Source organism: Halalkaliarchaeum desulfuricum (assembly GCF_002952775.1).
In the GTDB taxonomy this organism is placed as follows: domain Archaea; phylum Halobacteriota; class Halobacteria; order Halobacteriales; family Haloferacaceae; genus Halalkaliarchaeum; species Halalkaliarchaeum desulfuricum.
On sequence record NZ_CP025066.1, the window covers coordinates 2,358,179 to 2,414,087 of the forward strand.

Here is a 55,909-nt window from a genome sequence, read left to right on the forward strand (position 1 = left end):
CGTTGGACGGGTTTTCGACCACGTCCTCGATATCGGCGGAAACCGTCTCGCCGTCCGGCGTGGCGACCTGCACGACGTTCGCCGACAGCGCACGGACCTTCATCCCGGTGCCCCGGGAATCGATGTACTGGAGGCGCTGTTCGCCGACGGTCGTTTCGGCGGGTTCGCGGCCGAGTTGGTAGCGCTTCTTCTTCCGGAACGGCTTGAGTCGTCCGCCCGTTCGTTTCCGCTTCGAGCGTCCTTGATCCTTCATATCCCCGTGAACGGCGAGCGGCTACTTGAACCTCTCGAAGCGGAACCGACGGCGACCTCGATCACTGGAGGTACGACGGTTCCTCTGCGTCGCAGGTCTTCTCGTGTTTTTCCGCGTCCGCACGCTCGTCGAACAGCAGGCCACACTCCTCGCATTGATACCACGTCATGTCGTCGCGCTGTGTGGTGGTGACCATCACTTAACAGTTCGGCGTCGGGGGCCAAAACAATTCGCCCTATCGACCGGGAATCGAGGTGTCCGTCACTCCTCGGGGAAGCCCCTAACGATCTCGACGCCGGAGGAGGCGCCGATCCGGCCGGCTCCGGCCTCGATCATCTCCACCGCTCGATCGTAGCTGCCGATCCCGCCGCTCGCCTTCACCGGGAGATACTCCGACAGCAGTTCGACGTCCGCGAGTGTGGCGCCACCCTCGGCGAACCCCGTCGCTGTTTTTACCATGGCCGCGTCGGCGTCCCGAACTGCCTCGGCGGCGCGGTGTTTCTCAGCGTCGGTGAGCAACGGCGCCTCGATTATCACCTTGACGGGGATCGGCACGGCAGCCACCACCTCGGCGACGTCGGTTTCGACTGCCTCGAGGTCCCCGGATTTCAGGCGGCCGACGTTCGCCACGAGATCGATCTCTTCGGCGCCGTCCTGCCAGGCGCGAACGGCCTCCTCCCGTTTCACGTCGGTCGCGTGGTGGCCGTGCGGGAAACCGACAACCGTCGCGAGCGTCACCGACGGTGAAGCCTCCGTGGCCTCCGAAACGTAACACGGGGGAACGCAGGCGTTCATTCCGTACTCTTCTGCCTCCGAGAGAACACGATCGACGTCGTCGACGGTGGTCGTCGGGCCCACTACCGTGTGATCGATCTTCGAGGCGAACTCCGTTCGGTCCATACGCGTTGCATCGACGCGGCGGTTGAAAGGCGTATGGATTCCTCGGGAAGCGAGTCGCTCTCCGTCGGGTATCGTCGCGTCATCGACATCCGCGAGTTCCCCCGATAACACAGCCTTAAGTCCGGTTCATCCCGTTCCGTCGGCATAGCAACTCGTTTCCGCTCGTTCGAGGCGCTGACGGACGGGTTCGCGACGGCAAGTTTCGACAGGTCGCCTGCGTTCGTCCCAAACGCCCACGTGACGGGGCTTGGAGTCGGCGACGGCGGCGACGGTGGGAGGGAGCGGTGGATCTCCATGGCCGACTACCTGCAGTTGCTTTCGGAAGCGTTCGAATCCAGGACGGAACTGACGACCGGGGTCTTCCGACCCTCCGATCCGGATCCCGCGAGACAACTGCTTGCGACGACGTTCGGTACCCGGGAGTACTACTGCTCCTGTCGAGGCTCCTGCGGCCGAGCCGACGGTTCTGTCTTCCAACAATCATCATTCGAGAACGCAACGCTTTCCCGGCGACCCCTCCGTCTCACGGGTATGCAGCCGTTCGCGGTAGTCGCGCTCGCCTCCGACGTTCGTCCGAGCCAGCTTCTGCTCCCGGAGGGATTCGGACTCCCCCCGCTGCCGTACCTGGTTATATTGCTTTTTGCGATCGGGGCGGTCGGCTACGGACTGTACGTTCGACGGCCGACTGTCGATGCGTGGGTCGTGGTCGGGTTTGCGCCGTGGATGGCCGTCGGGTCGGCGCTGCACGTGCTGTACGTCCTCGGCGCCCTCCCGCCGGCCATTGGGCCGCTTGCCGGCACGCCCTCCGTGTATCTCTCTGTCGGCGCGATAGCCGGAGGGTTCTGGCTCGTTGGCGTCGAACTCGTCCGTTCGGGGGCTTCGATCGGTGACAGTGACGTGACAGCTCCGGTCGTGGTGGGTGTCTCCGGGACCGCCGTCCTCGTCGCGGCCGTCGGCGCCGTTCTCGCCGTCGGGGCTGCGGCCGGAACCTTACAGCCGCTCTGGCCGACGATCGCTGCGCTTCTCACGCTGCCGGTGACGGCGTTCGCCTGGATCGTGCTGGTGCGGATTGCCCCCGGCGCGAGCCGGTCCGGCGCCGTGGGCGTGTTCGTGGTGTTCGGGCACGCGCTCGACGGCATCTCGACGGCGATCGGCGTCGACGTGCTCGGATTCGGCGAGCGAACGCCGCTGTCGCAGTTGATCCTCGACGTCGGTGCAGCGCTACCGACGGCGTCGGCCATCGGCTCCGGCTGGCTGTTCGTACTCGTCAAACTGACCGTTGCAGGATTGGTCGTCGCCCTGTTCGACGATTTTATCGAGGAGTCACCCGCGGAGGCGTATCTCCTGCTCGGTCTCGTCGCTGCCGTCGGGCTGGGACCGGGAGTACACAACCTCCTGCTTTTCGCCGTCGCAGGCGGCTGATCGTTCGGCGTTGCAGGCGGCTGATCCGGTTGTGATTCGCGGGACTCGGACTCTCAGGTTCCGTCTTCGAGAACGCGTTCGTCCCGCAGGGCCCGGAGCACGTCCTGTCTGGCGACGATTCCGACAAGTTTGCCGTCCTCGTCGACGACGGGCAGCCGGTTGATGTCCCGCTGATCGTCGGCGAGGAGGTCGATTATCTCCAGTAGCTCGGTATCCGGATCGATCGTTATTACCTCGCCTGTCATCACCGTCGATACCGGCTTGTCCGCGTTCCGGAGGAGATCTACGCCGAGATCGACTTCGTCCCAGGAAACGTCGACTGCGTACGTCAGGGTGTCGACGAACGGGGGAAAGCCCACGGGGATCCACAGGGTCCGATCCTTCGTCTGAAAGAGGCTCACCAGGTCGGTCTGCGTGACGATCCCCACGACGACCCCGTCGTCGTCGACGACGGGGAACCCGTTGAAATTCGCTTTCGCCAGCCGGCCGAGCACGTCGGCCACGTCGTCGTCCGGCGAAACCGTCTCCACGTCGGTCGTCATCAGATCCCGAGCGCGCATACTCGACGGGACGTGCGGCGGGGACGTAGACCTTCCGGGAGGCAAACCGCTTTGTGGTTCCCGCCGGCATCGACGTGTATGCAACCCGACTGTGCGCAACTCGATACGTTTCTCTCGGATGAAGACGCGGATCTCTATCTCATCGAGGCCGACAGTGACGACGCAAATCAGCTGTATCTCTCCGGTTTCGACGCGTCCGATCCGTTCGAGACGGCGTACGCCGCCGAGACGGGTGAAACACAGCTTTTGGTCTCCGGACTCGAATACGGCCGAGCCAAAAAGGAGTCTCGTGCCGACCAGGTGTACCGACACGCCGACTTCGGGTTCGAGTACGGGGATCGGGAGGAACGGTACGACATGTACGCCTCGTTTCTCTCCCGAGTCGCCGACGTCGAGGCGACGGATCTCACAGTGGCGGTGCCGTCGTCGTTCCCGCTCGGCTCGGCCGAGCAGCTCCGCGAACGCGGCGTCGAACTCGTCGTCGACGCGGACGGCACGATCGACGGGATGCGGGCCGTCAAAACCGACGAGGAGATCGACAACGTTCAGGACGCCCAGCGGGCCAACGAGGCGGCGATGCGGGCCGCGGAAGCGCTGATCGATGCGGCCGCAGTCGACGAGGACGGGACGCTGGTTTCGAACGGCGAGCCGCTCACGAGCGAACGCGTCCGTTCCGAAATCGAGATAACGCTGCTGCGTCACGGCTGTTCGCTCGACGAGACGATCGTCGCCTGCGGGAGCCAGGCCGCCGATCCACACGATCGCGGTTCCGGCCCGCTTTCGGCCGGGGAGCCGATCATTGTCGACATATTCCCGAAGTCGAAGGCGACGGGATATCACTCGGACATGACGCGCACGTTCTCGAAGGGTGGCCCCTCCGAGACGATCCGGGAGTGGTACGACCTCACCCGGGAGGCGCTCGAGGCCGCACTGGCGGCGGTCGAACCCGGCGCAACCGGCGCTGACGTCCACGACGCAGCCTGTGAGGTGTACGAGGCCGCAGGCGAGCCCACGCTCCGTTCGGAACCCGAGACTGAAACCGGATTCATCCACTCGACGGGCCACGGCGTCGGGCTCGACGTCCACGAGTCCCCGTCGCTGTCGCCCAGCGGGGGCGAACTCGAGGCCGGCCACGTGATCACGGTCGAACCCGGACTGTACGACCCCGCACACGGGGGCGTCCGGATCGAGGACATCGTCGTCGTCACCGAGGACGGCTACGAGAACATCACAGACTATCCGATCGAACTCGTCGTCGAGTGAACAGCCCTCGACAGCGCCGGGGGGTCGAGACACCGACAACTCGGACCGGTTTCGCAAACCGCTTCTACTGGGGCACCCAAGGCCGCCTGTGCGCTGGCGATACGGCTACACCGTTCTCGCGTTATGTACGCTCGCGTTCGCAGCCACGATGGTCGCCAGACTCGCGATCAGTCCGGTCGTCCCGATCGTCCGGGCGGATCTCGGCCTGTCGAACACGCTGGTGGGAGTGGCGCTGTCGGGGATGTGGGCTGCATACGCGCTCTCGCAGTTTCCAAGCGGCGTGTTCGGCGACAAGTTCGGGGAGCGCCGGGTCATCCTGGCGGCCGTCGGGTTGACTGCGCTCGCCAGCCTCCTTTTGGCGCTGTCGCCCAATGCGATCGCGTTTACCCTGTTCGCGATCGTCCTCGGCGCCGGTGCTGGGCTCCATTACTCGGTCGCGACGACGTTCATCACGAAGCAGTTCGACGACATCGGTCGCGTGATCGGCGTCCACGTCTCCGGCGGTCCAGTGGCGGGGCTTCTGGCTCCACCGGTCGCCGCTGCCCTGGGTGCCCAGTACGGCTGGCGCGTGGCGCTGCTTTTGGGTGCCGCGGTTGCGATCCCTGTGTTCGTCGTGTTCTGGTGGCGAATCGACCCCTCGCCGCCGGAACGTCCCGCACAGCCGGTGCGCGAACGGTTCGAACTCGATCCCGTCCTCGAACTGCTCCGTCGCCCGGAGATCGCGTACACAACGCTGCTTGCGGTGCTGGGCGCGTTCACCTGGCAGGCGACTGCCTCCTTTCTCCCGGCGTTCTTCGAGGGGTACCACGGCCTGTCGCCGGCGATGGCGAGCCTCTTTTTCTCGGCGTACTTCCTGGTCCATGGCGCCACGCAACCGCTTACCGGTGCCCTCTCGGACCGTTTCGATCGCGACACGGCCGCAACGCTCACCATGGCGCTCGGCGTGCTCGGGTTTTCGCTGCTCGTCGTGAGCGATTCGGCGGCCACCTGGACGGGCGCAGTGTTGCTCGTCGGCGTCGCGATGTCGTGGGGGGCGCCGGTCCAGTCGCGGTTCATGGACCATCTGAGCCGGGAGGAACGCGGTGCGGGGTTCGGGCTGGTCCGAACCGTCTACATGATTCTCGGAGCCTCCGGGTCGGTCGTCGTCGGACTGCTTGCGGACCTGGCCGGCTGGAACGTCGCCTTCGGGCTGCTTGCGGGCGTGATGGCCGTCGGCCTCCTCGCGTTGCTTGCAAACCGGATACTCACGCTCGGCCTGTGACGAGTTGTCGACGTATCGGATCGTCACCTCACCGGCAGACGGTGTCACCGATTTCGTAGGTCAGGAGAACACCGTCGTCGAGCCGCTTGACGTCCACGAGTTCGAGTTCGGGGAACGTCTCGGTGAACCCTTTACCGTCGGCGAGCGTCGGCGCCTCGCGGCCGCCGATCACGAACGAGCCGACGTAAAGCGACAGTTCGTCCACCAGTCCGTCGTCGAAAAGCGAGAAGATCAGTTCGCCGCCACCCTCGACCATCAACCGGTCGACGCCCGCCGCCGACAGCGCATCGAACGCCGACGGAAGGTCGACCCGGCCGTCATCGCTTCCCGCTTCCAGTACAGTCGCGCCCACCTGTCGGAGGCCCTCGAGTCGCTCTTCGGGAGCGTCCGTGCCTGTCAGGACGTAGACGGACGCGTCCCCGTCGAACAGCTCCGCGTCCGGCGGCGTTCGGGCCCGGGAATCGACGACGACCCGTGCGGGGTGGGCCGGACGCCCGTTCTGGAGCCGAGTGACTCGCCGCTGTTCCTCCTTGACGCCGAGGTTCGGATCGTCCGCGAGCACCGTCCCGACTCCCACCGCAATCGCGTCGGCGGCAGCCCGCAGTCGATCCACGCGGTCGAAGTCTTCCGGCCCGGAGATCCGCAACTGTTCGCGACAGCGCGTCGAGAGCTTCCCGTCGACGCTTGTTGCCGCGTTGACGACGACGTCCATACCGGTTCCTGGCGAGGTTCCCTTGAAAAGGCGACGGAACCGTCGGAACCTGTGGGGTTCATAACGTATCGATCGACCTGCACGAGGCACCGCATCGATCCCCTGTCGGCTGCCATTTTTTGTAATCTCCCCCGGTAGTGTTGCATGTGAAAGAAACGTTGCGAACCGCCCTGTGGAACAGTCGCGAGCGTCGCGCCCGAGCGCCCTGGCGGCTTCTCGCGGCGGGCGTCGCGTACGTCCTCGTCACGTTGGTCCTCAGTCTCGCGGTGTTCGCGGTCGCGGCCTCCGCCGGAATCGATCCGACCGCCTTCGGCGAGTTCACGCTCCTCGTCGTCGGGTCGCTGCTTTCGGTCCCCGCGACGGGTGTGACCCTGTGGATGGTCGCCAGATACGTCGACCGTCGTTTTCTCACCGATTACGGGCTTCGAGTCGATCGCGAATGGTGGCTCGATTTCGGGTTCGGACTCGGACTCGGTGCGGTACTCCAGTCCGGGATCGCGCTCGTCGGCCTCCTTGCCGGCTGGTACACCGTCGAAGCGCTGTTCGTGGCCGACGGATCCTTCCTCGTCGGATTGGCCCTCGCCGGCGTGCTGTTCCTTTCGGTTGGGATCGTGGAGGAATTGCTCGCGCGGGGGTGGCTGCTCACCAACCTGGCGGAAGGGCTCGGCCGGTTCGGAACGCGGACTGCGGTCGGACTCGCCGTGTTTGTGTCTTCGTCGCTGTTCGGTATCGCTCACCTCGCGAACCCGGGCGCCTCGGCGGTGTCGGCGGTGGTCATCTCGCTTGCGGGCGTCTTTCTCGCGCTGGGATACGTGCTCACAGGCGAACTGGGAATCCCGATCGGCGTCCACGTCACCTGGAACTTCTTTCAGGGGCCGGTGTTCGGACTCGGCGTGAGCGGTATCCAGCTGCCCGTTGCACTGGTCGCGCTCGAACCGGCCGGTCCCGGGTGGGCGACCGGCGGCGGATTCGGTCCGGAAGCCGGACTGCTCGGACTCCTCGCTGTCGTAGTCGGAACCGTGGCCACGATCTCGTGGGTCCGCCGTCGACACGGGACGGCAGAGATACACCGGCTGATTGTCGAACCGCAACTCCGGCACGAGACGGAAGCGTGATCGTCGCTGCCGGAGCGACGTTGCGTGATCGTCGCTGCCGGAGCGTCGGTGCCCGATTGTCGTTTCCGGAATGTCCCGGGCCGCGAGGCCCCGTCAATGTCGGCTTTGAACTGTTCGACGGTTCCCCCGTCGAGTTCGAAGTCCGGATGCGCAGCCTCGACGTGTTTGGCAGCCTGTTCCATTACACGATCGAACGCGTTGGTTTTAAGTGACCTCACTCATCCCAGAACTTCCGGAACTGCGAGGGGAGAAACTCCGGTTTCATTCTGACGAATTCCCGGCGTTCCGACTCCGGGAAGTAGTCGTGGACCGAGTGGATCGCCCCGGGAACGTAGCGCTTGCCGACGACGATCCGGACCCCCCGTTCGTCGGGGCCGCGAATCACCCGGCCGAGCGCCTGTCGCACCTGTCGGACAGCCGGTATGGCGAGTGCGTACTCGAAGGCGTTCCCCTCGCCGAACCGGGAGCCGTAGGCGCGCTCGACTGCCTGCACCCGCGGGGAACCGATGTTAACGAGCGGGACCCCGAAGACGGCACAGACGTGGAGGTCGTCCCCCTCGTAGTCGACCCCTTCCGTGAGCGTCCCGCGCGTGCTCGTGACCAGCACCGACGGATCGCCGGCAACGAACTCCCGTTTCAGCTCGCGTGTCTCCTCGTGATTCGTGGACTGGTCCAGCAACACCGGCTTTTCGATCTCCGCTTCGAGACGGGCTGCGGCCCACGCCGCCTCCGTGTAGTTGGGCCAGCAGAGCATCACGTTTCCGTGACTCTCTGCGATCAGGCGGGCGACGTAGGCGTACCGCTCCCGGGTCGCGTTCCGGTTGTCGATTCGAGGGTCGCCGCGGTTGCGCTTCGTGAACGGTTCGACATCGACGATCCAACTCGCGCGATTGACCTCGGGAAACGGCAGCTCGTACGTCCGCGAGGACACCGACCGGGGCGGATCACCGTCGCGTTCGAGCGCCTCGAGCCCCGAGACCTCCTCGAAGATCGAAAGCGGTGCCAGGGTCGCGCTCATCAACACGCCGCCGCCGAACTCCTCGAAGACGCCCTTGATCCTGTCGGACGGCATGCAGTTGTACATGACCAGCGAGGCGTTGTACTCCCGCTGCCACGGTTTCTCCACGCTGCGACGGTCGAGGTCGGATCGCTCGAGTTCGATTTCCCTGAAGTACTCCGTGTGGTCCCGCTCCCACCACTGTCCGAAGAGGGCGCCGACTGCGGTACAGACGGGTTCCCGACCCACACCCGACGCCTCCAGCGCGTCCTCGACTGCGGCGCCGACTGCACTCAGCCGACGGAAGTCGTCGCCGTCGTAACCGTTCGTCTCTGCCCACCGCGTGAACTCGTCCGGTTCGGGTTCGGCAGGATCCCGAAGTTCGATTTCGAGGCTGTCGTCGGGAGGCGACTCCCAGGCGAATCCCGAGGCGTAGCCGTCGAACCGGTCCCGGAACTCCTCGTCGACTCGCCGTTCGAGCCACCCCAGGACGTCGCCGTAAAACTCCCTGGCGCCGTCGACGTGTTCGAGTTCGACGTCGTTGTATGCGAGGTGTTCCTCGATCGTTTCGGCGCCGCGTCCCGTCTGTCGGACGCGTTCCAGCAATACGCCGAGGTCTCTTTGGGCCTGTTTGATCGTCGAGTAACCGATCGTGTCGGTGAGCAGCCCCCGAACGCGATCCTCCAGTCGATGGGCCTCGTCGAGGATCACCAGCGTTCGTTCGTCGAGCACGGGATCGACAATCGCCCTGCTCGCCGAATCGAACAGGTGGTTGTAGTTCCCGATCACGACGTCTGCGTGGTGGACGAGCACCATCATCGCCCGGTGGGGACAGACGCCGGCGCCGACCGAGTCCGGGAGAAACTCCTCGGTGGTGACGACCCCACAGTCTCCCGACTCGAACGTCACCGGGGACCCCTTGTCGCGGGCGTACCAGTCCGCCTCGAACGGGCAGTAGAGCCGTCCGTCACCGGAGTCGACGAGTTCCGGGGGTGTTGTGGGTTGTGTCGACGGGTACGGCGCCGATCGGCCGGCCGTCCGCAACGGGGCACCGCCTCCTTCGGGGTCCACCTGTGCGGCGTCGACGAGCGCCCTCGCTTTCGCCGGATCCCACCACCGTTCTTCGTCGGCCGATCTCGGGGAATCGGTTCCCTCTCGGGAGGGAGTGTATCGCTGAGTCACTTCGAGATTGCTGTCCTCGGAGACGAGTTCGGCGGTCGTCTCCCGAAGCGATTCACAGCGCTCCTGGACGCTTTTGCCCTCCGGAAACGAGCCTTCACGGCCGTACGGGCAGAGGTCCCGCTTTCCGACGAGAGCAACCCCGTCGAGGGGGTCCTCGAGGGTTTCGTTCACCGTTCGGAGGTCCTCGACGAACTGACGACGCTGCTGTTTCACCGGCGTGGCGACGATCGCGTTCTCGTAGTGATCCGTTTCCCGGATCAGATATCCCGCAGCAGTGAGCGCAGCCATCGTCTTCCCGGTTCCACAGGGTCCCTCCATGGCGAGAAACCCCGACTCTTCGGCGGCCGAAACGATCGCGTCGATCGCGTCCGCCTGGTTGACGTACGGGGACTCGAAGCCGAAGTACTGCGACCACTCTGGTGAGGAACGCTCGGACGGAGACTGGGAACGATCGGACACGGACTATCGATGGATGCACACGGAGGGACAAAACCGTTGTCAACTTCCGTCCGGCCCGATCCGGTCAGCGGTTCCAGCTCGATATGTCAGCCGTCCCGGTCCGTGATGTCTGCTTCGGGTTCGACTGCCGAGACGGCATTAGCCGGATCAACGACGGTGGCGCTTCCGTTCCGTTCAGCGGTCGAAAACAGCAGTTCCCTCGTTTCGTCCGACGACAGCGAACCGTCGGCGGATTTCAGCAACGCGGCTGTACCTGCAACGTACGGCGCCGCAGCGGAGGTTCCGACCACTTCGCCCCCGGCAGTTTCGACGGTACCCGGACCGGCGATCATCGAGTCGTGTCGGGAGCTGTCTGCCCGCAACAGTTCGTCGTGGGTTGTTGCGCCGACTGCGAGAACGGAACCGGTCGAGGCAGGTTCGAGGACGCTGTCGTGGGGCTCGGTGTGTGCCAACGGCTGGTGGAGCGAAAACAGCCGGAGCTGTTCGGGCGGGGCGACCTCCTCGGGGGTGCGTACTGCCGCGTAGTACGATCCCTCCGGAACCGTCGCGTCGATTCCCGCCGCACCGTCGGTTTCGCTGGCGCTGGCTACGACAACATCGCGGGCGTCAGGTCGGTGTTTGAACAGGTACAACTCGAAGGGATGATCCGACTCCCAGTAGAGACGCAGCGAGACTGGCCCGTCGATGGTTCCTTCGCCGATCTCGTTTGCTTCCGTCGTTCGGTCGAACGGGATCCACCCCGAACCCTCGACAGTACCGGCCCAATGTTTGTTGCCGTAGTTCCCCGCGGAAGTGACGAACAGGACGTCCTGCTGGGAGGTGTACTCGGCAGCCCAGCCGAACACGGCAGCGGTCCCCCTGTCGGTTGGGGCATAGCTTCCCGCATCGAGGATCACGTCGACTTCTTCGTCGACGAGCCAGGCGATCGCACTTCTGTAGGTGTGACTTTCGGGGCCGTCGCCGAGTTCCGCGAGGTAAAGTTCTGCGTCGGGTGCCGAACCGGCGACGACACTTGCGACCTGTGCGCCGTGATCGGTCGTGGAATCTCCGACCGGTTGTGCTCCCGAATCGTGGAGCCGCTCCCGTTCGGCGACGCCCTCTCCCAGGTTGCCGTAGGAGCCGAACGAGGAACCGACGATCCCGATCTTGACCCCCTCGCCCGTTACGCCCCGATCGTGGAGTGCCCGCAGGTCCTCGTCGGGGGGATCGGCGGCAGCCAGTCCGATCGCGTCCGTTCCGTCGACGGCGTCGGTGCGAGTGTACTCTGCGGGCGGAACTGCAAGCACCGCGGTCAGTACGATCGCCGAAAAAATCACCACTCGAGCGGTCGCCCCGAGGGTTCGTCCGTCCGAACGATCGCCACGATGGCCATCTGACACGGTGGATCACCTCCAGGCGCGAAACGCCAGCAAGACGACGAGGACGACGAGCCCGCCCGCGAAGAAGGCGACTCCCGGCGGGAGGAATCCGAACACGGGCTCGACGGCCGTCACGCTGTCGCCGACCCGTGGAAGGGACTCGGGTGTGGTATCGTCGAGCACGGCGGTCGCGAACCACCATTGCACGAGGACGCTACCGACGAGCAGGGCGATCACGGCTCCAGCAAGATCCTCGATCGAATCGAGCAGGCTCGTCGAGTCTCCAACGCAGACGACCAGCGCGTCGTCGCTGGGGGCGTACACTTTCATTTCGCGTCCCTTGCTCGAGTAGCGGGTGTCGGCAACGTACACGAGATCCGCCTCCTGGAGGTTCGAGAGGTGGTGTTTTGCATTTTGAAGGGACGTGTCAGCCCGATCGGCCAGTTCGGAAGCGGTGGCCGGCTCCTCGTGAAGCGACGTGAACAGCTGCCGGGCCGTCTCCGAACTGAGCGAGCCGAGAAGCCGATCCGTGTCGGCGTCCTCGAGTTGGACGACCCGGAGTCCCCGCTCCTCGTCGAGCAGCTCCGGGTCGGAGTCCGTCGGCAACAGCCCGGACATATCTCACGCTATGCCCGGGAAAACAAAATAGTTCTGTTACATGTCGACATGGGTCAGGAAAGAAATCTGCCGTTTTGAAACGCATACGACAACAGAATATTCAACCACAAATGCATAGTAATCACAATTATACAAAACACTCACTCTTATACTTCTGGGAGCCATATTCGCGTTTATGAGTGATACGGACGGAGGAACCGACGACGAACTCGAAGAGATTCGGGAACGAAAACGCCGGAAGCTCCGCGAGAAGCTGGAAGACGGAACACCCGGTGAAAGTGCCTCGGGCGGTGCAAGCAGCGTCGAGTCGGTTGGAACGGACCACACGGAGAGTTCGGCTCCACCGGACGAGCCGATCGAACTGGAAACACCCGATCGGTTCGACGTCGTGGTCTCCAAGTACGACACCGTCCTCGTCGACTTCCACGCCGAATGGTGCGGTCCATGCAAGATGATGGAGCCTGCAGTGAAATCCGTCGCGCGCGAAACTGACGCGGCGGTGCTCAAGGTAGACATCGACAGACATCAGGGGCTTGCAAGCAAGTTCGGTGTTCGAAGCGTCCCGACCCTCGTGTTGTTCCGCGGCGGGGAACCCGCACAGCGCGTGATGGGTGCCCAGTCCGAGGCGGCGCTCAAACGACTGGTCTCCGGGTAAGAAACCGCTTTCCCCCGGGGTGGAACTGGTTTTGCGTCTGGAAAGACCGCAGTTATAATTTTCTGGACGGTGAGGGGTCAAGTATGATCACGAGCCGTCGGATGGCAGCCGTCGACGCGAACGCCGAGGCGCTTGGAGTTCCGCGAAAACAGTTGATGGAGTCGAGTGGGAACGCGATCGCTCGAGTCGTTCGGGGGCTCGTCGACCCGGGTGCATCGGTGGCGCTCGTGTGTGGTCGGGGCAATAACGGGGGAGACGCTTTGGTCGCTGCACGCTTTCTCCAGGAGTACGAAACGGCGGTCCACTTGCTCGGTCGTCCGGAAACGATCACTACCCAGATCGCCCGGGAGAACTGGGGGGCGCTTGTTGCGTCCGAACTCGAAGCGGCAGTAGTCCAGGATAGCAGGGCGTTCGAGCCGGGTGACCCGGATCTCGTGGTGGACGCGATCCTCGGGACCGGCGTCACAGGTGCCCTGCGAGAACCGGAACGGAGCGTGGTCGAACTCCTGGGCGATCTCGAAGCACCGGTACTCTCGGTGGACGTGCCGACGGGGATCGACCCGGACACCGGGGACAGGCTCGGCGGGACGGACGGCGTCGCAATCGACGCCGACCACGTCGTCACGTTCCACGATCGGAAACCGGGACTGGGGTCCCTCGACGCCGAGGTGACGGTCGCCGACATCGGGATTCCCCGGGCGGCCGAACTGTTCACCGGTCCGGGAGATCTGCTGCAGCTCGACCGCCGACCGGACTCGCATAAAGGCGAGAACGGCGAAGTTCTCGTCGTGGGCGGCGGTCCCTACACTGGCGCGCCGACCCTTGCGGCCGCGGCTGCGCTCCGGGCTGGCGCGGATCTGGTTCGCGTTGCCTGCCCCGAGGTCGTCGCCCGCGAGGTGCAGGCGTTCTCGCCGGATCTCATCGTTCGTCCGTTCCCGGGCGAAACGCTGGCGTCCCCCCACGTGGATCGGATCCTGGAACTCGCCGCCGCTCACGACGCTGTCGTGTTCGGGCCCGGGCTCGGGGACACCGAGGCGGCGCTCGATGCGGTTCGGGAGTTCCTCGAACAATTCGAGGGGAACGCAGTAATCGACGCCGACGCGCTCAGGGTCGTCCCTGCTGTCGATACTGACGCGACCCTGGTGTGTACTCCCCACCAGGGTGAGCTGCGCGCAATGGGTGGGCCGTCGGCGGAGGACTGGGAGTCCCGGGCAGATCTCGCCGCCGACTACGCGGCGGAACTCGACCACATATTGCTGGTAAAAGGCAAATACGACGTCGTTACCGACGGAGAATCTGTTCGGGTGAACCGAACCGGAAATCCGGGCATGACCGTCGGCGGTACAGGGGACGTCCTCGCTGGTGCCGTCGGGGCGTTGCTCGCGGTCCTTCCACCGTTCGAAGCAGCCGCGGTCGGTGCGTTTGCCAACGGCAGGGCGGGCGACATCGCTCACGACGACATGGGGAACGGCCTGGTCGCGACGGACTTAATCGATCGGCTCCCGGAGGCACTACGTACGGATGAGTGAGGATCTGACCCACACCGACGAGGAGGGGAACGTGCAGATGGTTGACGTCGGGGACAAGCCCGACACCGCGCGGCGGGCGGTCGCCCGCGGCGAGATCCAGCTGCAGCCGTCGACGATCCAGTCGGTCCGAGACGACGACATCGGCAAAGGAAACGTCCTCGCGACTGCACGCGTGGGTGCAGTGCAGGCTGTCAAACACACCTGGGAAACGATCCCGATGTGCCACCAGATCCCGATTACCAACGTCGAAACCGACTTCGATCTCCGGGAAGACCGGATCACCCTGGAGGTCGCCGTCGAAACCACCGGGAAGACGGGCTGCGAGATGGAGGCGCTCGAAGGCGTGACGTCCGGGCTGAACGTGATCTGGGACATGGTGAAGGCAGCCGAGAAAGACGAGGACGGACAGTATCCGGAGACGTCGATCGGCGAGGTTCGAGTGGTAACAAAGCGGAAACGATCCCTCCAGTAGCTGCTCGCATTCGGGCGCGTTCGTGTCGGCTACGGAGCCGACCCCTCTCGATGGAAGGCCCCCGAAAAACGGGACGCTAGCGCAACGACAGCACCGGTCGCTCGGCGTCCCGGATGATCCGCCTCGTCGTGCTCCCGAGCAGCCGGTCGGGAACTCCCTCGCGCCCTCGCGTCCCGACGGCGATCAGGCCTGCGTCGACGCCGTCTGCGTATTCGCACAGTTCAGACGCCGGCGCGCCTCGGAGAACCTGACCCGTGGCTGGGACGTTTACCTCCTGTGCGCTCGAGGTGATCTCTTCGATCACCGTTTCTCCACCCTCCCGGAGGAGACCCACGATACTCCGTGGCGCGTCCTCCAGGTCGTACACGGTCGAATCGATCACGTAAACCGCGTGCAACGTCGCACCGAATCGTTCGCCGATTGCCAGTGCGTGGTCGGCGGCACGCTCGGCCGCGTCGCTTCCATCGGTCGCCACGACGATGTCCGCGAGTGGCTCCGGCAACGACAGTCGGAGGTCCTCGACGTCGGGAACCGATACGACGGGAACGTCCGCGAGTGTCACGACCCGCTCGGCCGTGCTGCCGAGGCGCCGATCGCCCGCCCCTCGAGTTCCCAGCACACAGAGGTCGATGTCCCGATCGTCGGCGTGGGCGAGGATCTCTTCGTACGGCTTTCCGTGCCGAATCTCCCGGTCGATATCGAGATCCGTCTCCCGTTTTTGGATGTCGGCGGTCACACGCCTGCCGGCTTTCTCCGAGCGATCCAGAAGAGTTCGTCCCTCCTCTGGATCGATCAATCGATCGATCGACGTGTCGACGACGTACAGGAGATCGACAGCCGCGTCTGTCGCCCTGGCGACCGAGAGACCGTATTCGACAGCGCGGGCGGCACCAGTGCTTCCGTCAACGGGGATCAGCAGCCGGTCGTACATGGTTGAACCATCACAGAGCGGGATCAAGTACTCTTTCCCCAACCAGGATCGAATCGTCGGGTTCCACCGCCACGTCCTGTATCCCAACGCATGTCGGTCTGAACCATACACTTCCGGGCCCGACCACTGACGACGGTGTACGGATCGCGCTGAAGATTTAATATAGCGGTATACAGTTTATCGAGGGGCGGTTTCTCCGAGTAACGAGTAGACATGTGTCACGTATGTATCACGAACCTGGTCGCCCCAGTTGTGGGTGTACGTGTCGATGATGTCGCTGGCGACGTCACCGCGGAGGTATTTCACGATACCACGGTCGCCTGTCCGGTCGCGGAGGTGAGTGGTGAAGAAGTGCCGGAAATAGTGGGGCGTCACGTTTTCGGCGGAGCCACCGCCGGTGTGATACCACCCCCGTTCCCGGGCGTGCTGTTCGACGATGTGCCTGACTGCAGCGGGATTCAGCCGTGTTCCCCAGTCTTCGCTCGTGGAAACGAACAGGGGTTGAGCCTCCGATCTGGTGTCGGGGCGGACTGCGAGCCACCGGAGCAGGACCTTCCCCAGTTCTGCGTCGACCGGAATGATCGTCTCCCGCATTCGCTTGTTCGACGCGGATCTGACCTCGCCGTTGTACGATTCCCCGACGGTCGGTTCCGTGGGGACGTAGATCGAATCCGGGTGGCCCGAAAGCTGTGCTCTGGGGGAAACGCCGTACTCCTCGACGACCTGGGTGTTGGAAAGCCACAGATCACGCAGGTCGAGATTGCACAGTTCGCCGACCCGCATGCCGGTTTTCAAGAGCGTGACGACGACGGCGCGATGCAACGGGTGATCGATGTCCGCGAGGAACGCGCGCATCTCCGGGACCGAGATTTCCCGTCGCTGAGGGTCTTTCTCGACGGTTTCGTCCATCTCCTCTGCGACCAGTGTCATCGGATTGGCGTCGAACGCCCCGACCTGGGTCATGTAGGCGTAAAACCGGTGGAGATACGCTGCATACGTCGCCACGGTGCTTTCGCTCACCGAACCACGTAGCGTGTAAACGTACGCCATACAGTCGCGATACGTCGCCTCACCCGGATCGACGCCTCGACCACGGGGATTGCGATCGGAATCGGCGAGAAACGCCTCGAAATCCCGGAGGACGCGCTCGTAGGCGTCCCGCGTCCGTTCGGTCTTGCCGTGAAAGGTAAGGTCTTCGAGGAAATACGCAATCGGGTCGTCCGGATCAGCCTCGGTGGAATCGACGCTCATGGGTCAGCGCGCCCCTCCCTCGTCGGTAAGGGTGTACCCTCCGTCGCGTCCGCTGTATTTGACCTGATTGCGATCTTGCAGTGCAGACAGGGCCTCGTCCATCCGATCTTCGAGATCCACCGCGAGTTCCTCGCGGAGTTCGTCCCAGTCCAGGGTACCCTCGGATTCCAGAAGGTCGTGTATCCGGCTTTCGAGGACGTTTCCCCCGGGGTTTGTGGTGTCAGGACCGCCTTCCTCGGACTTCTCCGCGAGATCGAACCCGCGACGGCCCGCCTGCACCATCGTTCGCAGGAACTCGCTTTGGCTCATCCCCAACTGGTCTGCGTGTTCCCGCCACCGCTTTTTTTGATACGCCGGCACGTAGGTCTTGACGGCGACGCGTTTGTCCTCGCTGCTCATACATTTCCGGTCTGACGGACGCCCCTTCAATTTATCCCTACACTTCGGGATAAGGGCACTTACCCGGAGTTCTAGGACTACCATGGGGTGCCGAATGTGCTAGTAATCCCGAATTATAGCACTATTTCGGATTTGGATATGCCTATCATTCGGGATAAGAACATTAGCACCGAGTTTCCGTATTGAGTTGCTCTCTATACAACATAAATTACACTGTTGTGTCGCATTGATTAGGTTAATATTAGTATTGTGTCGTATTGTCTCGGACAAATTTGACCAGCAGCTTCTGTTGTTCAATGACGTCAGAATCACCGTCCCACCGAGCCCGAACGGTGGATCTCGTTCGACTGGTTCACCTCCCTCCACCATCCAACACGTTCCAGTACCGTCATCCCTCTCGTCGAACTCGCCTGACGAGCGCTTCGACCCGCTTTTCTTCGACTGGATTGCGGGGATTACCGTCGGACTTGAACGCGGAACCGACGATCGCGCCATCAGCGACATCGAGATATCGTTCGACGTTGTCGACGGTTACCCCGCTTCCCACGAACACAGGGGGATTCCGGGACGTTTTGGCGACTGCATCCCGGACGTTGGACACCTGTTCGGGATCAGCCCGCGTCCCCGTCGACGATCCGGAAACGAGCACGCCGTCTGCCAATCCCCGTTCGACGACGTCTTCGACGGCCACCAGCGGATCGTACTCCGGCGAGATGGGCTGTGAGTGTTTGACATCGACGTCCGCCAGTACGGCGATTTCCGGATCGATCCGCTCCCTTAGGCGGATCGTCTCGTGGGCACGCCCCTGCAGGTCACCCTGGTCGGTGATCCGGGCACCGGCGTGGACGTTCGCCCTGACGAACTGCCCCCCGATGGCGCCGGCGACCGCGACGGCTGCGGGGACGTCGTTTCGCAAGACGTTGATCCCCACGGGCACGTCCACAACTCCCTGGAGTTCGGTCGCGATCCGCGTCATCGACGCGACGGTGTGTTTCGGCACCTCATCGGGATAAAACGGCGCGTCGCCGAAGTTTTCCACCAGAACGGCGTCGACCCCTCCCCGTTCGAGCGCGTCGGCGTCGGCTGTTGCTCGTTTTACGGCGTCATCGATTCCCGTACTGTCGGGAGCACCGGGCAGGGGCGGCAGATGGACCATTCCGATCACGAGAAACTCACTCGGATTTCGCACGTTCATACAGAGGTGGGAACGTCCGACCCCAAAGGGGTGCCGACACTCGAAAACCCTCCAGCACTCCCAAGTTTTAAACTCTATATCGCTATATAGAATGGTTGAGCATAACTACTACTGCAGTCGACCCGTGGGTTCTCACATGGTCGAGGTCAGAGCGCTGGCTACCGATGCCGTGATCGTACTGGACGGGGAGGTGCTTCTCCTGGAACGAAATCATCCGCCGTTCGAAGGACACTGGGTACTCCCGGGCGGGCTCGTCGAACCCGACGAGACTGCGATGGAGGCCTGTGTTCGGGAAGTCAAGGAGGAAGTCGGGATCGACGTGACAGTCGAGGAATTCGTCGGCCTCTATGACGATCCAAATCGGGACGAACGGGGAAACGTCAGCGCAGCCTATCGCTGTTCTCCGGTAGGTGACGCGACGCCGGAACCTCGGGAGGAAGCACGCAGGGTGGAGATGTTCGATCCTGCGGAGTTGCCCGAACTCGGCTTCGACCACGAACACATCGTTCGCGACGCGCTCGACGAATAGTTCGGTGAAAGATCCCGTGAGCTGAGGCAACACCGAAAACGTTTCACCCTGCCACCCGGAGGAAACCTCATGAGCGGTGACGGGAACGATTCGCTGGACTGCGACGACGTGAACGTTCGGATACGGGGGGTTTATACGACGGCCCTGACACAGTTGTTTCTCGATTCGGGGTTCGACGTGGTCGGCGTCTCGGGAGCCATCGATCGGCGATTCGACGAGAAGTTTCCCGCTGCGGGCCACGACGTCGCGGTGGAAACGACTGACGATCGACAGGGCGTCGGCGTCGAGGGTGATCCGGAAGCCGTCCCGGCCGTCCGAGACTCGCTCGTCAACGCGCTGGGTAGGGACACGTTCGCGTGGCCGGATCCGACTCCTCGGGGGTCGGTCTTTCGCGGTCGAGTCACCGAAACCCTCGGCGGTGGCGCAGTCGTCGATCTGACGGTCGGATCCGCCGGCGAGGGCGACGCCGACACCGGCGGGCCGATGACGACCGACCACCTGGCGAGTGAGGGGTATTTGCCGTTCGACAACGCCGACGAACACGTCTCCGTTGGCGACGAATTGCGGGTACAGGTTACGTCGTCGTCACCTCCCTGGGCGAACCGCCGTCCGGAACTGGACACCACGATCCGGGCGTACGGCGGGGTCGCCGTTCTCGAACGGGGGCGGGAGGGAACGACAGTCGACACGTACGACGATCGGGCCGCCAGAGAACTGGCCGGGATGACCGACCTGCTCGGACTCGAGCCGCCGGACGGATGGGGGCTAAAGTGGACCCACGCGGCGACAGACCTGGAAATGAACGCCCTGAGCTCCGGGCTCGAGATCGCCATCGAACGGGCCGACGCGCTCGAGCAGACACTCTCGGGAGCGGGCGAAACGAATCAGACAGGCTCGGCCCGTCCGGAGGCGCTCGCATCGCCCGGGGCCGGAACCTGGCTGTGGTTCGGCCGGGAGTCGCGATTCGCGCTCGATGCCCGCCGCCGGGACGTCACGACGACGATGCCAGGCCACCACCGCATCAAGGCCGGGGCCGAACCAGCCGGATCCGGCGTCGACTTCGTCGAAGCCCTCTGTGAGCCGGACGGCGACGACGAGTTCCCCTTCGAAACAGTCACCGCCCAGTTCGGCCCTCACGAGGACGAGGAGATCCGAATCGAACACGGAAAGCCGGACGGACGGCTCATCACGCTCGGCGCCGGCACCGTGACCGAACTCGAGCCGGACGGGACCCTCACCGTCGAGCGACCCATGACCGGCCGAGGGAGCTACGACGGACTCGGGGTCGCACGCGAGGAGGGCGACGTGGCGGTGACGAAGTTTCGCGAGGGCCGATGGTGGTATCCGACGACCTACCGCGACGAGTCCGGGACGCCGAAAGGAACGTACGTCAACGTCTGTACCCCGGTCGAAATCTTTCCCGAGACGATCCGCTATGTCGACCTCCACGTCGACGTCGTGAGACACGGCGACGGAACCGTCGAACGGGTCGACGACGACGAACTCGACGCGGCCGAGGCGGCCGGCAACGTCCCGGCCGATCTGGCCCAGAAGGCACGCGCGGTGGCGAGTGCCCTCGAAAACGCGCTGTGAGATCGGACCCAGCTTATCCGCCCCTGTCAGCCCCCTCGGCGATGTTCTTTATAGGCGATACGCCAAATTAGCGGCCATGACCACAGCGTACGTAGCAACCCCCGACGGCCTGCTCGTGGCCGAAGGAATCTCGTCGGCGACGGAAACCGCAGCGATCCGGCTGCCCGGCGAGCGAATCAACTGTGTGGCTGCCTCGCCGTCTGCTCCCGATCGGGTGTTCGCCGGGACCTTCGAGGCCGGACTGTGGCGGTCGACCGACGGCGGAGAGACGTTCGAACGCGTCGGCCGGGCGATCGACCCGAACGCGGTCACTGCCCTGGGGATATCTCGACACGATCCCGACACTGTCTGGGCGGGGACGGAGCCATCCCGGATCTACCGATCCACTGACTGCGGGGAGACGTGGACGCGCCTCGACGGACTCGCCGACCTCCCGTCGGCGCCACACTGGTCGTTTCCGCCGCGACCCGACACCCATCACGTCAGGTGGATCGAACCCGCGCCGGCCGATCCGGACGTCTGGTACGTTGGGATCGAGGCCGGCGCGTTCGTGGTGACCCGGGACGGCGGGGATACCTGGCAGGATCGACCCCCGGGCTCCAGGCGGGACAACCACACGATAGCGACCCATCCGGACGTGCCGGATCGCGTCTACAGCGCCGCCGGGGACGGCTACGCCGAAAGCGAAGACGCCGGTCGGACGTGGGAACAGATTCACGACGGACTCGAACACCGGTACTGCTGGGGATTGGCGGTCAATCCCGGCGATCCGGACACGGTGCTGGTCTCGGCTGCAAGCACCGCTCGGAACGCCCACCGGAGGGGACCGAGCTATCTGTATCGGAAACGTTCGAACGACGACGATACCGACGGCGGAACTGACGAGGGGAAATGGAGGCTACTGGAGGACGTCGAACTCGACGTCGGCGAGGGTGCACGCCGGCCGGTACTGGCGTCGGGAACCGAACCGGGCGTGCTGTACGCCGCCTGCGACGACGGCCTCTACCGGTCCGTCGATGCCGGCGTCAACTGGAGTTCACGTCCCCTGCCAGAAGTGACCGTTTCCGAGCCGGAATCAGCGGGAGAAAGCGTCGAAATGGGATGGACTGGGCTGCTCGAGGACGGCCCCGTATTGGGACTCGAGATCGTGGAATAGTGTAGCTCGAAAGGCAGACAGGGGATCGAGAGAGTCTGCCAAGCTATTTACTCATCTGTACCGAGTAACAGGTATGTACGACGTTGCGGTCGTCGGCGTCGGCCCTCCCGGCGCCCGGTATGCCCGCCGGGCGGCCGAAGCCGGCTACGACGTCCTCGCGTTAGAGAAAGGCGAGATCGGATCGCCGCTTGCCTGTTCTGGACACGTCTCGACGGACCTCTGGGAGTACGTCCCCGACGACGCAGTCGATCGCCTCCGGCAAAACCGGATCTACGGCGCGGATTTCCACGTCGGTGGGGCGGAAACCGACGGGTACAGGTTTTACAAACGCGAGGAGGTTTCAAACGTGATCGACCGGGTCGAACTGGACCGGACGCTCGCGGACTGCGCCAGGGAGGCCGGCGCCGACGTCCGGGACGGCCACACAGTGACTGACGTCGACGAGCGATCGGATCGCGTGGTGCTCACCGCGAGCGTCGACGGAGACAGTTCGGACGGAGAAAACCCACGAGAACGGAGGTTCGAAGCCCGGATCGTCGCCGGCTGTGACGGACCCACTTCGAGAATCCGTCGGACGGTCGGGCTCCCGGAACCGGAGGAGACGCTCCACGGGGTACTCGCGTTCGACTCCGAACCCGACCACGGTGATTACGTCGACGTCCACCTGACGGCACCGAGGTTTTTCGCCTGGCGGATCCCGCGGGGCGACGCCGGCGTCGAGTACGGGCTGGCTGCACCGCCGGGGACCGACGTCAAAACCCGGTTCGATCGACTCGTCGCGGGCTATGGCGTCGAAACCGAGCGGTTCTGTTCGGGTGCGATTCCGATCGGGCCACCCACCCGAACGACGTCAGACCGGGTGTTCCTCCTCGGCGATGCGGCCGCACAGACGAAGCCGTTCACGGGCGGCGGGATACTCTACGGGATGACTGCAGCCGACATCGCAGCCGAGACGATCGATCCGGCGGACCCGTCGACGCTGTCGGCATACGAACGCGCCTGGCGGGAGGAACTCGGACGGGAGATCCGCCTCGGATCCCTCATCCGTCGGGCATATTCGCTACCCGAACCGATTCAGCGGGCGGGACTGTGGGCGCTATCGGGGGAGATCGGCGTCCACATGGACCGACCGACGTCGTTTTTCTCCCGCGAGCACCTCAGACGGCTGTTCTCGTGATCACCCGTTGGGATACGTCGGTACCCTGGCCGAGGGCGCCGACCCCTCGAGAAACGGAAGTGAGGCGGCTTTCGCGTGAATGTCCTCGTCTTCGAGTCGGATAGCGAGGTCGCCGGCGGCGTCGAAGTCGACGAGCGCCAGCGCCAGGGGACGATCCAGCGTGGACCACGGCGCCGCGCGGGTGACCTCGCCGACTGCAGCGCCGTCTGCGACGACCGGAACACCGGACAGCGGCGGGGTGTCCGATCCCGAAGCCGCCGACTCCGGAATCCGCCCCGGCGTGAGGCCGACCAGCCGCCGGCTGGGTCGACCGCGGTTTTCGATCTTCGAGACCACCTCCTGTCCCACGTAACACCCCTTCTCGAAGTCGAGCGCGTTGCGTACTCCCGCCACGTTCGGAACTCGGCCCCGTAATTCCGTCTCGAAGATCGGCGTCCCCGCCTCCAGCGTCAGCACGTCCCAGCTACGATAGCCGAACGGGGCGGCGTTGAGGCCCCTGGTGAGTAGTGTTTCGAACACGTTCCTCGCGTCCGCCGCCGTACAGATAATCTCGTATCCTTCTTCGCCCAGAGGGTTGTCCGTCGCGACGACGGTGACGCCGGTATCGTGCATCGAACTCCGGACAAACGACAGCGGCTCCTCGGGCGGCGTACCCCCCTCGAGCACCGAGGCAATCTTCTCTGTCGCCTGGGGGCCGTGAACCCCGAATATTCCGAACTCCCCGGTGGCGTCGTGGATCTCCACGTCCTGGATGAACACCTTTCCACCCCAGTCGTCCGCGAGTGGAGCCGCGCGTCCGGGAGGCGTGAGTATCAGGAGCCGTTCGCCGGCGTTGTACACGTATATGTCCGTCTGTACCGTCCCCTGCGGGTCGAGCAGAAGTGCGTACACGCCGTTGCCGTCGCGTTCGGGGACCCGATTCGAAACCGCGTCGTCGACGAACTCGTGTCTGTCTTCCCCCGAGACGGTGACGACGCCATATCCCATTTCGATCGTTCCCGCCACGTTCCTGACTGCACGAGCCGCGCGCTGGGGTCGACCGTAGGCTTCCGCGATCTCGGTTCCGCCGCGCTCGCCGAACGTCGCCCCGTACTCCTCGTGTAGATCCCCGACGACCGTCATGTGGTGGGATAACGGACCGAGGTGCAAAACGTCGCCGATCCGATGCCCGTATACAGTTCACAAACCAGTGTCGCTGAAGGGGCTGCGATCGGCGCATCCGGCCCCGGCGACTGTTCGTGGCGCCCGAAAGGGGGCCGATTTATACTATTTCGTCTCGAAACTCCGCCACATGACGGACGACCGACTCGTCGTACTCAATAAGGACGAAGACAGCATCTCGATCGTCGATCCAGACTCCGGGGAAACCGTCGAACGGGTCGAGACCGACTTCAACCCACACGAAGTCGAAATCGGTCCGGACAGCGAGGAGGTGTACGTCACCTGTTCGCTCGGCGGGAGCCTCCTCGTGCTCGACTCGGATACCTGGGAGATCACCCAGCGGTTCGAACACGAGCGGTTCGACTTCCCCCACGGGCTGGCCCTCAGGGAGTCTGCCGACGAACTGTGGCTTGCCTCCACCTACAGTTCCCGCGTGTTCGTGTTCGACGTCGATGGGGAGGGCGTCGAGCTGCTCTCTGTTTTCCCGACCTTCCAGGACAAGTCCCACATGGTCGCGTTCACCCCGGACGAGGAGACCGCGTTCGTCGCCAACATCGGCAGCGACAACGTCACCGCGATCGACGCCGACGAGCGGGAGATCGTCGGCGATGTCCCCGTCGGCGAAGGCCCCGAGGGAATCGAAGTCCACCCCGACGGCGGGCTGCTCGTGGCCAATCAGGACGACTCGCGACTCACGGTCGTCGACCCCGAAACGTTCGAAGAGGAAGGGCAGGCGCTGCTGGGCGAAACGCCGATCAGGGTCGTCTCCTCGCCCGACGGTCGCCACGTCTTCGTGCCGAACCGCGAGGGCAACGACGTAAGCGTCATCGACACCCGACACGAACGTGACGAGGACATCCGGCCGTGGGAGATTGCACGCATCCCCGTTGGCATCTGGCCCGGCGGGACGACCTTCGAGCCGTCGGGGAACCGTGCCTTCGTCGCGAACAACAAAACGAACGACGTGAGTGTTCTCGACGCCGGCGAGTGGGTGGAGATCGAGAGGTACGACGTCGGTCTCCATCCCGACGGAATCGCCTACCTCTCGCGGTGACGGCCCGAGTGTGACCTGAGGTCGGATGTGTGTTACTCACACACATAAAAGGGGCGTTCATAGGGCTTCGAACCGTTGTTCCACTGAGGACGGTCTCCCGTGAACGACGAAGCGAGCACCGATACCGTCGACGCCGACGCCGAAACCGCTGAGGAACTGATAACGGCGATCAGGGGGTCGGATTCCCTGGTCGAATTGCAGAGACAGTTCGACACAGAGTCGGTTCACGAGGCCTATTTCCGGGCGAAAGACGTCTGGAAATCGGTCATCGAACCGACGTGGTGGAACGTCCCGGATTCGGCTGGTATTCCGGGAGCGTGCGTCAGAATCGACGATTCCGCGTTCCATGTCCACGGCGTCACCCACGCGGACACGTCCGAAGAGCGTGCGTTCCTCCGAGAGCACGTTCGGCGATATCTCGACAGGGATGCGTCGGTGTACTGCGAACAGGGGATCCGGCCGCTGTACTTTCGGGACTTCGAGGCCGTTTGCGAGATGGACGACTACCGGTGGGCGATGGAGGAGTGTGCAAAACTGGGCGTGGAATCGCATCTCGGTCCGCTCGAGGAGACGCCGTTCGACTCCTTGCTCGAGGACATCGCGTCCATGGCGTCGACGTTCCGCGAGGCGACGTTTTCGCTCATCGACTCTGGAGCGTCCGTGTACGGCGACCGGTTCGAACGCGTTCTGGCCGACGTCGCCGCTGCATTCGTGACAGACCTCGCGGATCTCGCGACCGCGAAAGACTACGAATCGTTTTCGCTGAGTCGCGAGGCGAGTCGAAACCCCGACCGCCTCTACGAACTACAGCGCTACTACGCCCGGGCGTTCCTCCCGCAGCCGCTCGAACGCGAGTGGCTCCGCCGACACGATCCGGAACTGGAACTCGTCACCCACGCGCGAAACGAACGGATCGCTGATTACGCTGTCTACCACAACGACACCGCCCGGGAAGTGCACCTGATCGTCGGGGCGGCTCACGGTCCAGGCGTCAGATATTATCTCGAGCAGTATCGGAAGGATCGGACACTCTCACCGTCGTTCGAACCGGTGTGAGACGGTCAGTCTTCGGTCGGGCTGGGCGGGTCGACGGGGTCCGGTTCGTCGATGTACTTCTCCGTCCAGGTCCCCCGGGAGAACCAGACAACGCCGAGCACGGCGCTTATGATGTGTCCGACAGTCATTCCGACCCAGATCCCGGTCGCGCCCCAGCCGGCCACGAACACCAGATAGAAGACGCACGCCACCCGTCCGGCCCACAGGGAGATCAGCGAGATGGTCATCGCAGTCTTCGTGTTTCCGGCACCCCGGAACGCACCGAGGATCACCTGTGCCACCCCGATGAACGCGAACTCGACGGAGCGTATTCTGACGTACTCGACGCCGTGACGGATCGTTTCGGGGGCGTCCGGCACGTCGCCGAGGAACACCGACACGATCGGTTCGGTAAACGCCACCGCGACGACGGCGACAAGGAGCATCACGCCGGCGCCGGTGGCTGCAGCCACCCGAACCGCCCTGGCGGCCCGATCGGCACGGTCGGCGCCGAGGTTCTGTCCGACCATCGTGTCGATCGCCCGGCCGAGTCCCATCGCCGGAAGGAACACAAGCGAAATCAGCCGATTTCCGAGCCCGTAGGCGGCCACCACCGGCGGGGAGAACGTCACCACCATCGCGGTGAGCGTGATCATCGCCAGCGCGCTCGCGGTCTGCTCGACGCTACTGGGCAGCCCGAGCCGGAAGATGTCGGAGATGAACCCGATATCCGGCGAGAGGTGAGTGAACCTGACGGCGGGCCCGACGGACGTCGAAAACAGCAGCCACAGTCCGATCGCCGTCGCGACACCGCGGGCGACGATCGTCGCGAGCGCCGCCCCCTGGATGCCGAAGCCGACGAACCCCGTCGCGGCGTACGTCGCCGTCTCCATGGCCGCGAAGTCGATCGTCCCGACGACCGGGGTCGCGTCGAGCCAGACGAATATCGGGTTGTTCTGGAACCCGAAGATCAAGAACGGATCCAGAACGACGTTGATAAAGACCGACACCACCATCACGAACATCGGCGTTCGGGTATCGCCGTACCCCCGCAGTAGCGCGCTGAACACGAAGAAGCCGAACATCAGCGGGATCCCCAGGAAGATGACCTCCATGTAGTCGGCCGCAAGCGGGATCACCGTCGCGGCCGTGTCGGGATCGCTCGGCAGCAGTTCCAGCGCCGGCCGCGTGTAAAAGTACCCGCCGATCCCGATGACGACGGAGAGTGCGGCGACAGTCGTGATCGTCTGGCCGGCGACCAGACCAGCGGATCGATCGCCTTTCGCGCCGGTGTACTGGGCCACCAATATCGCCCCCGCGGTGGTGAACCCGCCGGCGACCGCGATCAACAGGAAGATCAGCGGGAACGCCAGGCTGAGCGCCCCCACTGCCTCCGCCGACAGGCGGCCGAGATACAGGGTGTCGACGACGTTGTACGTCACCTGCAGCAGCTGGATGACCAAGATCGGCCACGCCAGCCGGAACAGCGGCCGGAGGAGGCTCCCCTCGGTGATCGAGTCTCGGGGGTCCTCGTCACCGTCATCGCCCTCGGAAGCCGCAGCCTTGCAGCTGCTTTCGTCGGGCGAACTCTCGGGAGAGTTCTCTCGGGAACTCGTGGACGGCTCGTCGGAAGGCGTTCCGGAGGGCGTTTCGTCGGGCTCGTCTGACTCGTCGTCCCCCGGCGATGCGGGGTCTGTCACTTTTGCATGGCTGGGTTGGCTGAGAAATCAACGTTCCGATGTCGGAAAGCCGGTTGCTTATAAGACGTCCCCGCGAAATCCGACGGTATGGGTCGGGTCATCCCGGAGCGCTGGGCGGCAGATCTGGGAACGCCGTCCACCCTGGTCTGGCTCCTCCTCGTCAACGCCGTCGCGTTCCTCGTCGGCGTGGAGTTTTACCTCGAGAGGTTGGGGGAAGTGCCGACGATCCTGTGGCCGCTGTACGCCGACTCCCCGACGGCGATCGCCCTGGCGACGCTCGCGCTGGCGACGCTTCTGCCCAACCTCGGTCGGCACCCGAACCAGCTATCGAGAAACCGGCCGCTTTCGTATCTCCACACCTTCGCGTTCGTCTGGCTCGTGAAGTTCGGGCTCTGGACGTTCGTCGCCCTCACGCTCCGTCCGGAACTGTACCTCTTCGCCCCGGGGGCACTATGGGACTACTGGGGGATCGTGATCACCCACTTCCTGTTCGTCGCGGAGGCGTTCCTGTTTCCCCACGCGGCAGCCACGACGCCGGGGGCGCTCGGATCGGCACTGGTATTGCTTCTGGCCAACGACGTGTTCGATTACGTTTTCGGATACCATCCACCCCTCGAGTACGAACCGGGGGTTGCGCTGCCGGTGATCTCGGTCGGACTCTCCGTTTTCGCGGTCGCCCTCGCGTGGTGGGCGTTCGAACCCCTCTCCGAGCAGTCGTCACCGCCCGCGTCGTGAGCACCGACGAACGGAGACGTTATCGTCCCCCGGACCGAAGCTGTTTGCAATGTCGACACGAGCGATCGTATGGTGTCCTCGGTGTGGTTTCGAGGAGACGTTCGACTCGCTTTCGGCCGCCAGGGAGTGGATCGACGACCACGAACGCGAAACCGGCCACGACCCGTCCTGGGAGATCGGCGGGATGGCGCATGGCGTCGAACGGGCAGGGGCCGCGGCCGGTGTGTGCGGGATTCCGGGGTCGGACGACGATCTCGACGCCGAGTAGTCACCGCGAGGACTCGTCCCCGTCGGATCCGTCTTCGGTGTGGTCCTCGACGCGGTCGTCGAGCCGTTTTTCGACTTCCTCGCCGATCCGCTCGTCGACCTCCGCTTCGATCTGTTCGCCCATCCCGTCTTCCATCTGCCGTTCGACCGCCTGTTCGACCTGTTGTTCCACCTCCGAGGTGACTTCCTCTGGAACCTGCTCTTCGACTTCCGAGGTGACTTCCTCGGGCACACGTTCCTCCACTTCCGAGGTGACTTCATCAGGAACTTGCTCTTCGACCTCCGAGGTGACCTCCTCGGGCACACGTTCCTCGATTTCCTGTGTTACCTGTTGCTCGGCTGCCCCTGGCACGGTGTCTTCGACTTCCTGTGCCACGGCCTCCTGGGCCTCCGCGGCGACTTCCTCCTCGAGAATCTGTTCGTATACGCTCATGTTCTCCCACACGCGGAGGAAATACCCCAACACGAGCCCACCCTGGAACGCTGCGACACGGGGGTCCATACCGACGAACAGGAGATAGGCGAACCCGACACTGAACGCGATACCGTAAATGATATCGATGTAAAACTGCGTTTGTCGTCCCCTGAATCGAATCGGCATAGTCGTCTGAACCTACGGTCGTGTTCCACTAAGATTCAACTGATTTCGTGTGCCGTGTTTGTCGCTGGTAGCCGATACGGCGCCTCATATCAGGAGGAACGTGAGATACGATCCGACGGTAGCGACGATCGGAACGACGTTTTGCATCAGGATCACCCTGACTGTCGTCTCCGGATCGAACAGTTCGTTGGTCGCCGGGGGCGTCTCGACGTCGTCGGAATCGGGTTCTCGTGGCTCCGGGACGTCACCGTCGATGGCCGGATCACCGACCGTCGGCGCACCTGCGTCCGCCGAGAGCGCACCGACCGACACCTGCGGTGTCGTGTTTCCACGGACCGCGTCCCGGATCGGGATCCGGTCGGTCGAGCGGCCCCAGCCGAGTCCGACGATGCAGACGGTGGCGATGATGACGAAACTGGCCGGAATCCCGATTGCCGACAGGGCGATGACGATGGCGGAACTCAACACGGCCACGATAATGGCGGCGGTGAGCGGAAGCTCGGTGATATCGTTGCCCAGCGTCTCCATCGTGCGCCGGGCAATCGTGAGCGCGCCGACGGCAACGGCCACCGAGCCGATCACGATGCCGGGATTCATCGCGATCGCTCCGCTCCCAACGAGGGGGGCGATCGCGTTCGCGATGTTGCTCGCCCCGGAGCTAAACGCCATCATACAACCGATGCCGACGACGACTGCGGTACCGAGCAGCTCTCGTCGACTCGTGTTTTCCCCCGGGACGGGTCGCGGGATCGTCGCTTCGCGGTCGAGAGTCACGAGCGGCCCCTCGCTTTGTTCGATGGCGATGATCCGGTCGAGTTCGTCGTACAGATACCGGCCGATCATTACCGCCATCCAGAAGCCGATCACCGGAGAGATGATCCACCACGCCAGGATCTCGCCGATCACGGCGAAGTCCAGGACGCCACGGGACAGGGCGAGTCCGGCGATGGCTCCGACAGCTGTCATCGATGTCGACGACGGCGCCCCGGTGATATTCCCGAGGAGCAGCGCGCCCCCGATGAAGAACAACACCACGATACTCGCCTCCAGCGTGAACACGGCCGGATCGTGGACGAGATCCTCGCCGAGGGTGTCGACGACGTTGCGGCCGATAGTAAACGCTCCGAGGAAGAAAAACACCGACATCAGTCCACCGGCTGCCGCTTTGGGGAGCACGCCGGCACCGACCGCCGGCCCGAACGCCGGGCCAGTTGTCGCCCCGCCGATGTTGTAGGCGACGAAACATGCCACGAGGAGTCCGATCGCGAGCAACGGATCGATCACGGCTCACGAGGGAGTAGGTGTTCGATTTTATAAGTCGTGACGTTTTTCGCCCGCCGACAAACGCGCTTATATTATGGGTCGACCTACGGGATAGCGTGACGACGCTCCGGATCGACCTCCACGTGCACTCGGATGACTCCTACGACGGCCACGAGCCAATTGATCTCATTCTCGAACACGCCGCCGATATCGGACTCGACGCCGTGGTCGTGACCGATCACGACGTGATGGGAGAGTCGATTCGGGCCGCCGAACTGGCTCCCGAGTACGGTCTGGTAGGGATTCCGGGCGTGGAGGTGTCGACCGCCCACGGTCATCTGCTCGCGGTCGGGGTCGATCAGATGCCGCCACACCGGAAGCCGTTCGACGAGACGGTCGCCTGGATCCGCGACCACGGTGGGGTCGCGGTCGTCCCGCATCCGTTCCAGCGGTCCCGACACGGCGTTCGACGGCGCTACGTCGGCGACTGCGACGCCATCGAGGTGTTCAACGCCTGGCTGTTCACCGGCTACCGGAACCGGCGGGCCCGCCAGTTCGCCGTCGAACACGGCTACCCCGGCGTCGCCGCCAGCGACGCCCACACCCTCGAATACGTCGGGCGGGCGTTCAGCGAGATCGACGTCGGCGACGTCTCCCGGGAGGCGGTGACCAGCGAACACGTTCTCGAGGCGATCCGGGACGGGGAGACCAGCGTCCGGGGGCGCCGTGCCCCGATCCCGATGGCCAGCAAGCATTACGCGATCGCCGCCGCGCGCAAGAGCGCCTACTACAGCAAAAAAAGCGTGAAAACCAGCGCGACCTACGCGAAGGCCAGTGCCATCAAAACGGCGTCGGCTGCAAAACTCGGCGCGATCCGGGGGCGCCACGGACTTTCGCGCATCGTGTCTCTGTTCGAGTGAGGGGCCGCCAACAGGTAACGGCAGTCGACAAAGACGTGGTTGAACGAATGCATCTCCGGACTGAACGAAAAGACGTTTACTCTCCGTGGGTGAGGAAGGTAACGTGATCCCACGGTTCCTCGGCCGTCTGGGGCTGGCCGACTACGTCACCACGGCGAACGCGGCGCTGGGGTTTCTGGCCGCCGTAGCCGCGACGATGGACGTGGGGATCGCGGCCCGCCTGCTGTTGTTGGCGGCGATCATGGACGCGCTCGACGGCATCATCGCTCGCAAGTATGGGTCGACCCCGGCAGGCGTATATCTCGACTCGCTTGCGGACGTTGCCTCCTTCGGTGTCGCGCCGGCGTTCCTCGTTTCCTACACCGTACTCAGCGAGTGGGGGATGGACGAGCCGAAGGCGTTGATCGGGATTGCCATCGGGGCGGTGTTCGTCGCACTGGCGGTGGTTCGTCTCGGACTGTACAACGCCTACGACATCGGAACGAAGGAGACCGAAGGCGTCCAGACCACGCTCGCGGCGACGATCCTCGCGGCCGCCGTCCTCGCCGGCTACACCGCACCGGCATTCCTCGTGCCGCTTACCGCCCTTCTCGCGGTGCTGATGGTGACGCCGATAACGTACCCTGATCTTCACCCGCAAGACGCGGCAGTCATGGGAATCGTTCAGGTCCTCGCAATCGTGCTCACGGGCCAGCCCGGGGAAGTGTTCGCGTTCGCTCTGCTGTTCCTCTCGCTCGCGTACCTTCTGTTCGGACCGCGATTTTACTGGCAGGACCACCTCGATCTGTAAGGGCAACTGCGCAGTCGATCGCGAACGTTCTGGACACAGTAACGACAATCGGGTACGTGTCATATTCACCGAAATCTCTATTGCTCAACCTTGATAATAAAGGGCAATATGTCGGTGCTTGCTAACATGCCACCCGATCCGGCCGATCCGGAGTGGGAGGACTGGGCGAACGAGAAACTGGAAGACGTCGACTTCGACGCCGAACTGGGTCGAGAGATGGCCAAAGACGCAATGCGATTGGCCAATGGGGAACTGTCCGAAAGTGAATTTTACGGGCGATACCACGAGCAGGTTCTCGAGGAGTTCGGCATCGACAGGCGGGACGAGGCGATGGAACCGGAGGAGTTCAGCGGGGATGGAAAACGCGGCGGCGGAAACGACAGTTGCGGAAACGGCGGTGGCGGGAACGGCGGCGGGAACGACGGCGCGATGCCGGGCGTCCCGGGGGAAGAGCATTCGCGGCGTTCGGTACTCAAGACCGCTGGAATGCTGGGCGCTGCGGCGGTAGGCCTGGGAGGTCTCGAAGGGGCGGCGGGCGGCGGCCACGTCGATGATGACGACGGGGACGTTCAGATGGGAATGGCGATAAACACCAACCAGTGTGTCGCCTGCCTCCAGTGTGTGGAGGCGTGCAACGAGGAGAACAACAACACGGCCGACGCGCTATGGATGTTCGTCCATCGGTACGTCGAGGACGACTACCGGGATCGTGAGGCGTATCTACCGCGACCATGCCAGCACTGTTCGGAGCCGTCGTGTTCGACCGCCTGTCCCGTCCAGGCCCGATACAAACGCGAGGAGGACGGCATCGTGATGACGGATTACGACCTCTGTGTTGGCTGTCGATACTGCGAGATCGCCTGTCCGTACGGCGTCAACTACCTCCAGTGGGGCGAGCCCCACGAACTCGACGAGTTCGGTGTCCACCTGGACATCGACACTCCCCGGGAAGCTGCCGGCGGGGTCCACGCCGGGGGAAATCCCCCGCAGGGCGTGATGGGAAAATGTACGTTCTGTGTGCACCGCCAGGACTCCGACAACGAGGACCTCCAGGGGACGACCGCCTGCGAGGAGGTCTGTCCGGTCGACGCGATTCATTTCGGAGACCTAGAGGATTCCGAAAGCGCCCCGCGCCAACATCTCGAGGAACTCGACGACGACGCCAGCACGTTCAGGCTGCTCGAGTTCATGGGAACCGAACCGAACGTCATCTACGTCGGGGACGAACCGGGAGCCCCTGCGACGCCAGTGGAGGGGCCACGGACGGTCGAAGACATGCACCGCGACCTGACCCGGGAACGCAAGGGGCGCCCACCCGTGGAATATCCCTCTCCAGGAAGTGATGAGGATGGCAGCTAAAACCGAGTACAACTGGGATCACCTCTCGGGGCTTTCGACTCCCCTCCTGGGATCGATCGTCGTCCTGACAGCCATTGCACTCCTCACCCTCGAGGCGATCGTCCACCAGGTCCAGCACGGACTCGTGGTCACGGACCTGGCCGCACAGGGAACACAGGCGGGTGCCACCTGGGGACTGTACATCGGGACGTTCGAGTGGTTCGCCGGCATGGCCGTCGCAACCCTCGCGATCACGGGATACATCCGGTTTTCCGAACTCGACGACTACGACATGATCGCCCGGATCGCCAACATCTGGGCGTTCATCTGCGGACTCACTGCGGCCTGGCTGATTATCATCGACCTGGGGACGCCCCATCGCGTGTTGACGATCCTCGCCCAGTGGCCCTCGACCGTGGTTCACTCGCCGCTCGCGTGGGACGTGACCTTCGTGACGACGCTTCTGGTCTTCACCCTGACCATGCTCACGATCTCGCTTCGGCTCGACTTTCTCCGGACCGAAGGACCACTCCCCTTGCATGCCGACCTCGTCAGACGCGTGGTCAGCGCCGGGGCAACGAACACGGAGGTTCCGAAACTCGAATCGATGCGAAAGTGGCTCGGACTCGGCCTGATGGTGCTGGCGTTCACGGCCGGGATGATTCCCGGAATTCTCCTCGGCGTCGTCGGCCAACAGCCGGGCTTTTTCGGACGCGAGCAGGGGATCGTGTTCGTCGTCAACGGGCTGGTCGCCGGGACCGCGCTCGTGACGCTTACAGCCGGGGTATTGCGGCTGCAGTTCGACTGGCGGGACAAACTCTCAGACAGGGTACTGATCGGACTCGGCCAGGCGCTCACTACCTTCGGGTTCGTCTACCTGGTCGTGATGTTCAACGACGTTCTCCAGGGGCTGACAGGGATGCAGCAGTTCTACGAACAGCGAATCAGTGATGCGGTCCTGTTCGGCTCGCTCTCGCCGTTCTTCTGGGGGAGTATTCTCCTCGTGGGCGTGCCAACGCTACTGCTGGCGATATTCAAGTATCGGCTGGGCGTCAAATACATGAACGTCCTCGCGCTTTCGGCGATGCTTGGGGTCTGGATCAAGTCGAACCTGAAAGTCATCGAACCACTGGTGTTCCCCGTGTTGCCCGGGTTCATCGGGAGTTACACCCCGACGCTCGTCGAGTGGATCATCACAGTCGGCGCGATCGCGATCGCGCTGCTTCTGTTCCTGCTGTTCGCGAAAGTGATCCCGCTTGCACGTGATCCCAGCAGGGAGGTGAACCGCTGATGGTCGTCCCCGAGATCCCCGTCGGTGCGCTCGTCATCGTCTTTCTCATTTTGATGCCAGTGTACGTCACCGTCGCCGCGTGGCTGTTCGCCGAACCGCGGGAGTATCGGACGCCGGCAATCGGGTTCGTCTACATGGGAGCGATCACGGTCGCGATGATCGCCTCAACTGCACTGCTCGGAATCGGGTTCTGGGTGATCGCGAACCTGCCGCTATGACACGAACGATTCACAGACCAAAAGTACCATGACAGATCCACAGCACTCGACAACAGACGCAAATTGTGCGGACTGCGATGCGAACTCGGCGGACGAACCGGGCGTGTGTCCCACGAAACGGCGGCGGCTACTCGCCGGACTGGCCGTCGGCGGATCGGCCGCGTTGGCCGGCTGTACAGGACTCCTCGGGACGCCCGGGGAGTACGAGGTCCGCGGAAGCGACGACGTGTACGACGTCTCGTTCGAACAAGCGGAGCGCACGATCGAAATTCGGGGGAGTCAAACGGTGTTGCGTGCGGCCGAAGAGCAGGAAATCTCGGTTCCGTACGACTGCCGTGCCGGTTTCTGTGGCGTCTGTCTCTCGCGGGCGGACGACGACGCCACGACGGCGGTACACATGGCCACCAACAACTACGATCGGCTGACCGAGGCGGCCGTCGAGGCGGGCTACTTCCTGCCCTGTACGAGCCAACCACGGGACGATTTCTCAGTGACGACCGGTGTCTCTCCGGGCGAACTCGACGAGTACGCGCCGGATGATCCGGACAACGACGACGAGCCGAACGACGAACCGGACGACGTCGGGAGGCGACACGCGATCAAGTACCTCAACGAAGGGTGGATTATTCCCGTCGGGGAACGACAAGATCTACTCCGTGCCGCCGAAGACGTCGGTCTCGACGAACTCCCGTATCAGTGTCGGGTGGGTCGGTGTGGAGTATGCCTCTCCCGTATCGACGGGGACGCGACGGAACTGGTCGAACACGAATCGATCGATTATGGCCCACTCGACGAGGACGCACTGCGCGATGGATACGTGCTGACGTGTACCGCACAACCTCGTGGGGAATTCGAACTCGAGACGAACAGGGCGGGCGATCTCTAAAGGAAACAGCGAGGTGTTCTGACGGCCGCGTCCTCGCCCGGCACGGGGTTGCGACCGGGTTCACATCCCCATGTCGGCTGCCGGTTCCGGAACCGGCAGCCGGTGCGGAGACACATCGAGGAGTTCCGCCGCGTGATCCAGCGCCATCTCGAATCCGTAATAGCGTTCGAGTTCCTCGGCGTCGATCCCCGGGCGAACGGTAAGCATCGCGTAGCCGTCCGTGTTCTGTGCCAGGACGGCAGTCCGGCCGTCGGCCGTAAATTCCAGAAGCCGTTCCGTCCCTGCAGTGAAGTACCGTGCAGTGATTCCGTCCCGCGTCAGTTCGACTTCCTCCGTCGGGTCGTCCGTCGTGGCGTCGTCGGTCATACCGAACCGACGGAGGTCCGGATCCCTAACGGTGTCGAAACTGCCGGCTCCTCCGAGCCATACGAGGCTGTGTCACCCTTCCGAAAATCACCAGTACACCGTTTCGGGACCGCCCCACTGTCGGCCAGCAACGACGACGAGGAGGGCAAACCCTGCAGTGACCACGAGTGTAATGCCGGTCGCGATCCCTCCAGGTCCCGCAAGCGAACTCGGGAGCTGGACCAGTCCTGCAAGCACCGTCAGCACCGTCAACACTCCACCGATTACCGCGAGCAGCATGGCAGTCGAGTCGTCCATGTTGGAACCTGCGTTGCCCCGCAAAATAAAACGTCGTGTCGTCGGTCGCGCCTTGATCTGTCGACGGGATCGGGTTGGGTTCCCCAGTCGATTCGACACGCCAGCCGCTGATCGGAGAGCCGGCAACAACCCACGTTCAGAGGCAGAACATAAACGGATACACCAGCGCCACCCGATCACCATCGGACAGTTCCGTGTCGAATCCGTCCAGGTTCTCGTTGAACCGGCCGTTGACCATGACCCTCGCGAACGCGACCGTCTGTTCCCCCTCGGGATTCTTGCGCCAGGTTCCCGGGGGATCCTTCACCGGTGCCCAGCCCCGCGCAGTCGCGTCCTCCTCTCGCGTCGCGATGATCATCGACTCGATCTCCGGGTACTCCGCGAAAAACTCTTCGAGGAATTCTCTGAGGGTGGTTCCCTGGAAGGAGTACTCGAAGGAGTGATGCCCGAGCTCCATGCGAACGTGTCCGGTACAGCGGACCTCGACGGTGGTCTCGGCGCGTTCGTCTTCTGCGGGTTGCGTGTCCTGTACACTCCCCGTTGGTTGCGAGTGTTGTCCTGTCATAGTGCGATGTAGGTGTTCTGACGGCCAAAGCAACGGGGCGAACATGTTCGTACAGGTATTCACTCGGCCCCAGTTCTTTGGACTACACGACTGATGAACCCACACTCCATCGACACGGAACAACAACCCTTCGTCCTCATCTGGGAGGTGACCCAGGCGTGTGAACTCGAATGCAAACACTGCCGGGCCGACGCACAGCCGGACCGGCATCCCGACGAACTCACCACCGAGGAAGGGATCGCGTTGCTCGAGGACGCCGCTGATTTCGGCGAGGGGCAGCTCGTCGTCCTGTCCGGGGGCGATCCCCTCGCTCGGGAGGACCTCGTTGAACTGGTCGAGTACGGGACGGAGCTGGGACTCCGGATGACGCTCACCCCCAGCGGTACTGCCTCGCTGACCCCGGCGGTGATCGACGACCTCGCCGACGCGGGACTGAAGCGACTTGCGGTCAGTCTCGACGGTGCGACGGCGACAGCTCACGACGAATTCCGGGGAGAGGAGGGGAGCTTCGAAAGCACGATGGCGGCCGCGAGACACGCCCGTGACGCGGGAATTCCCCTCCAGCTCAATACGACAGTTTGTGAAGAGACCGTCGAGGAACTACCGGCGCTTGCAGATCTCGCCGAGGAGCTCGAAACCGTGCTGTGGTCGGTGTTTTTCCTGGTGCCGATCGGCCGGGGGCGGATCCTGGAGCCGATCGATCCAGCGCGTGCCGATCGGGTGATGGAGTGGCTGCTGGAACAGGCGAACGAACGCACCTTCGGCGTCAAGACGACCGAGGCGCCACAGTATCGCCGGGTCGCGATCCAGCAACACAGCGGTGGGAGCGTCGACACTGTCGATAGTGACGATCGAGACGGCATCGGTCGGCGTGTCGGGATCCGGGCGGGGGACGGCTTCGCGTTCGTCAGTCACCTGGGCCAGGTGTATCCGTCCGGGTTCCTCCCCGAACCGGCCGGCTCGGTCCGCGAGGAGCGCATCGTCGACATCTACCGGGACGCGCCGCTGTTCGAGCGACTGCGTGACGAAGACCAGTTCAAAGGCAAGTGTGGCGCCTGCGAGTTCAAACACGTCTGTGGCGGCAGCAGGTCGCGGGCGTACGCCTACACCGGCGACCCGCTCGAGAGCGACCCGCTGTGTCCGTACGTGCCCGAGGGCTACGACGGCCCGTTGCCCCTCGAAACGTTCGCGATCCCTGAAGAACCGGTCTGACCGACCGGTTACTCTCTGCTGATTTTTGCAGATTCCGGTGTCTCCGCGTCGCCGCCGATCAGCGGGGGCAGGTCCTCCAGAAACTGCTTGACGATCGTCTCCTCGATCCGGTGGAGTATGTCGCTACAGGTCGACTTGGCGATTCCGAGTTCCTCGGCGAGATCAGTCAGGGTGCACGTTCTCGGTGTGTCGTAGTATCCCTTCTCGACTGCGGTCCGGAGTACTTCCTGCTGTCTGTAGGTCAACAGCTGTTCGGGATGTCGCCGCTCGTGGACGTACTCGACGTCGAACTCCAGCCCCATCGCCTCGAACTGCTCGCCCAGCGCGGAGAGTTTCTCGTGTGCGCCGGCGACGTCGACCGTGGCGACCCCCTCCCTGATCTCGACGGGCATCTCGACGGAGATCCCGGCCTGCTTGGCTGCCGGGAGAATGACCGGCGTTGCGGTCTCGATCTGGATGGTCGCCGTCGCCTCGGTGCGCTGGAGCGTCGAGCAGTCGATCACCGTCTCGTGATCCGTGACTTCTGTGAGAATCGCATCCGGGTCCGACGCGTGGATCTGAACCAGGGCGATCCCCCGACCCTCCGCAGGGATCGCGGTGAGCACGCGGAACGTCACCTCCGGATGACGCCGAGAGATCTCGGCGATCCAGGGTCCCGACGGGAGAGTAACGTTCAGTCTGGCCTGCGTCATATCCTCTCTTGGGGGCTCCAGCCGGTAATGTACCTCGACAGAGCCGTACACGTCGGAAACCAACCCGGATCCCTTCGCATGGAGGATTATTGGACGGTCTTCGAGAGTTCATGGTCCCCGGTGCGCTGTCTGAGCGAGAACCATATCGCACAACAGACCGAAACCGCGACAGCGACAGTCGTGACTGCGAACGCGATCCGATAGCCGAACTCTGAGTAGACGACCGTCCCTGCGACGATCTCTCCAGTCCGGTACTGGTCGAGCGCGATCCCCATCACCGGCGGCAGGACAGCGCCCCCGAGAAACCCCGCGCCGTTGACAGTGGCCGTGGCGACGCCGCTCGCTTCGGCCGGGTACCGCTCTTTGATCACTGGGAGTGCGAGCGCGGTGAATCCGAGACCCAGTCCGATCACGAAGTAGGCGATTGCGACTACCGGTAACGGGGGCGCACCGGAGACGGGGATCACGCCGAGTGCGACCGTAAAGAGGACGAGCCCGACAATCATCGGCAACAATCGTCGCCCCAGTCGGTCGGAGATCCACCCAACCGTGGGTCCCCCGATGAACATGCCGACAGCTCCGATCAGGGTGAAATACGACGCCGTCGTGACGTCCAGGCCATGGACGACGACCAGATACGGCACGCCCCAGAGTCCGATCACCGTCAGGATGGTCCCCATCGCGGAGAAAAAGACGATCGAGAGAAGCCACTGGTCGGGGTCGGCAAACAACGTCCGCAAGTGGTCGAGGGTCTCCTCGAACGTGACCGACGATGCCTCTGGGACGTTGTCGATCGGATCGAGTCCGGCTTCGGCGGGCGAGCGACGAACCAGCACCCAGACGCCCCCACCCGCGAGGAACCCGACTGCCGCGAACGCGAGTATCGTCGGACGCCATCCGATCGCCTGGATGAAAAGCGCCAGCGGTGTCGTCGCGATGATCGCTCCGAGGCCGGCCATGCCGGCGGTCAGTCCCGTCATCGTCGCGAATTCGCGGGCACGGTACCAGTTCGCACAGAACCGGATCGTGGAGATGAAGATGACCCCGCTCCCGAGGCCAAGAAGCGCACGGGAGAGAAACGCCCCGAGATAGCCGTTACTGAGCGCAAACCCGACCGCCCCGGCACTGAGTGTGATCGCGCCCGCGGTACCGACAAATCGTGCGCCGTATCTGTCGGCCAGGATCCCCGTGGGGATCTGGACGAACGCGTAAATAACGAAAAAGGAAGCGTGGAGTGTTCCCAGTTGAGCAGCCGTCACCTCGAACGCCGAAATCAGCTCTTCGGAGAGGACGGCCGTCGACAGGCGGTGAATGTTGACGAGGAGAAAGACGCTGATCAGGGCTCCCCAGGCCAGCCAGCGACGTTTCGTCGGATCCGATAGAAACTCCATATGAGTAATGGACACGGGACAGGTCAATCCCTCTTGGAAAGTAGGTTACGGTCCGTTGAAGAAACAACCTCGCATTCGCGTTCCCCGAATTCGTCCCCGTGATCAGCATCACTCTCAATCTTTCGTGATCGTCCTGGTCGTCATCCACAATGTGGTTTATGACGCCTTTCGATACCAGTGTGCTACCTACGACGCCCTTCAATACCAATTTGACCCTTACGACACTCCCTCGATCCGGTCGAACGCTCGCTCGGCCGATGCCTCGATCTCTGATGCGCGACCCGTAATCTTCCCGAGGAACTCCGGATCTTCCAACTGGTCTGCATTAGTCCAGACGATGTATAGCGCCGACTGGAGCGCACCCCGGGCGAGGTAGGCTCCGGTGACGCCGTCGGCGAGGGCGTTACGGTTCCCCGGTGCTATCACGACCGCTGCGTTCTCGAGGACGGCCAGACTCGTGTCAGCAATCGCGAGTGGTACGCCGATTGCACGTTTCTGTTCGGTCGTTGCCTGGCTACTCCGCTCCGGGGGACGTTCGACATCGTTCGAGGACAAGAACTCGTCGACGGCACTGGCGTCGGCGTCCGCCAGAGCGAGGAGACACCGTCGCTGTCCACGAAGTTCGTCACGGACCGTCGCAAACGACTGCGTGTTGTCGCATGCGTCCGTTTCGGCGGTACTATCCCCGCCGGTTCCGGCGGCGATTGTGTGGATACAGACCATCTCGCAAAGCGCCGCGCCGATCGCACCCGACACGGCGGCGGCTGTCCCGCCTGCGGGGGTTACCCGGTCGGAGGCGACGGAGCCGAGGAATTCCGATATCGTCTGCTCGGCGTATGTCATGAACGTTAGTGTGGGGATTATGATCAAAAAGAAGACTGACAGGGGAGTCAGGAGAGGACTACAGATCCGGCGCGTTGTTCAGATCTCTCGAACCGTCGTCCTCCGACGATTTTCCGGGGACGGAGCGGACGTTCGATCCGCCCGGGCGGACGGATCCACCGCCGTCGAACGGTGACGATTCCCCCAGGGCCCGCTTCGCTGTCGCGCGGACGAAGTCGCTTTCGTCGTCGTTTGCAGTCCGTGTGAGCGCCTCCCGGGCCCGGTCGTCGTCGATTCCGCCGAGCAGTTCAGCCGCCCACTCGCGGACGCGTTCGTCCGGATCGGACAGCCCTTCGACGAGCGTCACCAGTGCATCCTCGCCGCGTGCTTTGAACAGCGATATCATCGCGTTCCTGCGCACCGCCGGGTGATCGTCCTCGAGCATCCTCTCGAGCACTGGGAGGCTCTCATCGCAATCGAGCGAATCGAGCGTCACCACCGCTTCAGCACGAACCCACGGGTTGCTGTCGGACGCGACCGCCTCGACGGTCTCGCGGACCGACTCGTCGCCGTGGGTCGCGAGCGCTTCGACGGCAAACTGACGCACATCCGGGTCCGGATCCTGCAGTACGGCAGTCCGGAGCGGCTCCACAGCTGCCTCTGTTTTCGAGCGCTGTGCGAGCGCGACGGCTGCACGGCGGCGTTCGACGCGGTCGCCGTCCTGCAACGCCGAACAGAGTTCCTCGACAGTCGCGTCCGCCACTGGGGCTGTGTCGGTCGCGGTGAACTCTTCGGGATCGGCGGTGCCGAGCGTCACGTCGCGGCTCACCTCGATCTCCGAGAGGTCTTTCGGACCGTCACCGGCCCCTGGACTCCGGGCCGGATTCAGCCGCTCGTCCGGGGCCTTCCCGTTTCTGTCGTCGCTATCCTTGTCGTGTCGGTCGTCTTTCACCGGTTCCTCTGTCATCGTTCTCCCTCCCGTACCGCCATCGTTGCCGCGCCGACTGCGACCGCAGTCACGGCGGGAAGTGATACCGGAACGCCGGCGGCGAGGACGAGACCGCCCCCGAGCGCAGTCACCTGTCGTCCCTGCCGTAGCGCTCCCGAGATCGCCGCCACGGCACCGCCGACGCCGGCGGCCACGAGCAAAAGCGGGACGCCGACGACGCCGAGGCCGCCGAGCAGCACCGCGCCCATCACTGTCGGGGCCCCGGTGCCGATCCCGACAACGAAGGCTCCGACGAAGATTCCGAGCGCTGCGTCGAGACCACCGACGCCGATCCACAGCGGAAGCGTCGCCAGGCCGACGAACAGGAGGACGCCACCCAGGGTTCGCAACGTCGCCGGTTCGACGCCGAGCGCCCCGACGATCGAGGCCCCAGTTCCGATCAGTAGCGCTCCCGTGACGCCCCATGCGGCAATCGATCGGGCCGACGTGGCGGTCGGAAGCTGGCTGGCGGCAGCAACGCCGCTCCCGGCCAGCGTCGCGCCGACGGCGGGCAGGAACGCGCCGTCCGCGAGTGCCCCCAGAACCGCGAACGCGCCGACGGTCACGAACCCGACCCTCCCGAGGTCGCTGTCGACCGTCGCGGCGATCACGAACCCGAGTGCTCCAAGCGCCAATAGCGCCAAAAGCCCCCAGTCGATCGCGGTTGCGAATGGAGGGAGCACCTCCGCGAACCTGCTCTGTCCGACTGCGCCGACAGTTGTCCCGATAGCCACAGTCGCGACTGCGACGCCGAGCACGATCGTCCGGAAGAGCCGCGGGCGCCGCTGTGGACTGACGGCCGCCGATCCCCGAGACGACAGCGACGTGGTTTCGGTCATTGGTCTGTCGAGGCGAGTGCCCGGTGTTCGGCCGCTACGAACGCCTCGAGGAAGTCCACGAGATCCCCGTACACACCGGTGTTCGGCTCCGATTCTATTGCGTCGCTCAGCTGCCGGGCGAAGACTGTGAGGTGGCGATCGAGGAAGTCGCGTCTGGCTGCACCCGCGTCCGGATCGCCGACCGCCTCCCGGCGGGCGAGGTAGCTCGCAAACTCCAACTGGAGGCGGAGGTTGTCGTGATCCTCCCGGTTCGAGTCGTCGACATCCAGCCCGTAGTAGTCGTACGCCCGGGCGAGGTCGAGGTTGAGGTCGTGCCAGGACACGTCGTCGCGGTGAGACGACTCGTACAGCGGGACCGAGGGCTTCGGGACACCGACCTCGAAGATGTCGTTGAATCGCGCCTTCAGCGTGCGCAGGTCGTCGTCAGTCTCCAACTGGGGCGCGTCGATCTCGAGGCCGGCACGCTCGACTAGCGTGGTAAGCTCTTCCGACAGGCTCCCGTCGTCGATCGCTTCGTGCAGCCGTTCGTCCGGTTCGTCGAACAGGCGCACGAGGAGACCGTACACGGTCGCCCGACTGGCGAGTGTCGTATCGACCTCGCCGTCCTCGAGTTCCACTGTACGCGATTCGTCAGCGGAGTCGACGCTCGTACCGTGTCCGGTCATTGTTCCACGTTCCTGATCCCGTAGACGGTCATCACGAGCACCGCGACGATCGCGAGTCCGCCGACGGTCCACAACACCAGTTCGAGCACCGACGGGCCGGGCTCGGGGTCCATCGGGTAGTGGTACCACTCGCTTGCGGCCTTGATTCCGCCCCGCTCTGCGTTGTCGCCATCGAACACGGCGAACGCGACGTTCAGGCGCTGGTCGGTGGCGATCTCGGTCCGCTCCCGGTCGTCAGTAGTTAGATCTCGGGTGAAGACGACACTCCATTCACCGTCCTGGTAGCTGGACTCGGTGGAGACGATCGGCTCGTCCATCTCCGTCGTCGATCCCATGCCGCCGGCGTACAGCTCCTCGACCTCGCCGTCTGCGGTCCAGTACCAGACGTTCACCGGCTCCCCGTCGCTACCCATCTCGATGGGCGGTTCCTTGTCCTGTTCGAACGGTAACTGCACTGCTACAGCGTCGGCGAACGCCCGGGGATCGTCGACGTGTTCGTCCGCGGTGGGGTCGTCCCACGTGAGCCTGATGTATATCCGTTCGTCGGTGTGAGCAGTCTCGACGTCAGTCAGCCCGACCGACGTGTCTTCGTATCCGGGTACGCCGCTTTCGGCGCTCGAGAGGACGACAGTCTGCGAATCGACCTCCGCCCACGCCTCCGCACCGGGATCCTCGAGCCCGTCCTCTTCAGTCATCTCGGTTATGGGTAGCTGGTTTACTCCGGTTGTATATCCCAGTGCCGGGCCAGAAATCGCCAGTACCACGACCGCGACGACGACCAGCCCCGCCAAAAGGGCGAGGGAACCGACGCGACGGTCAGTCATCGGCGAACACCTCCATTTGGTACTGGTTTTCCCGATCGTTCGTCGTGAGTATCTCCATCAGTTCACTGTCTTCCCCGACACGGACACGTTCCCGCTCGCGTTCGAGTGTGTCCAGCGCGTCGTGGACGTCCGGGCCGAACAGTTCCTCGAGGTACGTCGGTGGAATCCTGTCGGCGTCGACAGTCTCGCCTTCTTCCGTGTGCTGTCCCGGCGACATCGGCGGCACGTAGAACACGTTGGGGTCAGTATGGTACTCCGCGTGCAGGGGGAGCGCAACCTCCCACTCCTCGACGAGCTTGTGGATTGGACCGGTCGGGTCGTCGAGTCGACCGACGTACCGGAGCATCGTCACGCACGAATCTGCACACGCGGGAGCGTGTTGTTCGCCGTCGGGCCCGTTACCCTCGATCCGAGGGTAACAGAAGATGCACTTTTCGGCCGTCTTCTCCTCCATGTTGAAGTAGATCTTGTGGTAGGGGCATCCCTCGACACAGTGCCGGTAGCCGCGACACCGCTCCTGATCGACGAGCACGATCCCGTCCTCGCTGCGCTTGTAGACGGCCTGTCGGGGGCACGCCTCGACGCAGGAGGGATGTGTACAGTGATTGCACAGCCTGGGGAGATAGAAGTAATACGAGTTGGGGTACTGGCCGGCCCCCTCGTCTTCCTCCCAGTTGACTCCCCACTCGGGGTCTTCCGCCGGCGCGATGTGCTCGTCGCTCCCCTCGAGAAGCACCTCCTCGTGGTTGAACTCCCAGTGGCGACCGTACCCCTCAATGCTGGGTATCTCGCCGGGAGACCGTTCGGTACGGTCCTCGGACGCCCAGCCGTCGCCGACGTCCTCCCAGCCACGGGGATACCCCTGTCCGGGCTTCGTCTCGACGTTGTTCCAGTACATGTACTCCCGCCCGGGTTCGTCGGTCCAGTTGGTCTTGCAGGCGATCGTACACGTCTGACAGCCGATACACTTGTTCAGGTCGAGCACCATCGCGATCTGGTTGTCGACCCCGTCTGCGGTCTCCGTGTAGCTCACTGTGAGTCACCTCCTTTCGGCCGCACCTCGACGTGGGTGTCGTTGTTCACGCCGGTCGGACCCCAGAAGTTCGGGAAGAAGTGGAGATGTTCGCCGTTTTCCTCCGGGTACTGGATCAACTGTGTCGGCTTCATCCGCATGGGGAGCAACGTGTTGAAGTTCTGCCGATTGGGGTACTGGTACCGCTCCCACGCGAAATACTGCATCGTCGTCCCTCTGGGCATACTCGGGTAGTACTTCGCGGTGCCCTCGATCTCGCCGAGTTCGTTGTGCATCACGACGGTGTCGCCGTCCTCGATCCCGCGCTCTTTGGCGTCTTCTGGATGGAGCCACACCATCGGTCCGCCACGCTGGAGCCGGAGTGCCTTCGGATCGTCTCGCCACGTCGAGTGAACGCCGAGCCGGTTGTGTGGCTGAATGTACTCGAGGGGATACTCGTCGGTGTCCTGTGTCTCGAGTGGCTCCTTGAAGGTGGGAAGCTCCTCACCGAAATCCAGGAACCAGTCGTGGTCGATGTAGTACTGCTGGCGGCCGGTGTACGTCCGCCAGGGAACCTTATCCTCGATGTGGTCCTGCCACGGAACGTACGGGTTGTCCTGATCGAGTTCCCCGGAAGATGTCCAGTGAGGGTCGACCCCGAGGAACCGTTGGGGGTGCTCGACCGTGTCCTCGAACGTGATCTGCTCGTCGAGATAGTCCGGGTTCGTCTCGTCGGAGTTTTCGAGAATAAACTCCGCCGCCGCCAGCCCGTCGTCGAGGGCACCCTCCTCGCCGGTAAGCCAGTCGCGGACGTAGTCGTCGTGGATCGACTGGAGGTCGATCTCCCGGTCGAACGACCGGTCCGGTATCGGATCGATACCGCGCTCCTGGGCGATCTCCTGGACTTTCTCGGCCAGCAGCCGGAAGATCTCCCAGTCGGGCTTGGACTCGCCCATCGGCTCGATCGCGGGCGTACACGGATGGACGTACGTGTGCATGTCCGTTACGTTCAGGTCGTACTTCTCGTACCAGGTCGCCGCCGGGAGCACGATGTCGCTGTACAGGGCCGTTGTGTCCATCCGGAAGTTGATGTCGACCACGAGGTCCAGCTTCGGCCAGAGGTTCTCCTCGACGAACCGACCGCCTTTCGCCTGCCCGAAGTAGTTGGCCCGCCAGATGAACATCGTGTTCGGATCCGGGCGGGTTCCGTCCTCGCGCTCTTCGGGGTGCATCGGCATCCATCCCTCGTCGATGGATTCCCTGATTCGCTCTGCGGTGTCGTACTCGTCGGGTACCCACTCCTGGTCGTCGTCCTCGAGTACGTCCAGAATATCCGCGTGATAATAGGTCCACAGCGTCGTCGGCATCCCGCGGACGTCGCCGGTCGGGAACGAGAGGTTCTGCCAGCCTCTGAACAGCCAGATCTTCTCCTGACCGACGTAGTGGTCGAAGCCGGTCCCGTTCTCCCCGAGGTTCCCGGTCAACGTGAGCAACAACTGTAGCGCGCGGTTTCCGAGGTCGTTGTGGTACCAGGCGTTTACGCCCTTCCCGTGAACGATCTTCCCCCTGTCGACGTCGGCAAACTCCCGTGCGATGCGCTGGTGCGTTTCGCGGCCGACGCCGGTTTCCTCGTGGACGCGTTCGGGGGTATACTCCGCGAGCCGGTCGCGGAGATTGTTCCACACAGACCGCACGTGCACGTCGCCGTCCGCGGTCGCGACGGTCGTCTCGACGTCGAGTTGCGGATCGAAGTCGATCTCGATCGAGGACTCGAAGTCGAGTTTACCCTCACGGGTGCCGAGCGATCCGGGAGCGACCCGGAGGTTGTCGTCGGCATCGACCATCACCATCGCGTGTTCCGGGTCGTCGGCGTCTATTCCGACGTCGTCCGCACGAAGGAACTTCCCGGTGTCCTCCCGGACCAGAATCGGCATGTCGGTTTGCTCTTTGAGGTGAGCCTCGTCGTACAGTTCCTCCTCGACGATGACTCTCGCCATGCCGAGCGCGAGTGCTGCGTCGGTGCCGTAGTCCGGACTGAGCCACTCGTCGGTGTGAATTGCCGTTGCGGAGTAGTCGCTGAAGACGCCGACGGTCTTTGCGCCCCCGTAGCGGGACTCGGTGAAGTATTTGGCGTCGGGGATGCGTGTCATGTTGATGTTCGATCCCCACGCGATGAGGTAGTCGGCGTTGTACCAGTCCGAGCTCTCTGCGTTGTCAGTCTGGTGACCCCACGTCAGCGGTTGGCCCGGTGGCAGGTCACAGTACCAGTCGTAAAACGAGTGGCTGACGCCGCCCAGCAGGTTGACAAAGCGCGTACCGGAGGCAAAGGAGACGGGGCTCATCGCGGGGATCGGGGTGTAGCTGTCGATCCCGTCGTACTCGCCCTCCTGGACCTTCTCGATTACGTGTTCTGCGATCTCCTCGAGCGCTTCATCCCAGGAGATGCGCTCCCACTTGCCCTCGCCGCGTTCCCCGGTCCGGCGGAGCGGATATTTCACGCGGTGATCCGCGTTGACGTAGTCGCTGAAGCAGGCTCCGTTCTGACAGCCCCGTGGGTTGTTCGTGGGCAAGTCGGGGTTGATGTCCGGATAGTCGCTGGCCTGCTCTTCGCGCCACACCTGGCCGTTTTTGACGTAGACGTTCCACGAGCAGCTACCGGTACAGTTGATCCCGTGGGTAGAGCGGGCGACGCTGTCCCAGTCCCACTCCTCGCGGTAGAGGTCCTCCCACTCGCGGTACGGGTAGTTGCCGATCGGATCGTCGACGGTCTCGAGCCCGCCGAAATTCAAAAGCTCGGATGCGGCACCGAGCCCGCTGGCGCCCGCCAGGGCGGCGAGACCGGTTCCCTGCAGGAAGCGACGGCGGTCGAGGCCGCCCTCGCTTCCGGAACTGTTCGCGTCGTCGGTTCGGTCTGTCGTGTCGTGTGGATCCGTCTTGCTCATGTGGGTTCACCGTCGTAGGCGTCTGTCGGACCGGCGTCGGCTGCCGGCCTCGTCTCGATCGGGACAGTGCTCAACGCGAGAACTCCGCCCGCAAGCGCGAGCGCGATCCCCCCGCCGGAAACGATACCGATCTCGAGGGCGACAGCGACGGCCAGAACGCCCCCGAGCTTCGTGACCCGGTCGGTCCACCGGTACGTCCGGCGGTCCAGGACCGGCAGTCGCTCACGCATCCTCGTCACCTCCTGACGGTTCCGGGCCGTCCCCGGAGTCGTCGGCGAAGCCACCCAGCGACGCGTAAACGATAAGCCACGCCACGATCGGCAGGACGATCGCAAGCGAAAGCAGGATGGGGTTGAGGCTGCTCGTCGCGATGCCGGTGAGATCCGAGACCACCGTGTTCATCCCGCCGAGCGACAACACCGACAGGAAGGCGATGCCCGCCACGCCGGTGGCGGTCTGCCAGTCCCGCTCGAGGGGATCGACAACGAAGTGACCCGGCTCCTCGTACCGGTCGATGAACGGCCACGCGATGACCACGAGGATAACGAGTCCCGTGACCAACACGCCGCCAACGAACTCGACAGAAAGCGGCCCGACGCCGGCCCAGTCGGGGAGCAGCTTCAGGATGCCGAACATCCACATCAGATACCAGTCCGGCAAGACCAGCTCGGGCGTGGTCGCCGGATCGTACGGTCCGTACTCCGCGATGTTGTGGACCGAGAAGAATCCGGACAGCAGTGACAGCGTCCCCAGCGTGAGGAAGAACACGATCGCACTGAGAGCCGCCTGTTGGGGGAACAACGGCAGCCCGACGACAACGCCGTCGTCGTCCCGATCGACGGTTCTGTCGCCGTCGGCCGACGCCGCGGCTTCGGGCTGTCCGCCGTCGGTGGTTGTGGGTTCGTTCGGGAGACCGAGTTCGGCTCCCCCATCCTCAGCCGACGCCGTCGCCGGGGCATCTGCGGGCGTCACCGGTTCCCCGGTGAACGCTTCGTCGCGCGGCCCCTCGGTGTGTTTCTGTCTATAAAGGATCACCATGTGCGCTGCGAGCAGGATCCCGATGAGAAGCGGGATCACGAGCACGTGCAGGAAGTACATTCTGGGGATCGAGAGGGCAGTCGGGTAGTCGCCTCCAAAGAGAACCCAGGCGATTTCGCCGCCCACGATCGGAATCGAACTCGCGACGACGTATCCGATGCTCGCTGCCTCCGCGGCGAAGTTGTCGTACGGGAGCACGTACCCCGTGAACCCGGCGGCCATTCCAAGAACCACGAGCAAAACACCGATCACCCAGTTGGGCTCTCGCGGGTTCCGGTAGGCGCCCTGGAAGAACACCCGCATCATGTGCAGCGCGGCACTGGCGATGAACAGGTGTGCTGCCCAGTGGTGGAGCCGCCGAATGAACATCCCGTAAGAGATGTCGTGGGTGATCGCGAGCACGCTCGCGTACGCATGGGGTACTTCTTCTCCGTGGTACTGGGCGACGCTTCCCTGGTACTCCACCATCGCAGTGATCGGCTGGTAGAAGAACCCGAGGAAGATTCCGGTCAACACCAGCACCACGAAGCTGAACAGCGCGATCTCCCCGAGGAGGAACGAGTCCTCCGCCGGGAACGCTTTGCCGAGGGTACTTCGCTCGGAATCGAGATCCAGCCGCTCGTCGAACCACGCGTAGCCGCGCCGGTAATAGCGGTCGAGTCGGCTCATCTCACAACACCCCCACCGGGGCCAGGAAGTCCCCGGTCGCGATGAGGTAGCCCTCGGCGCTCAACGTGATCGGCAGCTGCGGGAGGGGACGGGGGGGAGGCCCACCGACGACTGCCGCCCCCTCTAGCGGATCGAACTCCCCGATGTGGCACGGACACACCAGGATATTCCCGTCGACCTGACTCACCATACACGCCATGTGGGGACAGATCTTCGAGAACGCCGCGTACCCGCTCACCGTGTGTTCGAGTGCGGTTTCGTCGGCATACTCCGCTTCGGGATGACGAACGAGTAACGTCGGTGCGTCCCTGATGTCCGGTCGCGGTTCCGGAAAGACGGTGATGACATCCCCGTACTCGAGGTCCTCCTCGTGGATCCGCTCGCCGTCAGCGTCCACGAGGTGAATGTTCTCCTCGTATACGGGTCCGGTGTAGGCAGGATCCAACACGTCGACGTCCCGGAGCGCGGAAAGCGGCGCCGCGAGACTCAACGCGGAGGCGATGCCGCCGACCGTGACGACCCCCTTCGCGAGAGTTCGGCGCTGTACCTGTGCCCGATCATCGCGGAAGATACTCGGATACCCCTCGCCATCACAAGGCCCCTCACATGGCTCGCTGGAGTTTCCAGAGCGCTCGTTGTTTGAATCGGCTGTCACGGTGTCTCACCCCCGAGATCGTGACCTCGGTACTCTGCGACCTCGACGTGGGGCATGAACCACGCGTAAAACGCAGCAGTCATCGCGGCCAGCGAGACGAACATTCCCGTCGCGTACAGGCCGATGTACTGGGTGCGCACGAGGGTCGCGAACTCGGCGGCGAAAAGCATCGCACAGGCGATCGCGAGCACCGACAGCGCACCGACCACCAACAGCCCCTCCGAGGACTCGACCCCGGGGTGGTACTCGACGACCCACCGCTTATCAGTGACAAACCAGTCCGGAACAACGAACTGTCCACCGTCGGCCTCGGGGGAAGTGGGCCGGACGGTTGACTCCATGAACCGATGGAGTCCGGCGAGCACGCCCATCAGACCCAGCAGCGCGATCCAGGTGATGACGCCCACCTGGCTCGGCGTGAGCTTTCCGGGAACCGCAACGAACCCGTCGAGCGGTCTTATGTCCGTGAGAGCGTAATTGATCTCCAGAACCCCCGTAGGGAGCCCGCCGTAGAGGGCGGTGATCCACATCGGGACGATCGCCGCCGCGACGACGAGCCAGACGACAGCCGCTCGTCGCCTCACGGCGGTACACCCCTGCGGTGTCTCGGGCGGGACCTGTTCCCGCCACTATACGGTCCGCTATCTGTACAGACAGTCGTGGCAATCATCGTCGACAAGTGTATCGAAGCGAGACGGGGCGGTGTATCTCACTCCGGACCGGTCCGGGACTTTAAGTCCCCTTGCATTTCCCGACCGGAAACGGACACCGAACGGAAGATCGCGGAGTTATAATAATAACCAACAGTAACACAACTGGCTAATTATAATTGAATCTTCGTCGGTGACGTCATCAGATTAGCTCATCTGCTTATGCAACAGTCTCTCGTTATTCGAACCAAGAATGAGTATTCAAGAGTACGGGGGAAACACAGGAGAATCAATCGACCGCACGACCGGTAACTGTGTCCGCCTGGAACTGCGTCTTCGGCCGGGAGACGCCTACTCGTGTCCGTTGACCCGCCCGTTCGACTCGTCCGGCGGCGATCCCGTCTCCTCGCGGCGGTTCGGGGAAACGGACGTGTCCGATATCCAGTTCGCCAGGAGCGAGACGGGATGCCTCATCGATTTCGTGTTGGAAAGCGGTGAGGTCGTTTCGACCAGTGGCCGGGGCGGGAACGCGTCATGTCTTTGTGACACGTTTCAGCGGTTCGACTGCGTACCAAAGTATACCGACGTCTCCGACGGTTGGTTGCACGTGACCACCCATATCAGAGAGCGGAACCGAATCAGACCGCTCGTGAGCGAACTGAAATCGGTGGTCGAAGCGGTCGTCGTCGATCGCCTCGTCGTGACCGAACCCGGAAACTGCAATAATCTGGTGCTTTTCGATCGGTCGACGTTAACCGAAAAACAGCGCGAGGCTGTCGAAGCGGCTATCGAACGCGGCTACTTTTCCAGCGGCACGGACGTTTGCCTCGAGGAGATCGCCCGCGATCTCGACATCGGCAAATCTGCACTCTCCGAGCGCCTCCGTACTGCCCAGTCGAAGCTCGTGACGAACCTCTTCTAGCGGTCGACATCCCCCGTCTTCACGCACGATCTGTGGTCTCACAACCGTACACCGATTCGACGATTTTGCGCTGGATTGCACGAAGCTGTGTCGAGAACGCCGGCTGGGAGATGTCCAGCGATTCGGCGATTTCCTTGCCCGTGCTCTTTCGGGGCTGGTCGAAGAACCCGGCGTGGTACGCCGTCTCGAGGATCTCTCGCTGTCTGTCGGTCAGCAGTTCCTCGAACGCTGGCGTGGATGCCGATCCCGGCTGAGGGTCAGTCACGTACGCCTTCAGCTCGGCCCCGGGGTACACATCTTTCAGGCGCGAGATGAACTCGCGGTTGTCCCGCTGGCGCGGGGTCGAAAGGTCGATCCGTGTTCCCCGGCGTGACACAGTGATCGAGCGAACCTCCGCACCGAGGCCCGCCATCTCCGTGGCGATACAGTCCCCGGCGATGACCGCCTCGAAACCCGGCGACTGTTCCCCGGAGAGTGTGCGGTAGTTCTGGACGACCGATGCTTGTTCCAGGTACGTCGCAACCGCGTCGGCGTCGGCATCCTCGGCGACGAAATGTACGAGCGAGCTACCGTCGGAGCGTCGGGCCATATTTCGAATGTGCAGCGTCGTTCCACAGTTTGCGACGAGCCGGTCGAACACGTCCCGGGAGCCGGACAGTTCGACTGTCACCCCGGCCGGGTTTTCAGCCATCAAGGCGTCGCGTCGGTCGAGCGCCCTGAATCCGTGCCCGACGAGCCGCCCCAGCTGGACGAGAACCGATCGCAGCCGATCGTCAAACGCCTCCGGATCAGTACTGACGACGGTGAGGACGCCGTGGAGGAACTCGTCGTGCTGTACCGGGACGCTGACGACCGACCGGAGATCGTACAGGAGCGCGTAGCGTCGCCATCCATCTTCCTGCGGGAATTCCGCCACGTGCCGTTCGACGACTGGTTCACCCAGTGTCGCCGCTCGAACAGCCGGCCGCGTGGCGTCGTCTTCCAGCGCGAGCGGAACGGCGTCTACGTATGCGTCCGGAATCCCGACGCGAGCCGCTACTTCCAGTTCACGACGGTCGGGATTGGGGACGCCGATCCAGGCGCCGTCAACTCGTGGAAGTCCGGCGAGTGCCGTACAGATCCGCCGGGAAACCGCCGTTCTGGAGTCCGCATTGACCACTGCGGCGACGGCGTCTTCGACCGTCTCGAAGATTCGATCCCCACGGTCGGCCCTGGCCCGTAGCGCCTCGAACTCTTGGTTGCGCTCGGCGAGCTCTTCTTCCCTGCGTTGCCGTGCGAGTACCTCGCCTGCCAGCCGACACACCGCTTGCAGGATGTCGAGCCGAGACGAGCCGGGTGCACCCCCGGATTCACCGACGATCAGCACACCCTCTTCGCCGATCGGGACCACCAGCTGACGACGGGGGTCGGTGCCGGCGGGGAAAAACTCGTCGACGAGTTGTCCCTCGTCCAGTCGTTTTATCACGCCCTCCGAGAACGCCTGCCAGACGACGCTTTCGCCGGGTAATGCATCAGGAATTCCCTCGAGGGGGACGGCTCCGCCGGCCGCGGCCGGAACGAGTCGCGCGTCGCGGTTGTCGTACAGGTACGCCACGGGGAGCGACACGCCGGGAAGCTCCGCGATGCCCTCGATGAGAGTTCGGGCGATCTCTTCTTCCGTGTTAGCTTCGCGTAGTTCCGCCGTGACGGCTTTCAGCGTCTCCAGCCGAGACTCGTACCGGTCATCGACCGGCCTGTCCCCAACCCGTACGTCTGCGCGTTTGGTCGCGATCAGGTTTCCGAAACTCGCTGCGAGAGTTTCGACGACGGCCGCGCGTTCACAGTCGAACGTGCGTGGCTCCGTCAGGTAGTACGCCAGTACCGCCTCCAGCCGACCGTCAACGAGTACCGGAATCCCGAACGCTGTGCTGATGTCCGACTCGTCTGCGATCCCAGTCCGGATGTATTTGTCCGGCGAGAGATCAGAGACGTCCCGGATCCACTCGGTATCCCCCGTTGCCCACACTCGTCCGGGCAGCCCTTCGCCTTTCTGAAACCTCGTCGTCCGCGTTACCTCGATAAACTCCTGGAATGTATCGTCGAGGAGGTAGGACTTGGCGTGGACGAGTTCCGATCGGTCGCGGTCGGGAACCCACAGTTCGGCGTACTCCCATTCGGTCATCTCGCAGACGTCAGTGAGCACGACGTGCAGTCCGTCCTCGATCGAATCGCTGCGACCCAGGCGTCCATTCAAATCCGCGACGGTTTCGAGCTCGCGTTTCGTTCCTCCGTTTCTGTCGGTAACGCGTTCGACGGTTCTGCGGATCCGGCGTGCGGCCGCCTCGAAAGCAACGTCTTCGGTCGACTCCCGCGGGATGTAATCCGAAAGACCGGCCGCGATTCCCTCGCTTGCGACGGACTCGTTCCCCTCGGCTGTCCACAACACGAACGGAACCGAGGCCTTCCGTTCCCGCACCCGGTTCAAGAGCGTGCGCCAGTCGCCGTCGTCGAGTCGGAGTTCGCTGACCACACAGTCGACTGTAGATCCTTCGAGCAACACGAGCGCGCTCTCGACGGAAGTGGTGGAGACGACGCGGTCAATCTCCGGCCGGATACCGCCCTCGAGTTCGGGGAGAAGCGTCGACGGCGCAACGAGGAGAACTGTCAATTCCTCTTTCCGCCGGTGCGTTTCGGTGCGTTGCTCAAGGAGTTGTTCCGACATGTGACTCTCTTTCGAGGTACATCGGCCACTCGTTTAACTTTCACAACAGTTTTAACTGAGTGAGAACAGCCTCTCTCCGGATTTCAAAACCTAGAAACCGAGGCACAGAGTGGCCACAGTATGGACGAACCTTCTGTCGGCGGGACTCCTCGGCGCGGGCTGGCCGGCGCGACGTTCGGGTTCTTCCTCGGCCTCGGGGTGGTGGTGGTGTACGGCCCGGCTGCCGAAGAGTTCACTCGGGCGATGGAGCTTTCCGGCGTGCTTTTGGGCCTGCTCGTGGCGGCACCGAACCTGATCGGCTCGGTGCTTCGGATCCCTGTCGGCGCATGGGCCGACGAGATCGGTCCGAAACGACCGTTCGTCGTCCTTCTGGCGCTTTCCACTCTCGGGATGGCCGGCCTCGCCGGGCTTCT

Annotated in this window: 58 protein-coding genes (2 of these 58 cut by a window edge); 25 read left to right on the forward strand and 33 right to left on the reverse strand. The window is 63.8% G+C overall.

Going from position 1 to position 55,909, the window contains the following annotated elements:
* From AArcSl_RS11800 to deoC, 3 genes are all read right to left on the reverse strand, one after another.
* On the reverse strand, positions 1-253 hold the 5' portion of the coding sequence (locus tag AArcSl_RS11800; protein ID WP_119819396.1) for a 30S ribosomal protein S8e. 122 nt of this gene lie to the left of the window's left edge; the window shows 253 of its 375 coding nt (coding positions 1-253); the start codon lies at positions 251-253; the stop codon falls past the left edge of the window.
* A 61-nt stretch (positions 254-314) separates the two neighbouring features.
* Entirely contained in the window at positions 315-449 is a 135-nt protein-coding gene (locus tag AArcSl_RS17630) for a DUF7128 family protein (protein ID WP_281259882.1), read from the reverse strand.
* A gap of 65 nt (positions 450-514) precedes the next feature.
* Positions 515-1,153: a deoxyribose-phosphate aldolase gene (gene deoC, locus AArcSl_RS11805; protein ID WP_119819399.1), complete on the reverse strand. Its 639-nt coding sequence runs from the start codon at positions 1,151-1,153 to the stop codon at positions 515-517.
* Positions 1,154-1,684: 531 nt separating this feature from the next.
* Here deoC and AArcSl_RS11810 point away from each other — a divergent pair.
* Positions 1,685-2,575, forward strand: coding sequence for a DUF63 family protein (locus AArcSl_RS11810; protein ID WP_119821961.1), 891 nt, complete (start codon positions 1,685-1,687; stop codon positions 2,573-2,575).
* A 53-nt stretch (positions 2,576-2,628) separates the two neighbouring features.
* Here the strand turns inward: AArcSl_RS11810 and AArcSl_RS11815 are convergent, their stop codons facing one another.
* Positions 2,629-3,135 (reverse strand): CBS domain-containing protein, encoded by a 507-nt coding sequence (locus AArcSl_RS11815; protein WP_119819402.1) that lies wholly within the window; start codon positions 3,133-3,135, stop codon positions 2,629-2,631.
* Positions 3,136-3,213: 78 nt separating this feature from the next.
* Here AArcSl_RS11815 and AArcSl_RS11820 point away from each other — a divergent pair, with 78 nt between their 5' ends.
* The gene (locus AArcSl_RS11820; protein ID WP_119819406.1) at positions 3,214-4,398 is read left to right on the forward strand and encodes a M24 family metallopeptidase; all 1,185 of its coding nucleotides are present in this window, start codon (positions 3,214-3,216) and stop codon (positions 4,396-4,398) included.
* An 88-nt stretch (positions 4,399-4,486) separates the two neighbouring features.
* Positions 4,487-5,659 (forward strand): MFS transporter, encoded by a 1,173-nt coding sequence (locus AArcSl_RS11825; protein ID WP_119819409.1) that lies wholly within the window; start codon positions 4,487-4,489, stop codon positions 5,657-5,659.
* Positions 5,660-5,687: 28 nt separating this feature from the next.
* Here the strand turns inward: AArcSl_RS11825 and AArcSl_RS11830 are convergent, their stop codons facing one another.
* Positions 5,688-6,371 carry a 2,5-diamino-6-(ribosylamino)-4(3H)-pyrimidinone 5'-phosphate reductase gene (locus AArcSl_RS11830; RefSeq protein ID WP_119819412.1) on the reverse strand — a complete coding sequence of 228 codons (684 nt, stop codon included), beginning with the start codon at positions 6,369-6,371 and terminating at the stop codon, positions 5,688-5,690.
* 146 nt (positions 6,372-6,517) lie between these two features.
* Between AArcSl_RS11830 and AArcSl_RS11835 the strand changes: the two genes are divergently transcribed.
* Positions 6,518-7,486, forward strand: coding sequence for a CPBP family intramembrane glutamic endopeptidase (locus AArcSl_RS11835; RefSeq protein WP_119819415.1), 969 nt, complete (start codon positions 6,518-6,520; stop codon positions 7,484-7,486).
* On the forward strand, positions 7,483-7,698 hold the full coding sequence (locus AArcSl_RS11840) for a hypothetical protein (protein WP_119819418.1): 216 nt from the start codon (positions 7,483-7,485) through the stop codon (positions 7,696-7,698). Before AArcSl_RS11835 ends, AArcSl_RS11840 begins: the two co-directional genes overlap by 4 nt.
* 2 nt (positions 7,699-7,700) lie before the next feature.
* On the opposite strand, the gene AArcSl_RS11845 is transcribed toward AArcSl_RS11840, so the two are convergent.
* The 3 genes from AArcSl_RS11845 to AArcSl_RS11855 form a co-directional block, all read right to left on the reverse strand.
* Positions 7,701-10,124, reverse strand: a complete 2,424-nt coding sequence (locus AArcSl_RS11845) for an ATP-dependent DNA helicase (protein WP_119819421.1) — start codon at positions 10,122-10,124, stop codon at positions 7,701-7,703.
* Between the two features lie 86 nt (positions 10,125-10,210).
* Positions 10,211-11,503: a S8 family serine peptidase gene (locus AArcSl_RS11850; RefSeq protein WP_119819424.1), complete on the reverse strand. Its 1,293-nt coding sequence runs from the start codon at positions 11,501-11,503 to the stop codon at positions 10,211-10,213.
* A 6-nt stretch (positions 11,504-11,509) separates the two neighbouring features.
* Positions 11,510-12,100, reverse strand: a complete 591-nt coding sequence (locus AArcSl_RS11855) for an ArsR/SmtB family transcription factor (protein WP_119819426.1) — start codon at positions 12,098-12,100, stop codon at positions 11,510-11,512.
* A gap of 175 nt (positions 12,101-12,275) precedes the next feature.
* Between AArcSl_RS11855 and trxA the strand changes: the two genes are divergently transcribed.
* The 3 genes from trxA to moaC all read left to right on the forward strand — a co-directional run bounded on the left by trxA (position 12,276) and on the right by moaC (position 14,756).
* A complete protein-coding gene (gene trxA, locus AArcSl_RS11860) occupies positions 12,276-12,755 on the forward strand; it encodes a thioredoxin (RefSeq protein ID WP_119819429.1) in 480 nt (159 codons plus the stop codon).
* A gap of 83 nt (positions 12,756-12,838) precedes the next feature.
* A complete protein-coding gene (locus AArcSl_RS11865; RefSeq protein ID WP_119819432.1) occupies positions 12,839-14,284 on the forward strand; it encodes an NAD(P)H-hydrate dehydratase in 1,446 nt (481 codons plus the stop codon).
* Positions 14,277-14,756: a cyclic pyranopterin monophosphate synthase MoaC gene (gene moaC / locus AArcSl_RS11870; RefSeq protein ID WP_119819435.1), complete on the forward strand. Its 480-nt coding sequence runs from the start codon at positions 14,277-14,279 to the stop codon at positions 14,754-14,756. Before AArcSl_RS11865 ends, moaC begins: the two co-directional genes overlap by 8 nt.
* Before the next feature lie 76 nt (positions 14,757-14,832).
* Here moaC and AArcSl_RS11875 read toward each other — a convergent pair whose 3' ends face one another.
* The 4 genes from AArcSl_RS11875 to AArcSl_RS11890 all read right to left on the reverse strand — a co-directional run bounded on the left by AArcSl_RS11875 (position 14,833) and on the right by AArcSl_RS11890 (position 18,532).
* The gene (locus AArcSl_RS11875; RefSeq protein ID WP_119819438.1) at positions 14,833-15,687 is read right to left on the reverse strand and encodes a universal stress protein; all 855 of its coding nucleotides are present in this window, start codon (positions 15,685-15,687) and stop codon (positions 14,833-14,835) included.
* Between the two features lie 177 nt (positions 15,688-15,864).
* Positions 15,865-16,938: a tyrosine-type recombinase/integrase gene (locus AArcSl_RS11880; RefSeq protein WP_119819441.1), complete on the reverse strand. Its 1,074-nt coding sequence runs from the start codon at positions 16,936-16,938 to the stop codon at positions 15,865-15,867.
* Positions 16,939-16,941: 3 nt separating this feature from the next.
* The gene (locus AArcSl_RS11885; RefSeq protein WP_119819444.1) at positions 16,942-17,337 is read right to left on the reverse strand and encodes a DUF5805 domain-containing protein; all 396 of its coding nucleotides are present in this window, start codon (positions 17,335-17,337) and stop codon (positions 16,942-16,944) included.
* 388 nt (positions 17,338-17,725) lie between these two features.
* Complete coding sequence (locus AArcSl_RS11890; RefSeq protein ID WP_119819447.1) at positions 17,726-18,532, reverse strand: BtpA/SgcQ family protein; 807 nt, start codon at positions 18,530-18,532, stop codon at positions 17,726-17,728.
* Between the two features lie 136 nt (positions 18,533-18,668).
* Between AArcSl_RS11890 and AArcSl_RS11895 the strand changes: the two genes are divergently transcribed.
* From AArcSl_RS11895 to AArcSl_RS11910, 4 genes are all read left to right on the forward strand, one after another.
* Positions 18,669-19,061, forward strand: a complete 393-nt coding sequence (locus AArcSl_RS11895) for an NUDIX domain-containing protein (RefSeq protein WP_119819450.1) — start codon at positions 18,669-18,671, stop codon at positions 19,059-19,061.
* A 108-nt stretch (positions 19,062-19,169) separates the two neighbouring features.
* Positions 19,170-20,654, forward strand: a complete 1,485-nt coding sequence (locus tag AArcSl_RS11900) for a DUF402 domain-containing protein (RefSeq protein WP_119821963.1) — start codon at positions 19,170-19,172, stop codon at positions 20,652-20,654.
* A 76-nt stretch (positions 20,655-20,730) separates the two neighbouring features.
* Positions 20,731-21,810: a WD40/YVTN/BNR-like repeat-containing protein gene (locus tag AArcSl_RS11905; RefSeq protein ID WP_119819453.1), complete on the forward strand. Its 1,080-nt coding sequence runs from the start codon at positions 20,731-20,733 to the stop codon at positions 21,808-21,810.
* Between the two features lie 73 nt (positions 21,811-21,883).
* On the forward strand, positions 21,884-22,987 hold the full coding sequence (locus AArcSl_RS11910) for a geranylgeranyl reductase family protein (RefSeq protein ID WP_119819456.1): 1,104 nt from the start codon (positions 21,884-21,886) through the stop codon (positions 22,985-22,987).
* Here the strand turns inward: AArcSl_RS11910 and ygfZ are convergent, their stop codons facing one another.
* On the reverse strand, positions 22,988-24,109 hold the full coding sequence (ygfZ, locus tag AArcSl_RS11915; RefSeq protein ID WP_119819460.1) for a CAF17-like 4Fe-4S cluster assembly/insertion protein YgfZ: 1,122 nt from the start codon (positions 24,107-24,109) through the stop codon (positions 22,988-22,990).
* A 169-nt stretch (positions 24,110-24,278) separates the two neighbouring features.
* Here ygfZ and AArcSl_RS11920 point away from each other — a divergent pair, with 169 nt between their 5' ends.
* Together AArcSl_RS11920 and AArcSl_RS11925 are read left to right on the forward strand one after the other, a co-directional pair.
* Positions 24,279-25,202, forward strand: a complete 924-nt coding sequence (locus tag AArcSl_RS11920) for a beta-propeller fold lactonase family protein (RefSeq protein WP_119819463.1) — start codon at positions 24,279-24,281, stop codon at positions 25,200-25,202.
* Between the two features lie 99 nt (positions 25,203-25,301).
* A complete protein-coding gene (locus AArcSl_RS11925; RefSeq protein ID WP_119819466.1) occupies positions 25,302-26,258 on the forward strand; it encodes a hypothetical protein in 957 nt (318 codons plus the stop codon).
* Between the two features lie 5 nt (positions 26,259-26,263).
* Here AArcSl_RS11925 and AArcSl_RS11930 read toward each other — a convergent pair whose 3' ends face one another.
* A complete protein-coding gene (locus AArcSl_RS11930) occupies positions 26,264-27,937 on the reverse strand; it encodes an MATE family efflux transporter (protein ID WP_119819469.1) in 1,674 nt (557 codons plus the stop codon).
* A gap of 87 nt (positions 27,938-28,024) precedes the next feature.
* Between AArcSl_RS11930 and AArcSl_RS11935 the strand changes: the two genes are divergently transcribed.
* Both AArcSl_RS11935 and AArcSl_RS11940 read left to right on the forward strand, forming a co-directional pair.
* On the forward strand, positions 28,025-28,672 hold the full coding sequence (locus AArcSl_RS11935; protein WP_119819472.1) for a DUF1405 domain-containing protein: 648 nt from the start codon (positions 28,025-28,027) through the stop codon (positions 28,670-28,672).
* Positions 28,673-28,721: 49 nt separating this feature from the next.
* Positions 28,722-28,940 carry a DUF7542 family protein gene (locus tag AArcSl_RS11940; protein WP_119819476.1) on the forward strand — a complete coding sequence of 73 codons (219 nt, stop codon included), beginning with the start codon at positions 28,722-28,724 and terminating at the stop codon, positions 28,938-28,940.
* Here the strand turns inward: AArcSl_RS11940 and AArcSl_RS17110 are convergent, their stop codons facing one another.
* Positions 28,941-29,540, reverse strand: a complete 600-nt coding sequence (locus AArcSl_RS17110; protein WP_119819479.1) for a hypothetical protein — start codon at positions 29,538-29,540, stop codon at positions 28,941-28,943. It lies immediately after the preceding gene.
* Between the two features lie 84 nt (positions 29,541-29,624).
* Entirely contained in the window at positions 29,625-30,824 is a 1,200-nt protein-coding gene (locus AArcSl_RS11950) for an inorganic phosphate transporter (protein WP_119819482.1), read from the reverse strand.
* 95 nt (positions 30,825-30,919) lie between these two features.
* Between AArcSl_RS11950 and AArcSl_RS11955 the strand changes: the two genes are divergently transcribed.
* The 6 genes from AArcSl_RS11955 to AArcSl_RS11980 all read left to right on the forward strand — a co-directional run bounded on the left by AArcSl_RS11955 (position 30,920) and on the right by AArcSl_RS11980 (position 36,246).
* Positions 30,920-31,723, forward strand: a complete 804-nt coding sequence (locus AArcSl_RS11955; protein WP_119819485.1) for a CehA/McbA family metallohydrolase — start codon at positions 30,920-30,922, stop codon at positions 31,721-31,723.
* A 103-nt stretch (positions 31,724-31,826) separates the two neighbouring features.
* The gene (locus AArcSl_RS11960; protein WP_119819488.1) at positions 31,827-32,513 is read left to right on the forward strand and encodes a protein sorting system archaetidylserine synthase; all 687 of its coding nucleotides are present in this window, start codon (positions 31,827-31,829) and stop codon (positions 32,511-32,513) included.
* Between the two features lie 126 nt (positions 32,514-32,639).
* Positions 32,640-33,872 (forward strand): 4Fe-4S ferredoxin N-terminal domain-containing protein, encoded by a 1,233-nt coding sequence (locus AArcSl_RS17635; RefSeq protein ID WP_161945950.1) that lies wholly within the window; start codon positions 32,640-32,642, stop codon positions 33,870-33,872.
* The gene (nrfD, locus tag AArcSl_RS11970) at positions 33,862-35,142 is read left to right on the forward strand and encodes an NrfD/PsrC family molybdoenzyme membrane anchor subunit (RefSeq protein WP_161945952.1); all 1,281 of its coding nucleotides are present in this window, start codon (positions 33,862-33,864) and stop codon (positions 35,140-35,142) included. Before AArcSl_RS17635 ends, nrfD begins: the two co-directional genes overlap by 11 nt.
* On the forward strand, positions 35,142-35,360 hold the full coding sequence (locus AArcSl_RS11975; protein ID WP_119819497.1) for a hypothetical protein: 219 nt from the start codon (positions 35,142-35,144) through the stop codon (positions 35,358-35,360). Before nrfD ends, AArcSl_RS11975 begins: the two co-directional genes overlap by 1 nt.
* A 28-nt stretch (positions 35,361-35,388) precedes the next feature.
* On the forward strand, positions 35,389-36,246 hold the full coding sequence (locus AArcSl_RS11980) for a 2Fe-2S iron-sulfur cluster-binding protein (RefSeq protein WP_119819500.1): 858 nt from the start codon (positions 35,389-35,391) through the stop codon (positions 36,244-36,246).
* Between the two features lie 60 nt (positions 36,247-36,306).
* Here AArcSl_RS11980 and AArcSl_RS11985 read toward each other — a convergent pair whose 3' ends face one another.
* From AArcSl_RS11985 to AArcSl_RS11995, 3 genes are all read right to left on the reverse strand, one after another.
* Positions 36,307-36,612 carry a DUF7111 family protein gene (locus tag AArcSl_RS11985; protein WP_119819504.1) on the reverse strand — a complete coding sequence of 102 codons (306 nt, stop codon included), beginning with the start codon at positions 36,610-36,612 and terminating at the stop codon, positions 36,307-36,309.
* 87 nt (positions 36,613-36,699) lie between these two features.
* Positions 36,700-36,909, reverse strand: a complete 210-nt coding sequence (locus AArcSl_RS11990) for a hypothetical protein (protein WP_119819507.1) — start codon at positions 36,907-36,909, stop codon at positions 36,700-36,702.
* Positions 36,910-37,045: 136 nt separating this feature from the next.
* Positions 37,046-37,474, reverse strand: coding sequence for a MoaD/ThiS family protein (locus AArcSl_RS11995; protein WP_119819510.1), 429 nt, complete (start codon positions 37,472-37,474; stop codon positions 37,046-37,048).
* 93 nt (positions 37,475-37,567) lie between these two features.
* Between AArcSl_RS11995 and AArcSl_RS12000 the strand changes: the two genes are divergently transcribed.
* Entirely contained in the window at positions 37,568-38,686 is a 1,119-nt protein-coding gene (locus AArcSl_RS12000; protein ID WP_119819513.1) for a TIGR04053 family radical SAM/SPASM domain-containing protein, read from the forward strand.
* 8 nt (positions 38,687-38,694) lie between these two features.
* On the opposite strand, the gene AArcSl_RS12005 is transcribed toward AArcSl_RS12000, so the two are convergent.
* From AArcSl_RS12005 to AArcSl_RS12065, 13 genes are all read right to left on the reverse strand, one after another.
* Complete coding sequence (locus tag AArcSl_RS12005) at positions 38,695-39,378, reverse strand: helix-turn-helix domain-containing protein (RefSeq protein ID WP_119819516.1); 684 nt, start codon at positions 39,376-39,378, stop codon at positions 38,695-38,697.
* Positions 39,379-39,464: 86 nt separating this feature from the next.
* Positions 39,465-40,769 carry an MFS transporter gene (locus AArcSl_RS12010; protein ID WP_119819521.1) on the reverse strand — a complete coding sequence of 435 codons (1,305 nt, stop codon included), beginning with the start codon at positions 40,767-40,769 and terminating at the stop codon, positions 39,465-39,467.
* 216 nt (positions 40,770-40,985) lie between these two features.
* A complete protein-coding gene (locus AArcSl_RS12015) occupies positions 40,986-41,612 on the reverse strand; it encodes a cyclodeaminase/cyclohydrolase family protein (protein ID WP_119819524.1) in 627 nt (208 codons plus the stop codon).
* 58 nt (positions 41,613-41,670) lie between these two features.
* The gene (locus AArcSl_RS12020) at positions 41,671-42,558 is read right to left on the reverse strand and encodes a HEAT repeat domain-containing protein (protein WP_119819527.1); all 888 of its coding nucleotides are present in this window, start codon (positions 42,556-42,558) and stop codon (positions 41,671-41,673) included.
* The gene (locus AArcSl_RS12025) at positions 42,555-43,418 is read right to left on the reverse strand and encodes a hypothetical protein (protein ID WP_119819530.1); all 864 of its coding nucleotides are present in this window, start codon (positions 43,416-43,418) and stop codon (positions 42,555-42,557) included. Before AArcSl_RS12025 ends, AArcSl_RS12020 begins: the two co-directional genes overlap by 4 nt.
* Positions 43,415-44,083: a molecular chaperone TorD family protein gene (locus AArcSl_RS12030; protein ID WP_119819532.1), complete on the reverse strand. Its 669-nt coding sequence runs from the start codon at positions 44,081-44,083 to the stop codon at positions 43,415-43,417. The genes AArcSl_RS12025 and AArcSl_RS12030 overlap by 4 nt, the downstream gene beginning before the upstream one ends.
* The gene (locus AArcSl_RS12035; RefSeq protein ID WP_119819535.1) at positions 44,080-44,907 is read right to left on the reverse strand and encodes an ethylbenzene dehydrogenase-related protein; all 828 of its coding nucleotides are present in this window, start codon (positions 44,905-44,907) and stop codon (positions 44,080-44,082) included. Before AArcSl_RS12035 ends, AArcSl_RS12030 begins: the two co-directional genes overlap by 4 nt.
* Positions 44,900-45,895, reverse strand: coding sequence for a 4Fe-4S dicluster domain-containing protein (locus AArcSl_RS12040; protein WP_119821965.1), 996 nt, complete (start codon positions 45,893-45,895; stop codon positions 44,900-44,902). The genes AArcSl_RS12035 and AArcSl_RS12040 overlap by 8 nt, the downstream gene beginning before the upstream one ends.
* 41 nt (positions 45,896-45,936) lie before the next feature.
* A complete protein-coding gene (locus AArcSl_RS12045) occupies positions 45,937-48,861 on the reverse strand; it encodes a molybdopterin-dependent oxidoreductase (RefSeq protein ID WP_119819538.1) in 2,925 nt (974 codons plus the stop codon).
* Positions 48,858-49,091, reverse strand: a complete 234-nt coding sequence (locus AArcSl_RS17115; protein WP_119819541.1) for a hypothetical protein — start codon at positions 49,089-49,091, stop codon at positions 48,858-48,860. Before AArcSl_RS17115 ends, AArcSl_RS12045 begins: the two co-directional genes overlap by 4 nt.
* Positions 49,084-50,568, reverse strand: a complete 1,485-nt coding sequence (locus AArcSl_RS12055) for a cytochrome b (protein WP_119819544.1) — start codon at positions 50,566-50,568, stop codon at positions 49,084-49,086. The genes AArcSl_RS17115 and AArcSl_RS12055 overlap by 8 nt, the downstream gene beginning before the upstream one ends.
* Position 50,569: 1 nt before the next feature.
* Positions 50,570-51,223 carry a QcrA and Rieske domain-containing protein gene (locus AArcSl_RS12060; protein ID WP_119819547.1) on the reverse strand — a complete coding sequence of 218 codons (654 nt, stop codon included), beginning with the start codon at positions 51,221-51,223 and terminating at the stop codon, positions 50,570-50,572.
* Complete coding sequence (locus AArcSl_RS12065) at positions 51,220-51,807, reverse strand: hypothetical protein (protein ID WP_119819550.1); 588 nt, start codon at positions 51,805-51,807, stop codon at positions 51,220-51,222. Before AArcSl_RS12065 ends, AArcSl_RS12060 begins: the two co-directional genes overlap by 4 nt.
* 319 nt (positions 51,808-52,126) lie before the next feature.
* Between AArcSl_RS12065 and AArcSl_RS17860 the strand changes: the two genes are divergently transcribed.
* Positions 52,127-52,795, forward strand: a complete 669-nt coding sequence (locus tag AArcSl_RS17860; RefSeq protein ID WP_119819553.1) for a helix-turn-helix domain-containing protein — start codon at positions 52,127-52,129, stop codon at positions 52,793-52,795.
* Positions 52,796-52,814: 19 nt separating this feature from the next.
* On the opposite strand, the gene AArcSl_RS12075 is transcribed toward AArcSl_RS17860, so the two are convergent.
* Complete coding sequence (locus AArcSl_RS12075) at positions 52,815-55,496, reverse strand: GAF domain-containing protein (RefSeq protein ID WP_119819555.1); 2,682 nt, start codon at positions 55,494-55,496, stop codon at positions 52,815-52,817.
* Positions 55,497-55,616: 120 nt separating this feature from the next.
* On the opposite strand from AArcSl_RS12075, the gene AArcSl_RS12080 reads away from it, so the two are divergent.
* Positions 55,617-55,909, forward strand: the 5' portion of a protein-coding gene (locus AArcSl_RS12080) for an MFS transporter (protein ID WP_119819558.1). The gene runs 994 nt beyond the window's last position; only the first 293 of its 1,287 coding nucleotides appear in the window; the start codon lies at positions 55,617-55,619; the stop codon falls past the right edge of the window.

What these genes read in the sequence shown, in the direction of transcription:
- AArcSl_RS17630 (WP_281259882.1), bottom strand. Translation starts at nt 449, where the DNA reads ATGGTCACCACCACACAGCGCGACGACATGACGTGGTATCAATGCGAG.
- deoC (WP_119819399.1), bottom strand. Translation starts at nt 1,153, where the DNA reads ATGGACCGAACGGAGTTCGCCTCGAAGATCGATCACACGGTAGTGGGC.
- AArcSl_RS11810 (WP_119821961.1), top strand. Translation starts at nt 1,685, where the DNA reads ATGCAGCCGTTCGCGGTAGTCGCGCTCGCCTCCGACGTTCGTCCGAGC.
- AArcSl_RS11815 (WP_119819402.1), bottom strand. Translation starts at nt 3,135, where the DNA reads ATGCGCGCTCGGGATCTGATGACGACCGACGTGGAGACGGTTTCGCCG.
- AArcSl_RS11820 (WP_119819406.1), top strand. Translation starts at nt 3,214, where the DNA reads ATGCAACCCGACTGTGCGCAACTCGATACGTTTCTCTCGGATGAAGAC.
- AArcSl_RS11830 (WP_119819412.1), bottom strand. Translation starts at nt 6,371, where the DNA reads ATGGACGTCGTCGTCAACGCGGCAACAAGCGTCGACGGGAAGCTCTCG.
- AArcSl_RS11855 (WP_119819426.1), bottom strand. Translation starts at nt 12,100, where the DNA reads ATGTCCGGGCTGTTGCCGACGGACTCCGACCCGGAGCTGCTCGACGAG.
- trxA (WP_119819429.1), top strand. Translation starts at nt 12,276, where the DNA reads ATGAGTGATACGGACGGAGGAACCGACGACGAACTCGAAGAGATTCGG.
- AArcSl_RS11865 (WP_119819432.1), top strand. Translation starts at nt 12,839, where the DNA reads ATGATCACGAGCCGTCGGATGGCAGCCGTCGACGCGAACGCCGAGGCG.
- moaC (WP_119819435.1), top strand. Translation starts at nt 14,277, where the DNA reads ATGAGTGAGGATCTGACCCACACCGACGAGGAGGGGAACGTGCAGATG.
- AArcSl_RS11875 (WP_119819438.1), bottom strand. Translation starts at nt 15,687, where the DNA reads ATGTACGACCGGCTGCTGATCCCCGTTGACGGAAGCACTGGTGCCGCC.
- AArcSl_RS11880 (WP_119819441.1), bottom strand. Translation starts at nt 16,938, where the DNA reads ATGAGCGTCGATTCCACCGAGGCTGATCCGGACGACCCGATTGCGTAT.
- AArcSl_RS11885 (WP_119819444.1), bottom strand. Translation starts at nt 17,337, where the DNA reads ATGAGCAGCGAGGACAAACGCGTCGCCGTCAAGACCTACGTGCCGGCG.
- AArcSl_RS11890 (WP_119819447.1), bottom strand. Translation starts at nt 18,532, where the DNA reads ATGAACGTGCGAAATCCGAGTGAGTTTCTCGTGATCGGAATGGTCCAT.
- AArcSl_RS11895 (WP_119819450.1), top strand. Translation starts at nt 18,669, where the DNA reads ATGGTCGAGGTCAGAGCGCTGGCTACCGATGCCGTGATCGTACTGGAC.
- AArcSl_RS11905 (WP_119819453.1), top strand. Translation starts at nt 20,731, where the DNA reads ATGACCACAGCGTACGTAGCAACCCCCGACGGCCTGCTCGTGGCCGAA.
- AArcSl_RS11910 (WP_119819456.1), top strand. Translation starts at nt 21,884, where the DNA reads ATGTACGACGTTGCGGTCGTCGGCGTCGGCCCTCCCGGCGCCCGGTAT.
- ygfZ (WP_119819460.1), bottom strand. Translation starts at nt 24,109, where the DNA reads ATGACGGTCGTCGGGGATCTACACGAGGAGTACGGGGCGACGTTCGGC.
- AArcSl_RS11920 (WP_119819463.1), top strand. Translation starts at nt 24,279, where the DNA reads ATGACGGACGACCGACTCGTCGTACTCAATAAGGACGAAGACAGCATC.
- AArcSl_RS11935 (WP_119819472.1), top strand. Translation starts at nt 28,025, where the DNA reads ATGGGTCGGGTCATCCCGGAGCGCTGGGCGGCAGATCTGGGAACGCCG.
- AArcSl_RS11940 (WP_119819476.1), top strand. Translation starts at nt 28,722, where the DNA reads ATGTCGACACGAGCGATCGTATGGTGTCCTCGGTGTGGTTTCGAGGAG.
- AArcSl_RS17110 (WP_119819479.1), bottom strand. Translation starts at nt 29,540, where the DNA reads ATGCCGATTCGATTCAGGGGACGACAAACGCAGTTTTACATCGATATC.
- AArcSl_RS17635 (WP_161945950.1), top strand. Translation starts at nt 32,640, where the DNA reads ATGCCACCCGATCCGGCCGATCCGGAGTGGGAGGACTGGGCGAACGAG.
- nrfD (WP_161945952.1), top strand. Translation starts at nt 33,862, where the DNA reads ATGGCAGCTAAAACCGAGTACAACTGGGATCACCTCTCGGGGCTTTCG.
- AArcSl_RS11975 (WP_119819497.1), top strand. Translation starts at nt 35,142, where the DNA reads ATGGTCGTCCCCGAGATCCCCGTCGGTGCGCTCGTCATCGTCTTTCTC.
- AArcSl_RS11980 (WP_119819500.1), top strand. Translation starts at nt 35,389, where the DNA reads ATGACAGATCCACAGCACTCGACAACAGACGCAAATTGTGCGGACTGC.
- AArcSl_RS11985 (WP_119819504.1), bottom strand. Translation starts at nt 36,612, where the DNA reads ATGACCGACGACGCCACGACGGACGACCCGACGGAGGAAGTCGAACTG.
- AArcSl_RS11990 (WP_119819507.1), bottom strand. Translation starts at nt 36,909, where the DNA reads ATGGACGACTCGACTGCCATGCTGCTCGCGGTAATCGGTGGAGTGTTG.
- AArcSl_RS11995 (WP_119819510.1), bottom strand. Translation starts at nt 37,474, where the DNA reads ATGACAGGACAACACTCGCAACCAACGGGGAGTGTACAGGACACGCAA.
- AArcSl_RS12000 (WP_119819513.1), top strand. Translation starts at nt 37,568, where the DNA reads ATGAACCCACACTCCATCGACACGGAACAACAACCCTTCGTCCTCATC.
- AArcSl_RS12005 (WP_119819516.1), bottom strand. Translation starts at nt 39,378, where the DNA reads ATGACGCAGGCCAGACTGAACGTTACTCTCCCGTCGGGACCCTGGATC.
- AArcSl_RS12010 (WP_119819521.1), bottom strand. Translation starts at nt 40,769, where the DNA reads ATGGAGTTTCTATCGGATCCGACGAAACGTCGCTGGCTGGCCTGGGGA.
- AArcSl_RS12015 (WP_119819524.1), bottom strand. Translation starts at nt 41,612, where the DNA reads ATGACATACGCCGAGCAGACGATATCGGAATTCCTCGGCTCCGTCGCC.
- AArcSl_RS12020 (WP_119819527.1), bottom strand. Translation starts at nt 42,558, where the DNA reads ATGACAGAGGAACCGGTGAAAGACGACCGACACGACAAGGATAGCGAC.
- AArcSl_RS12025 (WP_119819530.1), bottom strand. Translation starts at nt 43,418, where the DNA reads ATGACCGAAACCACGTCGCTGTCGTCTCGGGGATCGGCGGCCGTCAGT.
- AArcSl_RS12030 (WP_119819532.1), bottom strand. Translation starts at nt 44,083, where the DNA reads ATGACCGGACACGGTACGAGCGTCGACTCCGCTGACGAATCGCGTACA.
- AArcSl_RS12035 (WP_119819535.1), bottom strand. Translation starts at nt 44,907, where the DNA reads ATGACTGACCGTCGCGTCGGTTCCCTCGCCCTTTTGGCGGGGCTGGTC.
- AArcSl_RS12040 (WP_119821965.1), bottom strand. Translation starts at nt 45,895, where the DNA reads ATGGTGCTCGACCTGAACAAGTGTATCGGCTGTCAGACGTGTACGATC.
- AArcSl_RS12045 (WP_119819538.1), bottom strand. Translation starts at nt 48,861, where the DNA reads ATGAGCAAGACGGATCCACACGACACGACAGACCGAACCGACGACGCG.
- AArcSl_RS17115 (WP_119819541.1), bottom strand. Translation starts at nt 49,091, where the DNA reads ATGCGTGAGCGACTGCCGGTCCTGGACCGCCGGACGTACCGGTGGACC.
- AArcSl_RS12055 (WP_119819544.1), bottom strand. Translation starts at nt 50,568, where the DNA reads ATGAGCCGACTCGACCGCTATTACCGGCGCGGCTACGCGTGGTTCGAC.
- AArcSl_RS17860 (WP_119819553.1), top strand. Translation starts at nt 52,127, where the DNA reads ATGAGTATTCAAGAGTACGGGGGAAACACAGGAGAATCAATCGACCGC.
- AArcSl_RS12075 (WP_119819555.1), bottom strand. Translation starts at nt 55,496, where the DNA reads ATGTCGGAACAACTCCTTGAGCAACGCACCGAAACGCACCGGCGGAAA.